This is a genomic window from Actinomadura sp. NPDC048955 (genome assembly GCF_040649435.1).
GTDB lineage: Bacteria > Actinomycetota > Actinomycetes > Streptosporangiales > Streptosporangiaceae > Spirillospora > Spirillospora luteofluorescens.
Window position 1 is genome coordinate 1 of the sequence record NZ_JBEZJI010000049.1, and the last position, 55625, is coordinate 55625.

Consider the following 55625-nt stretch of genomic DNA (forward strand, 5'->3'; position numbering starts at 1 on the left):
AGGTGATGGGCGCCGGCGGCGCACCGTGAGGCACCCCCGGGGGCGGCGTCGCGACGCCGCCCGCGGGACCCCCTGAGGAGTGCGCATGGAACTCGTGCGGATCGGCTGCGCCTGCCTGGTCGGGCTCGTCTTCGCCGTGTCGGCCGTTTCCAAGCTCCGCGACTTCGACGGCTTCGCCGGGTCCGTCCCCGCGCTGGTGCCCGTCCGTCCCGGCCGCGCCCGGCTCCTGGCGATCGCCACGACCGCGCTTGAGGCGCTGGTGCCGCCGCTGCTGGTCGCACCGGTCACCGCCCCCTTCGGCTTCGGTCTCGCCGCCGTGCTGCTGGCCGCCTTCACCGCGGCCGTCGCGGCCTCGGTCCGGCGCGGGCGCCGCACCGCCTGCCGCTGCTTCGGCCCGTCCAGCGTTCCGCTCGGTCCGCGCCACCTCGTCCGCAACGGAGTGCTGCTCGCCTGCGCAGTGCTCGGCGCCCTGGCCCCCGGCGGCCTGCCCCCCGCGGGCGGCGTCGCGGTGGCCGCCGCGGCCGGGCTGGCCGGGGCGGTGCTGATCGTCTCCCTCGACGACATCGTCGAGCTGTTCGCGAGGAACCCCTGATGCCCTATCTCATCGCCGCCGTCGTCCTCATCGGGCTGCTGTCCGCGCTGAACCTCGTCCTCACGCTCGCCCTCGTCCGCAGGCTGCGGGAGCAGGGCGCCGCGCACCCGGGGCACGCGGGCCCGCCGATGGCGCTCGGACCCGGCTCGCAGATCGGCGACTTCACCGCGACGACCACCGAGGGCGAGCCGGTCTCCCCGGCGGACCTCCCCGCTCTCGTCGCCTTCTTCTCCGCGAACTGCGCGCCCTGCCACGAGCTGGCCCCGCGCTTCGCGGAGCTCACGACCGGGCTGCCCCGGCTCGCGGTCGTGACCGGCGACGACCCCGAACTGGTCGCGGTCCTGTCCCCGGCGGTCCGCGTCGTCGTCGAGGACCATGACGGCGCCGTGAGCAGCGCCTTCCAGAACACGTGGACGCCGGCGCTCTACATCGTCGACGGCGGGCACCGGGTCGTGGCCGCGGGCGGCCGCCTGGAGGACCTGCCCATCGAATCCCCGGCGTGAGGACGCCCGAGGCGGGACGGGGCCCGGCCGCATGAGAGGGCGCGCCCACGTCCGCGGGCTCGCCGCCGCGGGTGCGGAGGCGAGCGCGCTCATCTGGCGGTCGGCGCCCGGCGGCGTGTCCGGCTACCTGCTGATCACCCTGGCCGAGGCCGCCGCGCCGATCGCGACCGCCTGGCTGATGAAGACGGTGGTCGACCGGCTGACGACGTCGCACGCCCCGGTCGCGGGCCCGGCCGCCGCACTGGTCGCGGCCGGGCTGGCCGCCGCCGCCCTGCCCGGGATCGGCACCTACCTGCGCGACCAGGCCGGGCGGGCCGCCGGAGTCCGGGCGACCGACCGGCTGTTCGCCGCGACCGAACGCCAGGTCGGGCTGCGGCGCTTCGAGGACCCGGTCTTCCTGGACCGGCTGCGCCTGGCGCAGGAGGCTACCGCCAGCACCGGGTTCCTGGTCGACGCCGTCTGCGGCACCGCGCGCGGCTCGCTGTCCCTCCTCGGCTTCCTCGTCTCGCTGCTGGTGATCAGCCCGGCGATGACGGGGCTGGTGCTCCTGGCGGCCGTGCCGGCGCTGATCGCCGAGCTGCTGCTGTCGCGGAGCCGGGCGGCCATGCAGTGGGCGACCGAGCGGACCCACCGCCGCGAGTACTTCTACAGCGGCCTGCTGACGGACGTGGAGGCGGCCACCGAGATCCGCCTGTTCGGCATCGGCGCCTTCCTGCGCGCCCGGATGATGGCCGAACGCGAACGCGGCAACCGGGCCGAACAGCGGATGAGCCGGCGCGAACTGGCCGTCCAGGGCGGCCTCACCGCGCTGAGCGCCGCGGTGGCGGGCGGCGGCCTGTGGTGGGCGATCACGGCGGCGCGGCACGGCGCGCTCGGCGTCGGGGACGTCACCATGTTCGTCGCCGCGGTCGCCGGAGTGCAGACCGCCCTGAACCTGCTGACGTCCTCCATCGCCACCGGCCACGGCCGCCTGCTCGTGTTCACGCACTACGTCGCGGTGACCCGCGCGGAACCGGACCTGCCGAGCGCCGCCACCGGCGGCGCCCCGGAGCTGCGGCGGGGCATCGAGTTCCAGGACGTGTGGTTCCGCTACAGCGACGACCATCCCTGGGTGCTGCGCGGCGTCGACCTGACGATCCCGCACGGCTGGGCCGTCGCGCTGGTCGGCCTGAACGGCGCGGGCAAGAGCACGCTGGTCAAACTGCTCTGCCGCATGTACGACCCGACCCGCGGACGGATCCTGTGGGACGGCGTCGACCTGCGGGACATTCCGCCGCACGCGCTGCGCGAGCGCATCAGCGCGGTGTTCCAGGACCACATGAACTACGACATGACCGCGAGGGAGAACATCGCGGTCGGCGACCTCCGGACGCTCGACCGTCCGGAGGCGGTCCAAGGGGCGGCCGCCCGCGCTGGCGTCCACGACAAGCTCGCCGCGCTCCCCCACGGCTACGACACCCTGCTGACCCGGATGTTCTTCTCCGAGGCCGACAAGGAGGACGCCGACACCGGGGTGGTGCTGTCCGGCGGCCAGTGGCAGCGCCTCGCGCTGGCCCGCGCCTTCGTCCGCGACGGCCGGGACCTGATGATCCTGGACGAGCCCAGCTCCGGCCTCGACCCCGAGGCCGAGCACGAGGTCCACGCCCAGATGAGGCTCCACCGGTCCGGCCGGACCAGCCTGCTGATCTCGCACCGGCTCAGCGCCGTCCGGGACGCCGGCCTCATCGCGATCCTCGACGAGGGCCGCGTGGCCGAACTCGGCACCCACGAGACGCTGCTGGCGGCGGACGGCCACTACGCCCGCCTGTTCCGCCTCCAGGCGGCCGGATACCAGGAGGCCCCGCAACCCTCCGAGGGCATCGGATGACGTGGCTCGCCGCCGCGGCGGGCGTGCTCCTGGCGGTCGGCGCCCTCACCGTGTGGGTGCGCCTGCGGTACCTGGTCACCACGGTCGACGGGCCCAGCATGGAGCCGGCGCTCCACTCCGGCGACCGGCTCCTCGTCCGGCGGACCCGGCGGGTGCGCGCGGGTCAGATCGTCGTGGTGCGGATCCAGCCGCCGACGCTGGACGCGCCGCCCCCGGACGCGGGGCCCGCCCCGGGCGAGGAGATTCCGTTCTCGCGGGTCCACCCGGACGGGGAGCTGCTCGTCAAGCGGGCGATCGCCGTGGCCGGTGACCCCGTCCCGGTGGACCGGGTGCCGTGCCTCCGGGAGACGCGGGAGACGACCGTGCCGCCGGGCGCCCTCGTCGTGCTGGGCGACAACGCCGCCACCAGCTGGGACTCCCGCGACTACGGGTTCGTCCGCGCCGACCAGTTCATCGGCGTGGCCGTCCGCAGGCTCTCGACCCCCTGACCACGCGGCCCTTCGGCCTTTCGCAGGCCTCTCTCCTGCCGACACCAGGTGGCCTGCCGGGAGAGGGCGAGCGTTCGACACGCCGCCCCGCAGGTCCGGCAGGCCACTGGTGGGTCCTGCTGGCTCATCCGGGACGCCGTGATCCCGGTCCTGGGTTCAGAAGGTGCGGTCGGTGAACCAGGTCGCCTGGCTGGAGGGATGGGTGAGGTCGAAGGTGATGCCCGTGAGCCGCCTGTCGGAGCCCAGCGAGCCGACGTAGCGTCCCCGGGACCCGTCGGACCACCCGATGGTGAAGGAGATGGAGGCGCCCTCCACCGCTCCTTGCTCGATGGTCCCGACCGCGCCGCCGACCGATGCGGTGCCGAAGAGCCTGCCGCCGCCGTCCTGGGTCACGTTGACCTGCGGGTCGGCCCCGTTGCTCTGGAAGAGCCGGTAGGTGCCGCCGGCGTTGAAGGCGGGCGCGCCGAGCACCCTGCCCGGCGCCGAGGGCGGTGCCGCGGGCGCGGCGAGGGCGGCGCTGGGAAGCAGGGCCAGACCGCCTGCCCCCGCGGCGAGGGTGAGGGCGGTGGCGGCGAGTTTGAAGATCATGATTCCTCCTGTTCGGTGAGGGCTCCTTGCACCAGCCACGCTCGTCCATCGGCAGGCGACGCAGTACCCCCCTGATCCAGGGGGTTGCCGTCGGCCGCTTCGCACCGGTGACGCTGCTGCCACCTGCGGGAGAGCCCGGCCTTTGGGCGGGAACACGGATCGGTCCGCCGGGCGATACTGGCCGGGTGAGCGGGTCAGCGAGCGGGCCCCGCGCCGCGTTGATCGGGGCTGCGGCGGAGGCCGCCACCAACACGGAGCTGGGTGCGGCGATCTCCCAATGGGTCGGGCGGGTGGTGCCCCACGACGGCTACATGCTCGCGGCCGTGGACCCGGTCACTTGCGCCGGGTCCTTCCTTGCCAGAGAGCACGGCTACAGTCCGGCGGCCGCCCGCCTGCTGACTCTGGGCGAGCGCTCCGAAGGCGGCCATCCCATCGGCTTCGAACGGCTGGCCGGCGGCCCGCACCGTGCGGTGGTGCTCGATTCCGACAGCCCCGGCCCCTGCCGCAGTCCCTCGATGCGCGCGGTGATGGCCGGTGAGGGCGTCGGCAGTGAGCTGCGTGTCGTGCTGGTCGGTGCGGGGATCACTTGGGGCGGGCTGGTCCTGGTGCGGGCACGGGGGAGCCGGCCGTTCTCGGCGCTGGACGCGGCACGCGTCCAGCGGCTCGGCCGGGACGTCGTCGCCGCGATGAAGCGCTACGTTTCCGGAGGCCCGCTGAAGCCCAGCACTCTGGACCTGCCAGCGGGCGTGCTCGTCGTCGGAGCCGACGAGACGGTCATCGCCGCCACCCCGTCCGTGCGCGGCTGGATCGGCGAGTTGGGGACCGCGCCCGCCCCGGTGTCCACCGCCGCGCTCGTCCAGCCGCAGGCGCCGCTGGAGAGCACCATCTGGAATCTCACCCAGGCGACGCGCGGGACAGGTGCGCCCCGCCTGACCCGCGTCCCCACTCGGCGCGGATGGATCGTCCTGCACGCCCAGCCCATGACCGGCGCGGGACCGGGCGCGGTGGCAGTGACGATCCAACCGGCCATCGGCAACGAACTGCTGCCGGCGATGGCGCTGTGGCATGGCCTGTCCCCCAGGGAAAGCGCGATCGTCGGTCACGTCCTCCAGGGCATGGCCACCAAACAGATCGCACGGCGCCTGGAGGTGTCGCCCCACACCGTGAACGACTACTTCAAATCGATCTACCGCAAGACCCGCGTCCGCGCACGCGAGGAACTTCTCGCCAGACTTCTCGGCTGAGAGGGCCGCAGGAGGTCGCGCCAGTCGGCGGGCCAGTTGGCCAGGGTGAGGACGCCCATGATGACGAGGTGGCCCGGCGCGGCCCAGCTCTGCACGACCGGGTCGTGGTCGACGGTGTGGGTGGTGACCGCGCCGGTGAGTGGGCCCGGGTCAGCCGCGCCGACACCGGTCAGGTGGAGAACCCCGGTGGGTGGCTGACGCCCGCCGAGCGGCTCGCGTTCGTCCTGCACGACGGTTCGCCGAGGATCGTCTCGTTTGCATATGCCGGCGATATGCCGTCCCGCCTAGCCTTCGGGTATGCGCGTGCTGATCGTGGAGGACGAGCCCTACCTGGCCGAAGCCGTCCGTGACGGCCTGCGGCTGGAGGCGATCGCCGCCGACATCGCCGGCGACGGCGACTCCGCCCTGGAGCTGCTCAGCGTCAACTCCTACGACATGGCGGTCCTGGACCGCGACATCCCCGGGCCCTCCGGCGACGAGGTCGCCCGGCGGATCGTCGCCTCCGGCAGCGGCATCCCGATCCTCATGCTCACCGCCGCCGACCGCATCGACGACAAGGCCTCGGGGTTCGAGCTCGGCGCCGACGACTACCTCACCAAACCGTTCGAGCTCCGGGAGCTCGTCATGCGGCTGCGGGCGCTGGACCGCCGGCGCGCGCACGCCCGGCCCCCGGTCCGCGAGATCGCGGGCCTGCGGCTGGATCCCTTCCGCCGGGAGGTCTTCCGCGACGGGCGCTACGTCGCGCTCACCCGCAAGCAGTTCGCCGTGCTCGAAGTCCTCGCCGCCGCCGAGGGCGGTGTCGTCAGCGCCGAGGAACTCCTGGAGCGGGCCTGGGACGCCAACGCCGACCCGTTCACCAACGCCGTCCGCATCACCGTCTCCGCCCTGCGCAAACGACTCGGCGAACCATGGCTCATCGCCACGGTCCCCGGCGTCGGCTACCGGATCGACACCGCCCCCGGCGGCACGCACGAATAGGCGCTCGGCCCCGGGCGAACCGCGGCCCGGGTGCGCTCACCGGGCGGAACGCCACCACGGCGTGGTACCGCTCAGGTTGCGCTGCACGTTCGTGACGCAATGGATGTCGCCGCCGGCCGTGCCGACGTAGTGGGAGTAGTCCCAATCCTCGATCCAGTGGACGCGCACGCCCGCTCCGCGCAGGGCCTGCTCGGTGGCCTGCTGGAACACGTCGTGCCCGTCCTGCCGCGGCCCGTGCTGGGCCGGGGCCAGGTAACCGCCGGTGCCCGTGCTCACGCCGTTCGCGGCGTCCGGCAGGTACGTGACTGTCAGGTCCTTTCGCGGGTAGCCGTCGGGCAGGTCGAGCTTGGTGAAAAGCGCCGGCACGCGAATGACGTCCCGTTCTGTGATCCCGGCCTTTTCGCGGAACTGCCGCAGCGCGCGGTCGACGCCCGCCGCCGCGATGCGGGTGCCGTCCACCAGTTCGGGCTTGGCGAGAGCCTGGGCGACCGTGAGGCCGGGAAACTGCGTGTTGGACGGGGCGACGCCCTCGACCAGCCGCTGCCCGCCGCCACCGCTGCGGGCGACCTTCGCCAGGAGGTTCATGCCCATCCGCGGGTCCGCGACGACCATGGCCCAGTCCTTGCCGCCGCGCCTGGGCACGAAGTGGAAGAACTCGTCGATGTGGCCCACGCCGAGCCAGCTCGTGTCGATGGCGATCGGGTCCTGGTAGCCCTGGGCCTCCAGCATCCGGGTGAACCCCGCGTCGGGCGCGAACTTCCCCTCGCCTCCGTAGACGATCCGCCCGGTGCGGTACTTGCCGTACGGCGGGATGGTCCCGAAGTTGCCGCTCGAACTGGCCGATCCGTAGTACAGGTTGTCGTCGGGGCGGTCGACCGCCGTCGGGTCGAACTGCTGGAGGCCCGCGACGCCCGGACCGCGCATCATGGTGAAGACCGGCCGGGACGCGTCCCTCAGCGGGCGGTCGCGGGCCGGGAAGTCAGGGGTCACCGCCGGCGACCTGAGGTTGACCACGATGCGGTGCTCCCTGCCACCCGGCCCCGGCATCGACGCGTAACCGGCCTTGAACATGTCGCCCATCCACTGGTCGCCCCCGGCCGGGGACTCGACGAACGGTGCGCGCAGCCCCTCGGCGTCCAGGCCGCGCCGCAGGTCGCGCCGGTACGCCTCCTGCCCCTTGACGGGCTTGTCGGGCGCGGTTCCCTTCTCGAGCGTCACGGGAGCCTTGGGGTTCGCCACGACCGCGCGCTCCAGGGGCAGGAGGTCGTGCTGGAAGAGAACCGGCGCCACCCGCAGCCGGACCGTGTCGGCCCGGGTCCGGCCGCGGTCGGTGACCGTCAGCGTGAGGTCGCTGAACCCGGACCAGGCGGCCGGGTCGCGGACGACGTCGCGCGCCTCGACGGCGAGCCGCACCCCGCGGCGCAGCTCGCCGGGGCGGATCGCGCCGTCCGTGCCGAGTGCCGTGAGCCGCCCGCCGCGCCGGACGAAGATCCGCACCTTGTCCGCCGACCGGGCGTCGGCGCGCAACGTCGCCCGCGCGGAACCGGACGCGCCCGCCACCGCCGGGATCTCCAGCGGCGCCAGATCGGCGGCGTCGGCCGCGCCGTTCACCACCGCGTCCGCCGCGTCGCCGCACGCCGCCAGCGCCGCGTCGGTGAGCCGCTTCCCGCCGGCGCCGGCCGTGGGGCAGCGGGAGGCGTCGTCGTCCAGGTTCGGAAGCATGATCGCCCCACGGGCGGCGGTCCACGCGCCGCGCCGGGCGTCGTCGGCGGGCGACAGCCGCCCGTCGCGATCGGCGTCGGCGCGCAGCAGCGCCCTCGCGGACGCCGCCGACGACGCGCCCGCCTGCGCGGCCTCGGCCGTGAGACCGCATCCCGCGAGGCAGGCCACCGCGGCCGCGGCCAGCCCGGTTCGTACGATTCGCTTGTGATCGTTCATGGTGACGAGCCTGGCGATGGGGCCCCCGCCCGGGCATCGGCCGTACGGCAGATCTTCCGGGCGGGCGCCTCGGCCGTTCGGCAGAGCCGCCCGCGGGCCCGCGCGGCCGGGGCGATGATCGTCGTGCTCGCGGCGGCCGCCGCCGCGGGCACGCCGGGCACGGGTCCGCTGATCACGGTCCCGGCCTGGCTGACCGGTACCGCCCTGGTCCTGATGCTGGCCTTCCCGGCCGCCCGTCCCGGCGCGGTCGCCGGCACGGCCGCGGCCGGCTCGCTGGCCGCGACCCTGCTCTACCGCGGCCCGGCCGACAACCGGACGGCCGGCTGGTGGCTGGCCGAGACCGCCGCCGCGGCGGTCCTCCTCCACCTGGTGGTACGGCGCGCGGAGGCCCGTCCCGCCGCGATCGCGGGCGCGGCGGCCGCCGCCGCGGTGACCGCGCTTCCGCTGCGGCTGACGCTGCACGTCGTCCCGCCCGCCAGCGCGCGCGGCGCGCTGCTCGGCTGCCTGTTCTGCGGGCTCGGCGCGGCGGTCGCCGCCGGCACCGGGGCCTACCTGCGGTTCCTGGACGCGCGGCGGTCCCGGTCGGTGGCCGAGGCGCGCCGCGCGCAGCGCCTCGCCCTGGCACGCGACCTGCACGACTTCGTCGCCCACGAGGTCGGCGGAATGATCGTCCAGGCGCAGGCCGCCCAGATCGGCGGCGACTCCGGGGAGGCCCTCAGGCGGATCGAGGCGGCCGGGGCGCGCGCCATGGCCTCGCTGGACCGCACCGTCCACATGCTCCACGACGAAGGCCCCCGGGAAGGGCCGCACGGCCTGGACGAACTGCCCGCGCTCGTGGACCGCTTCAACGAGTCGAGCGCGGCCCGGGTCCGGCTGGCGATGGACGCCGGGACCCCGCCCCCCGAGGTCTCGGCGACGGCGTACCGGCTGGTCGTCGAGGCCCTGACGAACGTCCGCCGGCACGCCTCGGGCGCCACGGCGGTCGAGGTCACCGTCACCGCGACCGGTCCCGCCCTGCGCGTCACCGTCACCGACGACGGCCGCGGGGGGCGCGCGGGCCCGCTGCGCGAGCGGCGCCGCGGCGGCCTCGGGCTGCCCGGGATCGCCCTGAGCGTCGAGGCGCTGGGCGGCGACTTCGACGCCGGCCCCGCGGAGGGGCGAGGCTGGCGGGTCAGCGCCCTGATCCCGGTACGATCACCGCGATGACCACTCGGATCCTCATCGCCGACGACCAGGACGACGTCCGAGGGGGCTACCGCATCATCCTGGACGCCCAGCCCGACATGCGGGTGGTCGCGGAGGCGGCCGACGGCGCGACGGCCGTCGAACTGGCCCGGCGGTCGCGTCCCGACGTCGTCCTCGCCGACATCCGGATGCCCCGCATGGACGGCCTGGAGGTCACCCGGCAGCTGGCCGGCCCCGGCGTCCCCGACCCCCTCCGGGTGGTCGTCGTCACCACCTTCGACCTCGACGAGTACGTGCACACCGCGCTGCGCGACGGCGCCTGCGGGTTCCTGCTGAAGCGCTCGGGCCCCGCGCTGCTCGTGGAGGCCGTCCGCGCGGCCGCGGCGGGGGACGCGCTCATCGGCCCCTCGATCACCACCCGGCTGCTGCGCCGGTTCGCCCCGCCCGTCCCGCGCGCCGACGACGAGCGCCTCACCGGCCGCGAGGCCGAGGTCGCGACCCTCGTCGCGCGGGGCCGCACCAACGCGGAGATCGCCGCCGAGCTGTCCATCACGCCCGGCACCGCCAAGACGCACGTCGCGAACGTCCAGCACAAGCTCGGCGTCCGCAACCGGGTCGAGATCGCCGCCTGGGCCTGGCAGACCGGCCGGCTCCGCCCCTGACCGCGCGGGCGCCGCCCGTCACCGGTGCTCCACGACCGGAGAGTCGCGGGGCGGGGCGGGGAGTGCGGAGCCGAAGACCCAGGGAGAGGTCTCGGCGATGAAGTCGCTCGGGAAGCCGGGCGTGAACTCGGCGGCCCGGGTCAGCCGATCGACGATCTCGGGCGGGAGGGTGAGATCGACGGCGGCGAGATCGTCGCGCAACTGATCACTGGTGCGTGCCCCGATGATGGGATGGACGAGGGGCGAACGGCTCATCGTCCAGGCGATCGCCACCCGCGCCGGAGTGGACCCGAGCTCGTCGGCGACCTCCCCGACGACGCGGGCGACGGCGTGGTCGCCGTCCGAGAGCGAGGCGCCGGCGAGCCGGCCGCCGGCGTTCCCCGGGCGGGTGTACTTCCCCGACAGCACCCCGCCGGCCAGCGGGCTCCAGGCGGTGACGCCGAGTCCGAGCGTCTCGGCCATCGGCAGCAGGTCCCGTTCGATGTCGCGCTTCAGCAGGCTGTAGGGGACCTGCAGGGCGATGAACCGGCTCCAGCCGCGCCACTGGGCCAGGGTGTTGGCGTGCGCGACGACCCAGGCGGGGGCGTCGGAGATCCCCACGTACAGCACCTTGCCGGCCTGGACCGCGTCGTCGAGCGCGCGCATGGTCTCCTCGACCGGCGTGTGCCGGTCCCACATGTGCACCCAGTACACGTCGAGGTAGTCGGTGCGCAGCCGGCGCAGGCTGGTCTCCAGCGACGCGCGCAGGTTCTTGCGGTGGTTGCCGGCGGCGTTCGGGTCGTCGCGGTCGCGGGAGACGGTGTACTTGGTGCCGAGCACGAACGAGTCCCGCCGGCCTTCCAGCAGCTCGCCGAGGAACTCCTCGCTGGCCCCGTCGCGGTAGTTCACCGCGGTGTCGATCATGTTCCCGCCGGCGGCGGCGTACTGGTCGAGCATCCGGCGGCACTCGGGCAGGGGCGCGCCCACGCCGCCCTGCTCGCCGAAGGTCATCGCACCCAGGATCACCTCGGAGACCCGCAGGCCGCTGGCGCCCAGTGTGCGGTACCTCATGCCTTCTCCGACCCGGAGAACAGCTGCGCGGCCTGCGCGACGACCTCTTCGTGCGGCACGTCGCGCACATGCTGGTCCAGCGCCCACCGGTGCCCGAACGGATCAAGGAACTGACCGGTGCGATCACCCCAGAACGCGTCGTGCACCGGCTCGAAGACCGTGGCCCCTGCCGCCGTCGCCCGCGCCCAGGCCGCGTCGGCGTCGGAGACGTCGACGTGCAGCGCGGCGGGGGTGCCGCCGAGGCTCGCCGGCGCTCGCATTCCGCGTTCGGGCATCTCTCCCGCCACGGCCAGGACGGTGTCACCGAGCCGTAGTTCGACGGTCAGCGTCTGCCCGCCGGGAAGCGCTATGCGGCTCGTCTCGCGCGCGCCCAACGCCTCGGTGTACCAGGCGGCGGCCTGGTCGGGATCGGTGACGACCAGATGGATCGCGATATTCGTCATGAGGCGGGACCATACACGTTGTACGGACACCATGTACAGACATCGCGTATGATGGGGGCCATGCCCGCCAAGCGCTCCTCCCGGCCCGCTCGCCGATCAGACACCCCGCCCGCCTCCGGCCAGCCCGGGGAGCAGATCCTGTCCGCGACGCGCGAGCTGCTGCGGGAGCGCCGGTTCGACGGCCTCAGCGTGGCCGACATCCTGACGACCGCCGGGGTGTCCCGCGCCAGCTTCTACTTCTACTTCCCCAACAAGCAGGCCGTTCTGGCCGAGCTGGTGCGCAGGTCCGTGACACAGGGCCGGCAGGCGGCCCAGCCCTGGACGGACGGACGACAGGACCCGATCACCGCACTGCGAGCGGGGACCCGGGAGGGCGCCCGGCTGTGGCGCGAGAACGCAGGCGTCCTGATGGCGATCGTGGAGAACTGGGCCTCCGACGCGGACCTGCGAGCTCTCTGGCTTGAGCAGATGGACCTGTTCACCGATGCCGCCGTGGCGCGCATCCAGTCCGACCCGCAGGCCCTGCGGCGACTCGCAGGCAAGGACGTACGCGCCGTCGCCGCGTCACTGACCTGGCACGGCGAGCGGCTCTACTACCTGGCCGCAGCCGGGATCCCGCCCTTCGACGACGAGGAGACCCTCGTCGACGTCCTCACCGACACCTGGACCGCCACCCTCTACGGGCGACCGACCGAGGAAACGACAGGTTGACCTGGGAGGGCCCCGCCAGCGACGTGGTTGCCAGGAGACCGAGGCTCGGCGCCGTCGGCACCGGCCTCATGCGCGGTGCCGCGCCTCTCCGTACGTGCACACCGCGCTGCGCGACGGCGCCTGCGGGTTCCTGCTGAAGCGCTCGGGCCCCGCGCTGCTCGTGGAGGCCGTCCGCGCGGCCGCGGCGGGGGACGCGCTCATCAGCCCCTCGATCACCACCCGGCTTCGCGAACGTCCAGCACAAGCTCGGCGTCCGCAACCGGGTCGAGATCGCCGCCTGGGCCTGGCAGGCCGGCCGGCTCCGCCCCTGACCGCCCGAGCACATTGTGGCCCGTTCAGTCCAGAACCAGTACGGTGAAGCCATGCCCCGGCCCCGCGAGTTCGACGAAGATCTTGTGCTTCTCGCCATCCGCGACGAGTTCTGGGACAAGGGTTACGCGGCGACGTCGATGGACGACCTGCTACGCGTGAGCAAGCTGGGCAAGGGCAGCCTCTACGGGGCGTTCGGAGACAAGCGAAGCCTGTTCCTACGGGTGCTGCGCAACTACGACGACGCGAACCTGCTGATGCTGCGCGAGCGCCTGGCGTCCGCGGCGCGAGGCATCGACCTGGTGCGAGAGTTCCTGCTCGGCCCCACCGGCGACCCGACCGGAGCCGCTGCGCGCCGAGGTTGCCTGCTGGCCAACAGCAACGCCGAGCTGGCCACCTGCAATCCGGACGTGGCCGCTGAGGCTCGCCGCAGCTACGACGCGATCGCCACCATCCTCACCACGGCGCTGGAGCGCGCCCAGCGCGAAGGCGACCTCGCCCCCGATGCCGACCCCGTCGAGACCGCGCGCGCGATCCTCGTCGCCCAACTCGGCCTCATCGCGCTCGGGCGCACCGGCATGGACATCGACACGCTCACCGCGGTGGCCCACTCCACCCTGGCGCGGCTACTTCCCACCGCAGCGCACTAGCAGCAGATCACCGCCCGACCTGTACCGTCGCGGCCCGCAACCGGCCCGGAGCCCTGAAAGGTCGCGGCAGGCGCCTGACGGCTCTGGGCCACGCGTGCGCGGGCTCCGCACCGCGGCGTGCTCGGCCCGGCCATGGGATCACCCCGAGGAGCTGACCCTCGTCGCCGTCCACTTGATATTGACTATGCAGTCCATAACTGGATAGTTTGCGGACTGAGCAGTCCACAACTTGGAGGGAGGGCGGCATGGCCGTCCTGGCAGACAAGGTCGCCGTGGTCACCGGTGGCAGCACGGGCATCGGATTCGCGACCGCACGCGCATTCCGCGAGGAGGGCGCCAGGGTCTTCATCACCGGTCGCCGCAAGGACGCGCTCGACGCCGCGGTCGCCGAGCTCGGACCCGCGGTAACGGGCGTGGTCTGTGATGTCTCGGTGCAATCGGAGCTCGACGCGTTCTACGCGACCGTGCGCGACCAGGCCGGTCGTATCGACGTACTGGTCGCCAATGCCGGCATCGGCATCGCGGCTCCGCTCGGCGAGGTGACGGAAGATCTGATCGACTCGGTGTTCGCCACCAACGTCAAGGGAACGATCTTCACCCTGCAGCAGGCGCTGCCGCTGCTCAGCGCGAACGCGTCGGTGATCCTCACGGGCTCGACCGCCTCGACACGGCCCGACCGGGGACTCGAGGTCTACGCGGCGTCGAAGGCCGCGATCCGCAACCTCGCTCGCGGTTGGGCCCTCAGCTCGCGCACACGTGGCTTCCGGGTCAACGTCGTGTCCCCGGGCGGCACCCGTACCCCCGGTCTCTTCGACCTGGTCCCGCCCGAGGTGCTCAAGCAGGCCGAAGGCGCCGTCCCCCTCGGCCGGCTCGCCGAACCCGAGGAGATCGCCGCCGTGACGACGTTCCTTGCCTCGGACGCGTCGAGTTACGTCAACGGTGCCGAGTTCTTCGCCGACGGTGGCTACGCGCAGGTGTGAGTGCTCTGCCCGGTCCTCGGCGAGGTCGGGCGTGCTGGACGGGACCGGACGGCGGCGCGAAACGGCCGTGGCCCCAGGCCGCCTCGGACGGGGTGGGTCCGGGTTCGGGCGGTCAGGCCGCGGTCGACGCGGCGGTGATCTTGGCGGGGTTCATCATCCACAGCACCTGGCCGATGCCCTGCTCGGTGCCGTCGACGGTGAGGACGGTGAACGTCTGGCCGTCGCGCTGGAGAAGGGCGGCGTACTGGCCGTTCACGGTGGCCCACTCAACGTCGACCCCGTCCCAGAAGTGGTTCGCGAACGCCCGGACGTACTTGGCGACACGGACCGCGCCCACCACCGGGAAACGGGACGCGCGGACGGCGCCGCCGCCGTCGGAGTAGCTGACCGCGTCCGCGGCGAGGATCTCCTCCAGGGCGGCCAGGTCGCCGGCGCGGGCGGCGGCGACGAAGGCGGTCAGCAGCCTGCGCTGCTCGGCACCGGTCACCGGTGCCCGCCGCTCGGACCGCAGGTGCTTGCGGGCCCTGCTGACCAGCTGCCGGACCGCCGGCTCCCCCGCCTGGAGGATCTCGGCGATCTGCGGATAGGGGTAGTCGAACGCCTCGCGCAGGACATAGGCGGCGCGTTCGGTGGGCGACAGCCGTTCCAGGAGCATCAGGACCGCGAGGTTGAGCGCCTCGCCGCGTTCGGCGCCCAGGTACGGATCGGCGCCGGTGTCGACGGGTTCGGGCAGCCAGGGACCGACGTAGCTCTCCCGGCGGACCCGGGCGGACTGCAGGACGTTGATCGCCAGCCGCGTGATGGTCGTCGCCAGGAAGGCGGCGGGATCGGCCACGGCGGCGCGGTCGTAGGTCTGCCAGCGCAGCCAGACGTCCTGCACCAGGTCCTCGGCCTCGGTGGCGCTGCCCAGCATCCGGTAGGCGATCCCGAACAGCCGCGGCCGCACCTCGGCGAAGACCGCGGTGGCGTGGTCGAGTTCACCCGCCGCCGGGTCGCCGCCCGGTCCGCCGTCCGCCGCCATGATCGCCCCCGTTCGGATCGCGGGCCGGTCCTGTCTCACCTGCCCTCGGACAGCTCAGACAAGACGGGCCGCTCTCCCGCGAGAGTAACCGCTACCGGTTCACCGTTCGATCAGGTGGCCTCACCCTGCGCCGCCGCGGTCCCGCCGGCCGGGCCGGGCGCCTCCTCACGGAAGTCGATCTTCCGGTGGGTGCCGTCGCACAGCGGCTTGCCGGCCGACTGCCCGCACCGGCACAGCGTCACCCTGTTGCGGGTCTCCAGCGGCCGCCCGTCCGCGCGGTGCACGGGCACGCCACCGGTCACCCACAGCGCGCTGGCGAGTCCGTCTTCCTCTTCGAGCACGGCGATGGCGGGCGGAAGGTCGGGCTCGATGGTCTCCCCGCCGCGCCGCAGTGCGTAGCTGTAGGAGCCGGAGGGGCAGTGCTCGATCCGTCCCATGATGTTGGAGCGCACGTCGCTGTCGCCGGTCTCCGCGAGCATCTCCGCGATCGGCCGGGTCCGTCCGATGCAGAACGCCGCGTGGATGCACAGCTCGCCGACCCGCTGAGCGGAGATGCCCACCCCGTCGTGCACGTGCTGCAGTTCCTCGTAGGGCCGGACGTCGGCGTTCTCGGTGCCGTCGAACCCGATCAGTGCGTGCGTCCCGTCGCAGAACGGCTTGGACCGGGAATGGCCGCAGCGGCACAGCGCGTAGACGGGCTCGGTCGGCAGGGCGTCGCCGGTCTGCCAGGTGAGCGCGTTGTTCTCCGCGGAGACGATCTTCCGTTTGCGCCGGAGCGGGATCCCGCCGCGCACGAGGTACGGGCCGTGGGGGAGGACGTCGACGCGCTGCGGCTCGTCGCCGGCGCCCCAGCCGCGCTCCTCCGGCGGGACGTACTCGAACGTGGGTCCGGCCGTCGCGCCGTCGCCGTCGGGCGTCCGCATCAGCGCCTGGGCCTGCGCCTTGAGCTGGTACATGGAGGCGACGGCGACCGCGATCAGCCGCGGGCTGCCGTTGAACGCCTGCTCCAGCAGGTGGAGGAGAGTGCAGTACGTGCGATTGAACTCCTCCTGGGCCGCGCGGATCGCGCTGCCGGGGGCGTGGTCGGCGACCTTGGGGTTGGGCCGCATCGGCAGGACGCCGGCGAAGTCCACGCCGAGCGGCTCGCCGGTGGGGCCGGACGCCGGCGTGTCGCCGCGGCGGTAGCGGCGGCCGGCCCTGAGCTCCTGGAAGCGGTAGTAGTGGGCGACCTCGTCGCGGTCGGGATGGTGCACGTCGGGGTCGCCGTCCCAGACGGCGCCGCGGGACGTGCCCTCGCCCTCCTCGACGATCTCCTCCAGCGCCGCCAGCGCCGAGGCGAGACCGGTGACCTCGATCATCCGCCCGGCGGTGTGCGCGAAGTGCCCGGCGTGGAGCTGGCGTGCCGGGTCGCCGGAGAAGACCTCCGCCTCGCCGAGCCGGTCGCACAGGTCGCGCAGCCCGGCCTCGATCGCGTCGTAGAACTGCCCGATCGTCTCGTAGCGGTCGCCTTCGGCGGGGGCGCCGGGCGGTGCCGGCTGCTCCAGGCGCAGGAACATGTCGAGCGCCGCGTCGCCGAACGGGAGCAGCGACAGCTCCAGCGAGGCGTCGCCGTGCGGCAGCCGGCGGGGGTGCGGCGGCAGCAGCTCCGGCGCGTCCAGCCGCGGGCTCCCGCCCACGGCGTTGAGCAGGTTCGCCGCCAGCACCAGGTGCAGCATCTCCTCGATGAAGACACCCGCCACCGCCTCGACGGCCTCGGGGTTGCGCTCCGGGTCGAGCGAGTAGAGCGCGCACAGGTACGGCGGCAGGGTCGCGTGCTCCAGTTCGACCGCCCACTGCAGGTGCTCGCGGAGATCGTCGAGCGTGGCGATTCCGGTCGACGGGACAGGTTCGGGGGCATGCTGCCGCCCAGCTGGGTGGTTCATGGGTGTCTCGCTTCGGATGTCGTGGGGTGGGCGGAGGTCAGGCGCCTTCGCCGGGGCGGTGCCCGCGGGACCGGGGAGCGGCCTTCAGTTCCTCGGCCGCGCCGAGGAGGTTGCGCAGCTCGATCTCCTCGGCCTCGGCTTCGGCCGGGTCGAACAGCCACTCGGAGGCCGGCCGCGCCGCGGCCCGCGCCGGGTCGCTCGCCTCGGCCAGCTCCAGTTCGGCCTCGATCTCCGCCTCGAACTCGTCGCCGATGGGGGTGTTCATCAGTCCTCCACACGGTTCGTTCGGCCGGCCGCCCGGACGCCTGGTCGCGTGGACCAGCCGCGCCGGGCGGCAGCACCCGGTGGATCTCGCGGAGCATCGCGTCTCGCCGGGGTCAGGAATCCCCGGGGACCCGCAGGTGCGCGCGCTCGGCGAGCTCGGCGTCGTTCACGAGGGTCAGCATCGGCTTGCTCCCAGAACGCCTCGCCCGCCGGGACGGGCCGGGGCGGCCGCCGGTCACTTGACGGGGTTCGCGGCCAGCCAGTCGGCGTAGGTGATCTCGCCGAGCGTCGCGGCGCCCTCGTCCGGGACGAGGTCGCGCTCGTGCATCTCGGCGCCGAAGTAGTGCGCGTGCGGGTCGGTGACCACCTCGCGCGGGTCGCCCCACGCGGCCAGCGCCTTGCGGAAGAACTCGTCCATCCGGGACGCCTCGGGGCCGGCGATCTGGATCCGTCCGTTCAGCGGCGTTCCCGCCGCGGTCCGCGCGACCGTCCGCGACACCTCCTCGCCCGCGATGGGCTGGAACAGCACCGGCGGCATCGGGACCGCGTCGCCGGCGGCGGCGGCCTCGTCGGCGATCCTGCGGCCGAACTCGAAGAACTGCGTCGCGTGGATCAGCGAGAACGGGATCGGCGACTCCTCGATCAGCCTCTCCTGCGCGAGCTTCGCCCGGAAGTAGCCGATGTCGGGCCGCCGGTCGGTGTTCACGATGGTCAGCGCGACGTGGTGGCCCACACCGGCCTTCTTCTCCGCCTCCAGCAGGTTGCCGGTCGAGGTCGTGAAGAAGTTCAGCACCGCCTCGTCCTCGAAGGACGGCGAGTTGGACACGTCGACCACCGCGGACGCGCCCTCCAGCACCTCGGCCAGCCCCTCGCCCGTGAGCGCGTTCACGCCCGTGTTCGGCGCGGCAGGCACCGCCTCGTGCCCGTGCTGCCGGAGCATCTCCACGGCCTTCGAACCGATCAGCCCGGTGCCGCCGATGACCACGATCTTCATGAGGAACCCTCCCGTCCGCCGGGCGGTCGGTCACCGCCCGGTCGCCAGCTAGGACAGGGCACCCGTCCGGGCTGTGACGGCTCCGGCGAAGATTTCCGGGACGCCGGTCGAATAGGACCGCGGCCGTCACAAACCCGGGCCCTCGCCTGTCCTTGCAGTCGGACGAGTTCATGCGACGACGGGAGCGAGACCGTGCCACCAGCAGGTGCCGCATGCCGTATCCGGATCCGGATGACCGCGCGTTCGGTCGACGAGCCGCACCGCGCCTCGAGTCAGCTCGAACTCCTGTTCGATCTCACCTTCGTGGTCGCGGTCGCGGCCGTCACCGCCCGGTTCGCGGACCACATCGCCGGCGGGCACGCCCTGTCCGGGCTCGTCCCGTTCCTGCAGGTCTTCTTCGCCGTGTGGTGGGCGTGGATGAACTTCACCTGGTTCGCGTCCTCGTACGACACCGACGACATCCCCTACCGGCTGCTGACCATGGTGCAGATGGCGGGCGTCCTGGTCCTCGCCGCGGGCGTGCCGGCCGCGGCCGACCACTCCGACTACCGCGCCGTCGCGATCGGCTACCTCGTCATGCGGGCCGCCCTCGTCGCGCAGTGGCTGCGGGCCGCGGCCGAAGACCCGGCGGGCCGCGGCACCGCGCTGCGCTACGCCCTCGGCATCACCGTCGCTCAGGCGGGCTGGATCCTCTGGCTCGTCGCGGCGCAGGCGAACCTTCTGCCGTCGTCCGCCCAGCTTCCCTGCTTCGCCGCCCTGGCCGTCCTGGAGCTGGCCGTGCCGCGGTGGGCGGAACGGACGAGCCCCACCAGCTGGCACCCCCACCACATCGCCGAACGCTACGGCCTGTTCATGATCATCCTGTTCGGGGAGAGCGTCCTCGCCGCGTCCAACGCGGTCGCCGAAGCGCTCGAAGGGGCCGAGGTCGGCCGGCGGCTCCTCATCATCGCCGGCTCCGGTCTCGTCCTGCTGTTCGCCCTCTGGTGGCTCTACTTCCTCGTCCCCGCGGGCGAGGGGCTCAACGACCGCCGCCACCGCTCCTACCGGTGGGGCTACGGCCACTACGGCATCTTCGCGAGCCTCGCGGCGCTCGGCGCGGGGCTGGAGGTGGCGGTCGCGCAGACCGGACACGACCTCGAAGCGTCACCCCTCGTGGTCTGCTACGCCGTGGCGGTCCCGGCCGCTCTGTTCGTCATGCTGCTCTGGACGGTCCACACGCCCATCCTGGCCGCGCCCGTCCTTTGCCCCGCAGTGGTGGTGCCCGGGGTCGCCGCCGTCCTGCTCCTGCCGTCGGCGGCCGCGCACGTCGGAGTGGCCACGGTCATCGCAGCGATCGCCGCCGTCGCCGTCGTGATGACCGTCCTCACGCTCGTGCCCGGCGACAACAGGTCTCCACGACAGGAGACGCTCAGGACGCTGGGTTCAGGCCGGTCGCGACGGTGAGATCTTCTGTCAGTGCGCAGCCTCGACGCGCTTCTTGAGCGCGGCGTTCATGGCGGCGAACTCGTCCTGGACGTCGATCGCACTCTCGACGAAGGGCACCAGGAAGCCGGTGAAGTTCTCCCCCTGGGTCAGCTTGACGCGCCCAGGGCCCGTCTCCTGGATGAGGAAGTAGTGCTCGCCGTCGACCACGCCGGGGACACCGAACCGGCCGATCCAGCGCAGTTCGTGCCCGGGGTCGGCGACCAGGACGGTCGGCTTGAAGGTCATCCCCTTCCCTCCGTCGTCGCCGGCCAGCTTGTTGACCAGCTTCGCGCCCTTCTTCGGCTCGCCGACGGCGCTGAGGATGAACGGGTTCCACTCGGGATACGCCTGGAAGTCGGTGAGCACCTGCCAGACCTGGGCGGCGGAGGCGTTGACCTCGATCTCGGCGCGGAGCTTGTGCGGGTGGATCCGGGTCCAGCCGTACAGGCTCCCGATGACGACGACGAGTGCGACGACCACGATCCCCGCGACGCGGACGATGCGGACGGCCATAACAACCCCTCCCTCTCAGCTAACTTCATTAGCCATAACCATAAGGCTAATGTAGTTAGCCGCACAAGGTCACTCGCCACCCTCCACTCCGAAGGCTCGTCGCCCGCTCTCCGCACATCCGCCCACTAGTGGAATGAAGCATTCCGTTCTGCTAGAGTAGGAGCAGAACGTTCCGTTCCACAAAGTTAGGGGTTCGATCATGACCTTCCTCGTCACAGGTGCCACCGGGACCGTCGGCCGTCTCGTCGTCGAGGAACTCCGCGCGGCAGGGCAGCCGGTTCGCGCGCTGACCAGGAACCCCGCCAGGGCCGCCTTTCCCGAGGGTGTCGAGGTCGTCGCCGGTGACCTCGCCGACCTCGACTCACTGACCGGTGTCTTCGACGGCGTCGTGGCCGCCCACCTGATCAACTTCGCGGGTGACGACTACACGCCGCTGCCCGACGGTGCCGGTCTGGTGGGGCTGGCCGCCGAGGCGGGCGTACGGCGGGTCACGGTGCTCGGCGGGCGCGCGGACGGTGGGCTGGAGCAGGCCCTGGCCACCACCGGCATCGAGTGGACGCTGCTCGAGCCGGTCGAGTTCATGTCCAACACGCTGCGCTGGTGGGCACAGACGATCAAGGCCGAGGGCATCATCAAGGAGCCGTTCGGGGACCGGCTCAGCGCGCTGGTGCACGAGCGCGACATCGCCGCCGTGGCCGCCACGGTGCTGGTCGAGGGCGGGCAGGGCGGCGAGACGCTCACCATCACCGGCCCCGAGGCGATCACGCTCAGGGACAAGGTCGCGATCCTGAGCGCGGCCATCGGCACGAACGTGGGGTTCGTTGAGCTGACCGTGGACGAGGCGCGCGCCAAGTGGCGCGGCGACGGCATGGGCGAGGGGACCATCGAGTTCCTCGTCAACGCGCTGGGGAACACGCCAGAGGCCGGCTTCACCGTGGTCCCGACCGTCAAGGAGATCACCGGCCGCGACGCGCGCGGCTTCGCCCAGTGGTCCGCCGAGAACGCCGCCGCCTTCCGCTCCTGATCGGCGCCCCGGGCAAAGGCGACGGGACGGGCGCGCGGCGTACGCCGCAGTGCGCCGTCCCCCCTTCCGGGCTCAGAAACCCCGCCTCGCCGGCTGCGATTAAGAACTGTGGACTGCCTCGACACGTCACGAGAAGCAGAAAAGCCCCCACGCTGTCGCGTGGGTGCTCTCTCCGTCACTATGGGGCGAGGGGCTTGCGTCACTACCCCTGAGCGGGGTGCTGACGAAACTCTTCGATCAGCGACAACGCGCACTCGATAGCCCGGAGCCGTCTCCGACTGTCTCTCGGACTTGTGACTGTCGCTGCTCAGCGACTTCCCCAGTGCGGCCAGCTCCGGCGCAGACCATCGCGCACCGTTGTGCAGGCCGCGCGGCGGCGCCGGCGAGAAGCCCGAGGTCCGCGTCACCCTCGCCGAGAACCGCGCCGCCGCCTGGGACCGGGGGCGCGGCGGATACCGACCGCGATGCGAAGGTCGCGGCCGTCGTCGAGGGTCTGTCCGGGCGCGCCCTGCGGGTCAGCCTCGCCACCCTCTCCCGGCAGGCCGGCAGGCGGACCGAGGTCATCGCCGACCAAGGTGACGTTGGTCTGCCGCCTTACATCCGGCTGCACGCACTCCTGGCACCCGAGCCGGGCGACCACGAACTGTTGGAGGTGCTGCCCGGCACCGTCGGGCCCGGGCGGTCACCCAGCGCCTTGAGCCCGGTGACAAAGCCGCCCGGGTTCGGACGGTCCATGAGTGCGACGGCGGCCCGGAAGGGTGGCCGGAGCCTAGGAAAGCAAACGAAAGGAACTAGAACAATGGATATCAGGATTGCGGATTCTCGCGATCTGGAGGGCATCCGCCGGATCGTGAGCGACGTGGTGGCGGACCGCAACCAGTACTGGATTCGGCGGGCCCTCCCACTGGAGCCCTCCTTCCAGGATGTTCGGACCGTCTACCTGGTCGCGGCCGAGGGCGAGGAGGTTCTCGCCTTCATGCGCGGGCGGTGGATCAGTCGGTCGTGGTCGGAGCTGCACGTGGGCCCCGACGAGGACTTCCACGTGGACATGTTCGCCGTGGTCTCCGGCCACAGCGGGAAGGACCTCGTGCGGCTCTTCGTGGAGTCGGCGGGCGAGTTCTTCACGGGGCCGGTCACGATCGGCTTCAACGTTCCCGAGGGCAGTCCGCTGCTCGACGTGCTGGTGACGCTGGGGTGTGAGATCACCCCCACCGACACGTTCTACGAGACCGGTGCACGACGCCTTCAGGGCCGGTGGCACTGCGGTAGCTAGTTCGTGAGGGGGTGGTGGGGCCACGCTGGCCCCACCACCCCCTCATCGTTCGCGTGGGCGGCGCGTGTCCGGGGGCCGGTCCGGCGGGCCCCCCACCGCCGCGCTCGGCACAAGACACGCAAGCCACGCGGCACCTGGACACCCACCGGGCACATCACCCCGCCCGCAGCCTGAACCCCCGGCGCTCACGACGCCGGCACACCACCACAAACCGGACCCCAGGGCCGAAGCATCCTCCTGCGCGCCTGCCGCTTCGGTCGCTGCGGTCACAGAAGACTGGCCCCGTAACGACGAAGACCCCGGAGCTTGCCGCTCCAGGGTCTGTTCCGTCACTGTGGGGCTAGGACTTTCGTCTGTACCCCTGAGTGGGCGAGGAGGGATTTGAACCCTCACATCCTTTCGGACACACGGACCTGAACCGTGCGCGTCTGCCGTTCCGCCACCCGCCCGTGGGTGCCGTCCCGTTTCCGGGTGCCTGAAAAGGCTAGCACGGGGCCGGGGGTGGTTAGGTATCCAGATACGCCGAGCGAACCTTCGCACCGATACGATCGTCTACCAGTGGGGAAGGGAGGTGCCCGTGGGCGTCATTCAGCGCTTCGAGCGACGGCTCGAGGGCATGGTCGAAGGGGCCTTCGCCCGTGCCTTCAAGTCCGAGCTGCAGCCGGTCGAGGTGGCCAGTGCTGTGCAGCGCGAGATGGACGATCGGGCGGCGATCGTGGCACAGGGCCGCACGCTCGTGCCGAACGACTTCGTCGTGGAGATCTCTCAGCAGGACGGGCAGCGGCTGCAGGTGTACGCCGACAGCCTGAGCCAGGAGCTGGCGAATCTCGCGCGCGAGTACGCGAAGGAGCAGGGGTACTCCTTCGTGGGTCCGGTGCGGGTGAGGTTCGAGAACGCGGGGGACCTCGCCACGGGCATGTTCCGCATCAGGTCGGGCGTGATCCGGGGCTCGACGGTCGAGGGCGGGGAGATCCGCCGGCCGGTGAGCGACGTGCCGCAGGGCGGCCGGGGCGGGGTGTTCGGGGGGCATCCGCGGCTTCTGGTGACCACGGCGGTGGAGGGATCGGACACGACTCAGCGCACCTATGAGATCAACACTCCCGTGACCCTGCTGGGTCGCGGCACCGACTGCGACCTGCGCCTCGTCGACCCCGGCGTGTCACGGCACCATGCCGAGATCCGCGTAGAAGGTCCCGAAATCGCTCTCGTGGATCTAGGGTCGACCAACGGCTCGTTCGTGAACGGGCAGCCGATCCGGCGGGTGACGCTGGTCGACGGCTCCCGGGTCACGATGGGCCGCACCACTCTTGTGTTCCGCCGCGATAGGGAGTAACCCCGACTCCGATGTCCCCATTCACCCTCACGCTGATCAAGCTGGCGTTCCTCGCGGTGCTGTGGCTGTTCGTCATCGCGGCCGTCGGCGTGATCAGGGCCGACCTGTTCGGCTCGAAAGCCGCCTCGAAGGCGGCCAATCGCGCGTCCCAGCCCCGTCCCCCCCGGGCGGCGAGACAGCCGAAGCCGCCGCGGCCGCAGCGCAGCGCCCAGAACAGCGCCCCGACAAAGCTGGTCGTCGTCCAGGGCGAGCGGGCCGGCACCGTCATCGACCTCACGGGGGTGCCCATCACCATCGGCCGCGCCAATGACGCCACGCTCGTCGTGACCGACGACTACGCTTCGAGCCGGCATGCCCGACTTTTCGCGCAGGACGGTCAGTGGATCGTGGAAGATCTCGGCTCGACCAATGGGACGTATCTCGGACGCACGAAGGTGAGCCGGCCGATGCCGATTCCACCCGGCGTTCCGGTCCGTATCGGCAAGACCGTGATCGAGCTGCGCAAATGACACTGGGAATCCGCTACGCCGCGCGCTCCGACGTGGGCATGCTGCGCGAGGGCAACGAGGACTCGGCGTACGCGGGCGCGCACCTGCTCGCGGTGGCCGACGGGATGGGCGGGCACGTCGGCGGCGAGATCGCGAGCGCCGCGGCGATCGAGGCGCTGCGGGGGCTCGACAAGGACCTTCCCGCGACCGAGCTGCTGGCCGCGCTGGAGCACACGGTCAAGACGGCGAACGACAACCTGCACCGCATCGTGGAGTCCGACCCCGCCCTGCAGGGCATGGGGACGACGCTGACCGCGATGCTCTGGGCGGGCAACCAGGTCGCGCTGGTGCACATCGGCGACTCGCGCGCCTACCTGCTCCGCGACGGCAGCCTGTTCCAGATCACGCACGACCACACGCTGGTGCAGTCCCTGGTCGACGAGGGCAGGATCAGCCCGGACGAGGCGGCCTCGCACCCGCAGCGGTCGCTGCTGCTGCGGGCGCTGGACGGCCGCGGCGAGGTCGACCCCGACCTGTCGCTGCGCGAGGCGAAGGTCGGCGACCGGTACCTGCTGTGCTCGGACGGCCTGTCCGGCGTCGTCACGGCGGAGACGATCTTCCAGGTGCTCACGGACGTCGACGACCCCGAGCAGGCCGTCCGGCAGCTGATAGACCTGGCGAACCGCGGCGGCGGCCCCGACAACATCACCTGCGTCGTCGCCGACGTGGTGGACCTGGAGCGCCAGCCCCCGACGGGCGGCCCCGGCCACGCGGTGGGGGCGGCGGCCAACGCGGCGCCCCCGGAGCCGCCGGGCGGGGGGACGGGGTCGAACACGACCGTCGCCGACACCCCGGCGGGGCGGGCCGCGCAGCTGCGCGAGACCAGGCCGCAGCCGCCCGTGGCGGTGGACGAGATGCCGCCGCCGCAGGCCCCGATGCCGATGAGCGACGCGATGGGTCCCCCGCCGGCGCCGGGCGCGATGCCGCAGGCCCAGCAGATGCGGGGGCGGCGGGGCGGCACGCGGCGCTGGACGTGGCTGGTCGTCGTGGCGGGCGTGGTCGTCGTGGGCGTCGTGGCGGGCGGGTTCGTGCTGCTGCAGAACGTCCGGAACGCCTACTACATCGGCGCGAACAAGGACGGCGAGGTCGTCCTCTACCGCGGGACGACGCAGAAGGTGCCGGGCCTCAGCCTGTCGCGCGAGGCCGCCAAGAAGGAGCAGCCGAAGCAGGCGATCCTGGTGGCCGACCTCCCCCAGGACCTCCAGCAGCAGGTCAAGGACACCTACACCGTGGACGGCCCGAAGGCGCTGAAGCAGCTGGAGAGCGCCGTCTGCAAGTACTCCCTCATCGGGGAGGGCGGCAAGGTCGTCATGGTGAAGGGCCGTGAGCAGCAGAACTGCCGGCAGTCCTCCGTGAAGAGCAGCGACATCCGGATCGACGAGCTGCCCGCATCGGACGTGACCGCGGTCGAGAAGGGCACCCTCGTGTTCATCGGGCAGAAGGCGGCGCAGGCCAAGCTCGACCAGCTCGGCGCGCACCGGGAAGAGTGCAAGCAGCGCACCCCGTCCATCAAGGACTGCCCCTCCAGCGGGGGGAGCTCGTAGATGCAATCCATCGGGGACCAGATCAGGGCCCACCTCCCGTACCAGCGGCGCAACGCCGCCTCGCTGGCGCTTCTGGCGTTCGCGATGGTCCTGACGCTGTCGGCGTTCGCGGAGGTCGGCCTCGCCCGTGACGGGAACATCCCCGGCGGCCTGTTCGTGTACGGCGGCGGCCTGGCCGTCCTGGCGTTCATCGCCTACCTGATCCAGGCGAAGTTCACCCCGTACGCCGACCCGCTGCTGCTGCCGCTCGCCGTGGCGCTGAACGGCATCGGGCTGGCGATGATCTACCGCCTGGACCTCGACACCAGCCACGACCGCAAGGTCGCGGCGGCCGCGGGCAAGAAGCTGCTCCCCGACGCCGCCGACGCGCCCGGCCAGCTGATGTGGACGTTCATCGGGATCGCCCTGTTCGTCGGCGCCGTGATGATCATGCGCGACACCGACAAGCCCGACGCGCCGCTGTCGTTCACGCCGAAGACCGCGCAGCGCTACACGTACCTGATCGGGCTCACCGCGGTCGTCCTGCTGCTGCTGCCGATCGTCCCCGGCATCGGAGCGGAGATCAACGGCGCCCGGGTGTGGATCCATCTGGGTCCGTTCTCGGTGCAGCCGGGCGAGTTCGCCAAGCTCCTGCTGGTGGTCTTCTTCGCCGGGTATCTGGTGAACAAGCGCCAGGCGATGTCGCTGATCGGGAAGAAGGTCGGCCCGATCAGCCTGCCCCGGGCCCGCGACCTCGGCCCGATCATGGTGATCTGGTTCTTCTGCCTCGGCGTCCTGTTCATGCAGAAGGACCTCGGCACCGCGCTGCTGTTCTTCGGCCTGTTCGTGTCGATGCTGTACATCGCGACCCAGCGGGTGTCGTGGGTGGTGATCGGTGTCGGGCTGCTGTCGGTCGGCATCTTCATCGCCACGCTGCTGCCGTTCATGGGCCACGTGAACCAGCGCATCGACATCTGGCAGAACCCCAAGCCCTACTTCGACGGCGGCTGCCTGCTGGAGAGCGGCAAGGTCGTCCCGGTCAACCCCGACACCACCATCTACAAGAAGTACAAGGCGCAGGGCACCATCTCGCCGGGCTTCTCGGCCTGCGCGGAGCTGGGCGGGGAGTACTCCGACAGCGCGCAGCTGATGAAGGGCCTGTTCGCGCTCGGCCAGGGCGGCGTGCTCGGCACCGGGCTAGGCCAGGGCGAGCCGTGGCGGACGCCATTGTCGTTCAGCGACTTCATCTTCGACTCGCTCGGCGAGGAACTCGGGCTGACCGGGTTGATGGTGCTGCTGCTGATATACGCGTTGATCGTGCAACGCGGGATGAAGACGGCCGTGGCGGCGCGGGACCCGTTCCTGAAGCTGTTCGCGGGCGGCGTGTCGTTCGTGCTGGCCCTCCAGGTCTTCGTGATCGTCGGGGGCGTCACGCGGCTCATCCCGCTCACCGGCCTGACGACGCCCTTCCTGTCCCAGGGCGGTTCGTCGCTGATGGCCAACTGGATCCTGATCGCGATCCTGGTGCGGATGAGCCACGACGCGCGCAAGCCGGCCCCGCAGGCGATCCAGGACGAGGGCATGACCCAGATCGTGAGCACGAGGTGACTTCCCCCCTATGAACATGGACAAGCCGGTTCGGCGGGTGGCGATCTTCGCGCTGCTGCTGTTCTTCGGCCTGATGGCGCAGGTCAACTACGTCCAGGGCAGCCAGGCGGAGGATCTGCGGACCGACGCGCGCAACAGCCGCCAGTACGCGGACGTGTTCAACTCGCCGCGCGGCCAGATCTCGGCGGGCGGCGAGGTGCTGGTGACCTCGAAGGAGACCGGCAAGGACAACCCGAAGTACGGCCGGACCTACAAGGACGGGGCGATCTTCGCCCCGATCACCGGGTACTTCAACGGCAACGCCACCCAGGTCGAGCGGGCCTACAACTCGCTGCTCGGCGGCAAGGACACGCGGATCACGCAGCAGCGCTGGTTCGACACGTTCATCGGCAAGAAGGCCGAGGGCGCGAACGTCGAGCTGACGATCGACCCGCAGGCTCAGCGCACCGCCTACGAGCAGCTGAAGGCGGGGACGGCGCAGGGCCGCCGCGGCGGCGCGGTGGTGATCGACGTGAAGACGGGCGCGGTGAAGGTGGCGGCGTCGTGGCCGTCGTTCGACCCGAACGAGGTCGCGCCGCAGACCGGCGAGAAGGGCGGCAAGCGCCTGGAGCAGCTCGACAAGGGCGACGGCGTCGTCAAGCCGCTGGTCGACAACGCGCTCAGCCAGACGTTCCCGCCCGGGTCCTCGTTCAAGGCGGTCGTGTCGGCGATCGGGATGCAGAAGCTCGGCCTGAACAGCTCCTCGACGGTGGACACGGGCCAGCTGATCCTGCCGGAGTCGGGGCGTCCGCTGCCGAACTCGCACGACACCGGCAACTGCGGCGGTGCGGCCCCGCTGCGCGGCGCCTTCGCCGAGTCCTGCAACACCTCGTTCGCGAAGATGGCGCTGAGCATGGGCATCCAGGAGCTGCACGACGGCGCCACGCGGTTCGGGTTCGGCAAGCACGTCCAGCTGGAGCCCGACATGTACGCCGCGGAGAGCGACGTCCCGGTGTCGATCAAGGACGCCAAGGGCAACACGATCGAGACCGGCAAGGACGGCACGGCCCGGTCCGGTATCGGCCAGGAGAACGTGCGGGCGACGCCGCTGCAGATGGCGCTGGTCGCCTGCTCGATCGCCAACAGCGGCAAGATCATGAACCCGTACGTGGTGCAGAAGGTCCGCGCGAAGGACCAGAGCGAGCTCTACAACGCCTCGCCGAAGGAGTTCGGCGAGGCCATGAGCGGCGACCAGGCCGGTCAGCTGGAGGACATGATGCGCGCGGTGGTCACCGAGGGCACCGCGAAGAACCTGGCGGGCAGGCGGATCGCCGGCAAGACCGGTACCGCCGAGCAGGGTCCGGGCAACCCGAACGCGAACTGGTTCGTCGGGTTCAGCCCGGTCGAGAACCCGCGTTACGCGTTCGCCGTGATGGTCGAGGCCCCGGGCTCCGGCGCGGCCAACGCCGGCCCCGTCGCCGGGGCGATCATGGCTAAGGTCCTGCAGAAGTGAGTGCGGGCCTCGTCCTGAACGACCGGTACCGGCTGCTGGAGCGGCTGGCGATCGGCGGGATGGGCGAGGTCTGGCGCGCGTCCGACGCACTGTCGGGGCGGCTGGTGGCGGTGAAGCTGCTGCGCCTGGAGCTGGGCTCGGACATGCGGGCGCGCGGCCGGTTCGAGTCGGAGGCGCGGTTCGCGGCGGAGCTGCGGCACCCGGGGATCGCGCGGGCGTTCGACTACGGCGAGCAGGCCGGGCGGACGTTCCTGGTGATGGAGCTGGTGCCGGGCGAGCCGCTCGACGAGATCCTGGCGCGCGACGGCGGGCTGCCGCTGGAGGCGGTGCTCGACCTGGTCGTGCAGGCGGCGCGGGCGCTGGTGGTCGCGCACGCCGCCGGGATCGTGCACCGCGACGTCAAGCCCGCGAACCTGATGGTCGCCCCGGACGGCACCCTGAAGATCACCGACTTCGGGATCGCCCGCCGGCTGGCGGCTGCGTCGCAGACCCAGACCGGGATGGTCATGGGGACGGCGCACTACATCTCGCCGGAGCAGGCGCAGGGCCTGGAGCTGTCCCCGGCGGCGGACCTGTACTCGCTGGGCGCGGTGGCCTACGAGTGCCTGACGGGCGCGCCGCCGTTCGACGGGCCGACTCCGGTGGAGGTGGCGCTCAAGCACGTCCGGGACGCCCCCGCGGAGCTGCCGCGGCGGGTGCCCGAGTCGGCCCGCGAGCTGGTCATGGAGATGCTCGCGAAGGAGCCTCGGGACCGTCCCGCGAACGCGGACACGGTCGCCGCCCGGGCCCTCGGGATCCGCGCGGCGCTCAGCACGGGCCGGGCCGGGGCGACCGGCGAGGCCGCGCGCCTGGACGCCGCCCGGAGGGGCGCACGCCGGCCCTCCGCGGCCGGCCCCGCTCCCCGTCCTGTAAGATCGTCTACTTTGTCGGGATTTGACGCTGGCGACGGGGCGGATAACCTCACCAGCGGACCGGTGACCGGGCAACGGCGCTCGGCACTGGCGTACGCGTCGGTCGCGGCCGTGGTCCTGGTCTGCGTGATCGTCGTCGGCTCCCTGTGGAAGGGGCTGGCCTTCGCCGGTCCGGGCGGGGACCCGCCCGCGGCTCCGGCCACCCGGCCGGTCGGGGACGACGGCAGCGTCGGCGATCCGGCGTCCACGCCGGCCGCCTCCGCGACCCCGCCGCGGCGCAGGGCCCGGAGCACTCCCGGGCCGGCTGTCCCGCCGCGGCACCGGACGCATAGGATCCGTCCGTCAACGCAGGCGTCGCCCCAGGCGTCCCTCTCACACAAGCCATCCACGAAACCGCCCCGGGCGACTCCCACCGCCCCTGAGCCCACACCCGCCCCGACGGGGAGCACCACGACTCCGTCAACTCCGAGCCCGGATCCCCCGCCGACCCAGACGGGGAAGCTAGGTTCTGGAGACAAGGTGTAGACGTACGAGGGAAAGTGCACATATGAGTCAACCTCGGCTGCTCGGCGGCCGCTACGAGCTCGAAACGGTGATCGGGCGCGGCGGCATGGCCGAGGTCTACCGTGCCCGGGACCGCCGCCTCGATCGCATCGTCGCGGTCAAGACGCTGCGATCCGACCTGGCCCGTGACCCCACGTTCCAGGCACGGTTCCGGCGCGAGGCCCAGTCGGCCGCGTCGCTGAACCACCCCTCGGTCATCGCCGTGTACGACACCGGCGAGGACATGATCGGTGACACCCCGATCCCGTACATCGTCATGGAGCACGTGGACGGGAGCACGCTGCGCGACCTGCTGAGGGAGAACCGCGCGCTGCTGCCGGACAAGGCCCTGGAGATCACCGACGGGATCCTGCGGGCGCTGGACTACAGCCACCGCGGCGGCATCGTGCACCGCGACATCAAGCCGGCCAACGTGATGCTGACCCGGCAGCACGAGGTCAAGGTCATGGACTTCGGCATCGCCCGGGCCATGGCCGACACGGCGTCCACGATGACGCAGACCGCCCAGGTGATCGGCACCGCGCAGTACCTGTCGCCCGAGCAGGCGCGCGGCGAGCGGGTGGACGCCCGCAGCGACATCTACTCGACCGGTTGCGTGCTGTACGAGCTGCTCACCGGCAAGCCGCCGTTCACCGGCGACTCCCCGGTCGCGATCGCCTACCAGCACGTGCGGGAGGAGCCGGTGCCGCCGTCGCAGGTGGACCCGCAGATCCCGCAGTGGGCTGACGCGATCGTCCTGAAGGCGATGGCGAAGGAAGCCGACCACCGCTACCAGAACGCGACGGAGTTCCGGCAGGAGATCCAGCGCGTCCTGCAGGGCCAGCCGGTGTCGTCGACGGCGGCGTCCACGATGCTGATGGGCGGCCACCAGCCCCAGGGCACGCAGGTGATGGGCGCGTACGGCGGCGGCCCGGCGCGCACGCAGGTGCGGCGGCCGCAGGATGACGGCTACGGCCTGCCTCCCGCCCACTACGACGACGACGGGCGCGGCGGCGGCGGCAAGAAGGCCGCGCTGTGGGTGGGTCTCGCGGTGCTGTTCATCGGCGGCGCCGCGCTCATCGGCCTGCTGATGAGCAACGGGAACGACGGGGCCGACCAGGTCGCGATCCCCAAGAGCATCGTCAACGTCTCGCAGAACGACGCGACGGCCCAGCTCACCAAGCTCGGCTTCAAGCTCGGCGAGCCGAGGACCGACTTCAACGACGACGTCCGGAAGGGCTTTGTGATCAGTTCTGATCCCCAGCCCGGCACGGACGCCGCCAAGGGCGCCACGGTGACGCTGCTGGTCTCCAAGGGCAAGAAGCCGCCCACGGAGATCGAGATCCCGGACGTGACCGGCAAGCCGTACGCCACGGCCAAGAAGATGCTGGAGGACAGCGGATTCGAGGTCGACAAGAGGGTCGATTCGAGCGACACGGTGCCGCGGGGCAACGTGATCTCGACCGACCCCAACGGCGGTTCGAAGGCGGCGAAGGGCTCGAACGTCACCGTGACGGTGTCGACCGGCCCGTCGAGCCTGAAGGTGCCGAGCCTGTTCAACAACAGCCAGCGGGCCGCGTGCGGCAAGCTGGAGAGCCTCGGCCTGAGGTGCAACGTGCAGAAGGGCGCGCCGCCGCCCGACAAGCAGGTCGCGCCCGGCTTCGTCTACGACCAGCAGCCGGGTGAGGGCGCGACGGTCGCGCCGGGCGACACGGTGACGATCATGGTGGCGCAGAAGCCGCAGTCGCCGCCGCCCAGCACGCCGGGCACACCCACGCCGGGCTTCCCGGGTTTCCCGGGCAACGGCCAGGGCTGACCGGATAACGCCCGAGGGCCCCGTCTCCATCAGGAGGCGGGGCCCTCGGGCGTTTCGCGAGCCTCGTCACGGGGCCGGCCGGGCCCGGACATGAGAGAAGGGCCTCCGCCACTCGGGGGCAATGGCGGAAGCCCTTCGCTATGGTCTTCGTCACGACGTCGGGAGACGTTACCGATTTCAACCGAAATTTTCTAAGTTCGGGTGAGATAGGGCCGCCTAGCCCCCGCCCACCCGGTGAAGGCGCAGGTCATCGCAGGTGACCAGCCAGTTCCGAAGCAGTCGATGGCCGGCGGTCGACAGGATCGACTCGGGATGGAACTGGACGCCCTCGACGGGCCGGCCGCGGTGGCGCAGCCCCATGACGACGCCGTCGCGGGTGCGCGCGGTCACCTCCAGGACGTCCGGCGGGACGGTGGCGGGCACGACGGCGAGCGAGTGGTAGCGGGTCGCGGTGAACGGGTCCGGCAGGCCGCGCAGGACGCCGGCGCCGTCGTGGTGGATCTCGCTCGTGTAGCCGTGGACGATCTCGGGGGCGCGGTCGACCGTCGCGCCGTGCACGTGGGCGATCACCTGGTGGCCGAGGCAGACGCCGAGGAGCGGGGCGCCGCGGCGCTCGGCGTCCCGCACGAGGTCGAGGCAGACGCCTGCGTCGGCGGGATGGCCCGGTCCGGGGCTGAGCAGCACGCCGTCGACCGCGGCGGCGTCCCGGACGGAGACGTCCGAACGGTCCTTGACGACGCAGTCGGCGCCGAGTTCCAGCAGGTACTGGACGATGTTGTAGACGAAGCTGTCGTGGTTGTCGACGACGAGGACGCGCATCGCAGGTCAGCCCGGGGTGGCGGAGCCGGACGGCGCGGGGTCCTGCACGACGCCGTGGTCGAACTGGACCTTGGGCTCGATCCACGGGAACACCACGTACCAGAGGAGGACGGCGACCGCGACGAGCAGGCCGAGCGCGGTCGCGGTCTTGGTCTGCCAGGCGCCGGGCAGCCGGCGCCAGATCCAGGCGTACACGGAGCCTCCTACGTCCCGGCGGCCCGGGCCGACGCCGCGCGCGGCAGCGCCTCGGCCAGCTCGCCGAAGATGATCATTCGCTGGGCGGCGGAGTACTTGGGGTGGCAGGTGGTGAGCGTGAGGAGCCGCTCGGTCGGCCGCCGCTTCGGGTGGAACGGGACGGGCGCGGTCACCTCCACCGCCGACGGCTTCACGATCCGCCGGTCGGTGACCGTGTAGACGTACTGCTCGTCCCGGGTGTCGATGAGGATCTTGTCGCCGCGGTCGAGCTCGCCGAGCCGGTTGAACGGCGCCGAGTAGGTCGTGCGGTGCCCGGAGACGACGAAGTTCCCGATCTGGCCCGGCAGCGCGCTGCCCGGGTAGTGGCCGGGCCCCTTGCGCAGGTCGGCCCGGTCGACGCCCTCGATCACGACGAAGCGGTAGTGCTCGCCGAACCGGGGGATGCGGATCACGGCGAGTCCCTTGCCGAGCCTGACCCTCTCGGTGGTGACCTTGGTGGCCCGCCAGTTCTTCAGCATCTCGTCGCCGAGCCTGTCCTGGGCGCCCTTGGTGTACTGGCCGGTGCCCCACAGCTCGTACGTGACGAACAGCATGACGATCAGCCCGGCGGTGATGCACAGCTCGCCCATGCCACGGATCACCGTCCGCACCGCGTCCTCCTCTACCGGGGGGTTCAGCCGCCTTTGGGCGGTTCCGCCGGAACCGTAGCGTGCTTCATGGTCACGTTGCCGGTGTAGGGCGGCAACGTGGCGCGCTCCACCGTCCGCACCGCGTAGCCGAGCCCGTAGGCGCGGACGTACCTGCGGTAGATCGCGATCTCGCGGGACGCGCCGAGCGCCGCGCGCAGCCGGACCGGATCGCCGACGGCGGTGATCCGGAACGGCGGGGAGTAGACGACGCCCTGGAGGATCAGCGTATTGCCGACGCACCGCACCGCGCTGGTCGAGATCACCCGCTGGTCCATGATCTGCATGGCGCGGGCGCCGCCCGCCCACAGCGCGTTGACGACGGACTGGACGTCGCTCTGGTGCACCACCAGGTCGTCCGGCCGGACGCCGCGGGGCAGCTCGCCCGGCTTCGGCAGCGGCGCGTCGTCAAGCGAGACCCGGACGGCGCGGCCCGCGGCGGGGGTGAACCCGGCCTCGGCGGCCAGCCGGTCGGCCTCCGCCTGAGCGTTTTTCACCCGGGCGTCGTGACGTCCGGCCTCCCGGGAGATACCGTCGACCTGGCGGCGCAGCCGCCGGTACTCGGCGCGATCCTGCCGGCCCCGGCGCTGCTCCGCGGTGATGAGCTCGGTGATCCTGGTCCGGCCCTGCTCGCGCAGGCTCGTGCCGCGGGCCGTGCTCGCGCTCGCCGCGAACAAGGTTCCCGCAAGGAGCGTGAGAACTGGGATGATGCTTCCCCACGCTGGACGCCGTACGCTGCTCACCAGCGACTACGCTAACCGACAAAACACCCATGCGCGGTCCGACGCTCCGGCCGCCGGACGCCCGAGGAGATCGATCCCACCGTGGCCAAGTCCAAAGTGCGCAAGAAGGCCGTCTACACGCCCCCGCAGAAGTCCAAGGCTCCCGAGGTCAGCCCCCGCTGGCTCGTGCCGACGATGGTCGCTCTGTGGCTCGTCGGCCTGATCTGGATCGCTGTCTTCTACGTGACGGCCAGCACGGGTACGGACGTGCCGTACATGACCGACCTGCACAACTGGAACCTGGGGATCGGCTTCACCGCGATCATCCTGGGTGTGATCCTCTCGACCCGCTGGCGCTGACCGCACGTTATCCACAGGTTGAGGATCTCTCACCGCGCCTTTCCCCAGGTTTTCCACAGCGGGTGTCCACAGGCGCCGGAGCGCGGACGCCGCCGCGCGCGGGCCGCGCGGCCCGGCGCCCGCGCGGCGTCCGCGCGCACGGCTACACCGACGGGCTCAGCTCGGCCGTCCTGAGCATCACGAGCACCGCGAGCAGCACCAGCACGGCCAGCGGCGCGCCGATGTGGAACAGCCGCCGCCGCGCGTCCGGCGCGTAGGCGTAGGCCGCGGCCAGCGCCGCCCCCACCGCCAGCCCGCCGACGTGGCCCTGCCAGGAGATCCCCGGCACCGAGAACGTGATCACCAGGTTGATCACCAGCAGGACCACGATGGGGCCGACCGGTCCGCCGAGCCTGCGGCCGATCACGAAGTACGCCCCGAACAGCCCGAAGATGGCCCCGGACGCGCCGACCGCGGAGTCCGCCGGCGAGCCGACCATGTACAGCAGCACCGAGCCGCCGAGCCCCGACAGCACGTAGAGGGCGAGGAAGCGCCACCGTCCGAGGACCTGCTCCAGCGCGGGACCGACGGCCCACAGCGCCCACATGTTGAACAGGATGTGGGTGATGCCGAACGATCCGCCGCGCTGGTGCAGGAACATCGTGGTGAACAGCCGGTACCACTCGCCCTCGGCGACCCCGCCGACCTCCCCGCCGGGCAGCACCCCCTGGCCGAGCATCATGAAGTCCCAGACCACGCGCCAGGACGCCAGCTCGGCGAGGTACGCGGCGACGCACGCGCCGATGAGCGTGTAGGTGACGACCGGCACGGCGGTCGCCGAGCCCCGCGCGCCGAGGATCGTCCGGGGAACCGCCTTGCGGGCCCCCCGGTTGCCCTCGGCGACGCACTCCACGCACTGGTGCCCCACCGCCGCGTCCCGCATGCACTCGGGGCAGATGAAGCGGTCGCAGCGTGTGCAGCGCACATACGTCTCGCGGCTCGGATGCCGGTAGCAGGTCGGCACCGAGGTCTCGGGGACGGGACTCTGGTCTGTGCTCATCAGTGGCTCCGTGGGCCGTACGTACGGTGGGTGCTCGGCTCACCCGTAGCGGGGTCTCACCGTGTGGAACGTCTAACGGCGCTCGATCGTCACCGACTCGATGACGACGTCCTCCTTGGGACGGTCCATCCGGCCCGTCGGGACCTTGCCGATGCGGTCGACGACGTCGGTGCCCTCGATGACCTTGCCGAAGATGGTGTGCGCGCCGGTCAGGTGCTGGGTGTGCGCGACGCTCAGCGTGATGAAGAACTGGGAGCCGTTGGTGCCGGGCCCGGCGTTCGCCATCGCCAGCAGGTACGGGCGGTTGAACTTCAGGTCCGGGTGGAACTCGTCCTTGAACTGGTAGCCCGGGCCGCCGGTGCCGGTGCCGAGCGGGTCGCCGCCCTGCAGCATGAACTGGTCGATGACCCGGTGGAAGATCGTCCCGTTGTAGAGCGGCGCGTCCGACTTCTGGCCGGTGCGCGGGTCGGTCCAGGTGCGGGTGCCCTCCGCCAGCTCGACGAAGTTCGCCACGGTCTCGGGCGCCTGCTCCGGGTACAGCTGGATCACGATCTTGCCGAGCGACGTGTTGAGCGTCGCGAAGATCTCGTTGGCCACGCTGGCCGCCTCCTCCTGAGATGGGTTCTGTGCCGTCCGGTGCGCGGTCCCGGCCAGGCCGTCCACGTCACTCTGAGTGAAAGCCTCGTCACGATCGCGGTGTTTACCTTCCGTTCGCTGGGAAGGCTGCCTGACAGGACCTCGCAAACAGGGAGGTTAGCGTGTCCCTAATGATCAATATCCGCCGGAAGCCGCAGGACGAGGTCGTCAATCGGCTCGGCCGCGTCCAGCAGGCGGCCCGTCAGGGCGCCGACGCGTGCCGGCAGGGCGCCTCCAGCGCGGCCGAGCGGATCGGGCCCATCGCGAACGAACGCGTGATGATCGCCCGTGGATGGAGCGCACCGAGGCTGCGGCAGGCGGCCCGGTACGTGGAGACCGGCCTCGCCCCGCGGGTGAGCACGTTCCTGAGCGATGTCGCCGGACGGGTGGAACCGCCCAGATCGGCGGCCAAGCCCGGACGTGGCGCCCTCATGGCGATGATGGGGGTGGTCGCCGCCGTCGGGGTCGCCGGCGCGGTGGCCACGCGGCGCGGCGCCGTCCGTGACATGGCCAAGGGGTCGAGCGAGCATGCGGGCAACGCGACCTCGGCCGACTCCATGACGGTCAGCGGCGCCGACGTCGACGGTCAGGTGCGTTCATCGCACTGAGCCCCGCGATCGCGCTGAGCGCACAGGTGAAGGGTCCGGCCGCGCGGCGGCCGGGCCCTTCGCCGTCCCCGTCGGTCAAGGGGTTACTACCACCCGGTACGGTGAACGCCATGTCGCCGAAACGCCCCTTGCGGCAGATGCTGGCGGCCCGCGCGAAGCAGCGGGCGCGCCAGGGCGTGCACACGGCCGTGCACCACGCCTGGGAATGGATCCAGCGGCACGGGGAGATCACCCCGCACACTCCGGGCCGCCGCAGGTTCGCCTACCTGGGCGAGGGCGCCTGCATCGGCTTCCCGACCGGCGCGATCTACGGCGAGCCCTGGATCTCGATCGGCGACCATACGCTGGTCGGCACGCACGTCACCATCTCCGCGGGGTTCGTGCCCGGCCTCGACCTCGGCCCGGACGTCATCGTCCGGATCGGCGGGAGCTGCTCGCTCGGCCGCGGCACCCACATCGTCGGCCACCAGTCGATCGACATCGGCGACGACGTCTTCACCGGCCCGAACGTCTACATCACCGACCAGAACCACACCTACGGCGACCTGCACACCCCGATCGGGCGGCAGTGGCCGGAGAACAACCCGGTCGTGATCGGCGACGGCTGCTGGATCGGCACCGGGGCGATCATCCTTCCCGGCACCCGCCTCGGCCGCAACGTCGCGGTGGCGGGCGGCGCCGTCGTCCGCGGCGAGTTCCCCGACCACTCGGTCATCGGCGGTGTCCCGGCCAAGGTCCTGCGCAGCCACGACAAGGAGAACGGCTGGCAGCCGCCCCTGCGCACCGACCCCCTCATGTCCCTGGACGAGCTCGCCGCCCTCTCGGTGGACGGCCTGGAGGGCCTGCAGATCCTCCAGGACAGGCTGCGCGCCGAGTCCGCCGCCCGCGAGTCCGCCGCCCGCGAGGGCGACGTCCTCAGCGAGGAGGCCGGCTGACCGCCGCGGCCGGCCCGGAACGCGAAGAGCCCCGCCGTCACCGGCGGGGCTCTTCTGTCGTCCATCAGCTGGTGCGGGCCGTCCGGCGGTCGCCCCCGTAGGAGGAGGCGCCCCGGCGGTTGCCGTGGGAGCCGCCGCCGGTCCGGGGGGCGCCGCGGCGCTCGCCGGACGAGTAGGAGCGGTGCTCGCCGCCGCGCCCGCCCTCGCCGCCCTGCCGGCGGTTGCCGCCCTCGCGGTCGAAGGTGCGCGGGCCGCGGCCCCGGCCGCGCCCGCCCGGCCGGCCCCGGCCGCCCTCGCGGCGCGCCGGCCGCTCGGGGATGATCGGCTCCTCGATCGGGATGCCGGACGGCTGCCGGGCGCCGGTCAGCTTGACCAGCTCGGAGTCGCCGGTGGACACCCGCGTCCGGGGCGCGTTGATGCCGGCGCGGCGCGTCATCGCGGACGTGGAGCGCACCTGGTGCGGCAGGACGAGCGTGACGACGGTGCCGCGCTCGCCCGCGCGGGCGGTGCGCCCGGCGCGGTGCATGTAGTCCTTGTGGTCGGCGGGCGGGTCGACGTGCATCACCAGGGACACGTCGTCGACGTGGATGCCGCGGGCGGCGACGTCGGTGGCGACGAGCACGCTGATGGTGCCCTCGCGGAACTCGGCGAGGGTGCGGGTGCGCAGCCCCTGGCTCTTGCCGCCGTGCAGGCCCGCCGCGCGGACCCCGGCCTGGGTGAGCTGCTTGGCGAGCCGGTCGACGCCGTGCTTGGTGCGGGCGAACAGGATCGTCCGGCCCTCGCGGTTGGCGATCTCGGCGGTGACGGCGCTCTTCTCCTTGGGCGCCACGAGCAGCAGGTGGTGGTCCATGGTGTCCACGGACTCGTCCACCGGGCCGATCGCGTGCGTGACCGGCTGGTTCAGGTACCGCCGGACCAGGACGTCGACGTCCTTGTCGAGGGTGGCGGAGAACAGCAGCCGCTGCCCGCCGGGCTTGGCGGCGTCCAGGATGTCGGTGACGTCGGGCAGGAAGCCCATGTCGGCCATGTGGTCGGCCTCGTCGAGCACGGCGATCTCGACGTCGGACAGGTCGCAGGCGCCCTGCCGCATCAGGTCCTTGAGCCGGCCCGGGGTGGCCACGAGCACCTCGACGCCGCGGCGCAGCGCGTCGATCTGCTTGAACATCGAGGTCTGGCCGATGACGGTCTTGAAGCGCAGGCCGAGCCCGCGGCCGAGCGGCTCCAGGTTCGTCTGGACCTGCTGGGCCAGCTCGCGGGTCGGGACGAGGATCAGCGCCAGGGGGCGCTTGGGGGCGGCCTTGCGGCCGGAGAGGCGGGCCAGCAGCGGCAGCCCGAACGCCAGGGTCTTGCCGGAGCCGGTCTTGCCGCGCCCGAGGACGTCGTGTCCGCCCATGACGTCGGGGATCGCGGCGGCCTGGATCGGGAACGGCGCCTCGATGCCCTGGCGGACCAGGGCGCTCACCAGCACCGGCGGGAGGCCGAGCTCGGCGAAGGTGGGAACCCGCTCCTCGTCCGCGATGGCGGGCATGGTCGGGTTCTGTTCAGCAGCAGCTGTGGTCACGCACTACCTTCCGAGAGGGGGGCACGTCTCGGGAGGCACCGCGTGGGTGTGGCCTGCAAGGACGAGCCTGGCGCCGTCGTCGGCGCCGAAGAGTGATTCCTAGAGTCTAACGTCGTCGGGGTACGAGCTTATGCCCCGTCCCCGAAGGAACATGCGTCACCACGAGCTCAACAAGCACAGGAAACACCCCTGACGGGGGCGGTGAGCGGGTCCGGTGAACGCCGCGTGACGGTGCCGCCACCGGTCTCCACGGGGTGGCCCTCCCGCGCCCAGTACTCGAATCCGCCGAGCATCTCCTTGACGGGACGGCCGAGCTTCGCGAACTCCAGCGCCGCCTTCTGGGCGCCGTTGCAGCCCGGCCCCCAGCAGTAGACGACCACGGACGCGCCCTCGGGGACGAGCGCGGCGGCGCGTCCGGCGATCTCGGCGGTGGGGAGGTGGACGGCGCCCTGGACGTGGCCCTGCGCCCAGCTCTCGGCGCTCCGGGTGTCGACGACCACGATTCCGGGCGTCCCCTCGGCGAGCCGGGCGGCCACGTCGGACACGTCCGTCTCGAAGGCCAGCCTGGCGGCGAAGTGCCGCAGCGCCTCGTCGGCGGTGGCGGGCACCGGGGTGGCTTCGTTCATCTGCGGCTCCTCGAATCGTGACGATCGTCTCGTGACCACCTCGATCCTCGGCCGCCGGCCGCTCGCCCGGAAGTGGCGTGAATGCCGTGTATCGCTAATATCGCGCCATGCACGTCGCCGCCCCGTCCCGCCGGCACACGGTGTCGGTGCTGGTGTTCGACGGCATGGCGCCGTTCGAGCTCGGCACGGTCGTCGAGGTGTTCGGGCTGCCCCGGCCCGAACTGGACGTCTCCTGGTACGACCTGCGTGTCTGCTCGCTGGAACGCGGCCCGATGCGGGCGGTGGGCGGTTTCACGATGACCGCCGACCACGGGCTGGACGCGTTCGCCTCGGCGGACACCGTGCTGGTCGTCGCCGTCCCCGACGTCCGCGGGGACCCGCCGCCCGAGGTCGTCGCGGCGCTCCGGGAGGCGCACGCGCGGGGCGCCCGCGTGGCGTCCATCTGCTCGGGCGCGTTCGCCCTCGCCGCCGCCGGGCTCCTGGACGGACGGGCGGCCACCACTCACTGGCGGTACGCCGACCTGCTCCGCCGCCGTTACCCGGACGTCCGCGTGACGCCCGACGTCCTCTATGTGGACGGCGACGACGTGCTGACCGGGGCGGGCAGCGCGGCGGGGCTCGACATGTGCCTGCACCTCGTCCGCAAGGACCACGGCGCCCGGGTCGCCAACGCGGTGGCGCGGCGGCTGGTCGTCCCGCCGCACCGGGACGGCGGGCAGGCGCAGTTCGTGGAGGCGGCGGTGGTCCCGCCGGGGGAGGACGACCCGGTCGCGCGGGCCATGGCGTGGGCGCTCGACCACCTCGCCGAGCCCATCACGGTGGCCCGCATGGCACGGGAGGCGTGCCTCGCGCCCCGCACGTTCCTGCGCCGCTTCCAGCGTCGGACAGGGACGAGCCCGCTGCGCTGGGTGGTCGGCCAGCGCGTCCTGGCCGCGCTGCCGCTGCTGGAGGAGGGCGGTGCGCCGATCGAGGAGGTCGGCGCGGCGGTCGGCTTCGAGAGCCCGGCGACGTTCCGGCACCACTTCGCCCGGACGATGCGGACCTCCCCGTCCGCCTACCGCCGCACCTTCCGCACCGCCGCCGGAACCTGACCCGCCGCCCTCACGCCCGGCGCGGGGAGCGCGCGCCGGGCATGAGAGTCCGGTAACGGTCACGAATCGGGGAGTGTCCCCGCGGTTTCCTGACCAGCAGAAGTCACCGATGTCAGGGGAGAGTTGCGCCGTCGCGGCGGCCGGGGCGCGGCCGCGGTGACCGCGAGGGGCGGCAAGGTCAGCACGGCAGTCAGGCGGCGCGGGACGGGCGCGGGCGCGATCGGTCCGGACGCCCGCAAGATCATTACGGACGAGACCGAAACGCGCGGCCGCCCCGCCGGGAAACCGGGCACCGGCACAAAGTTCCAGCTCAATCGTTGATCATCGCCCGGGGCCTTTGTTAATCTGCCCGGCAGCCGAGAGGAAGCGGTCCCTTACCGCACGTAATAGATCACTTCCACTCCGCGACATTTGTTCATCCCACCAACAAATGGAAGCCGTTCTCAGTGATCACGGCCGACACAATCGGCCGCGCACGCCTTCAGCTACACCCGACCCTTGAGTAGTCAGGTGAACGGTACAAGTCAATGACAGTTCAACCGCAGGCAGCCCCTGCCGCCCCACGCGCCGGCGGCACCCTCGGAAAGCGGATCCTGGCGTTCGCCGGCCACCCGCTGTTCCGCGGTGATCCCCAGGTCGTCCACGGCCGCAACCCCTACCGCCGCATGCTCGCGCCCGGCTCGCTGGCCGAAACCGACTTCGACCGCCCGCCGGGACCCGGCGAGTGGGCGGCCCATCGCTCCCTCGCCGCGCACCGGCTGCTCGGCACCTTCTACGAGGCCGAGACGGTGCTGCTCCCCGAGCAGGGACTCGACGGCCTGTACGAGGATTTCGACCTCTTCTACGGCCCTGACCTCAAAGAACTCCGGGAAGGCTCCGTCTCGGATCTGGAACGTTTCGCGTTCGGCTGCCTGGACGAGGCCGTGGACGTCAGCGGCGCCGCCACGCCCGAGGTGCTGGAGGCCTACTTCCAGCACGTCGTCGAGGAGGCCGCCGCCGGGCCCTCGCCCGCGCTGACCGCCATCGCCGGCGCCCGCGACCGCAAGAGCGCCGCCGACCTGTACCTGGTGCAGCTCGCACTGGACGGGCTCACCGAGGCCTCCGCGATGTCGCGCAACCTCGCCGGGGCCTACGGTCCCGAGCAGTCCGCCCTGTTCAAGATATTCATCGACGAGTTCGGCTACGGGGTCTACGACGCCAAGCACACCACGATCTTCGCCAAAATGCTGCGCAGCCGCGCGATGGCGACCCATGTGCACGCGTACTGGAACTTCTACCTGACCGGCCCCCTGGCAACGAACAACTACTATTACTACCTGTCCCGTGACCATGCGAAGTTCTTCCGCTACGCGGGCGCGGTCACCTACGCCGAAGCCGTCTTCGCGCCCGCATTCGTGGAAATGATAAAAGTGTTCCGCGACATATTCGGCAACGCGGTCGATCTGCATTACTGCGACGAGCACGCGCACATCGACGAGCACCACGGGCGCATCACCCGGGACCAGGTCCTGCTGGCCCTGGCCGGGCGGCACGGCCCGCGGGTCGTCCCCGAGCTGCTGCGCGGCATCGCGGAGGCGCGGCTGGTCGGCGGCTGGTTCGAGGACGACACCGCGGCGCAGATCCGCTGGTCCGACGACCTCCCCCGGCACCGCGAGCTCGCCGGTTCGGCCCGGACCGGGTCCGAGCCTCCGCGGCGCGTCGTGCTGACCGCCGAAAGCCCGTTCGGGACGCGCTGCCATGACGGCGACGTCGTCCTGGAGGTGGAGCGCGGCGAGGCCGACCTCGTCACGACCCCCACCGGGCCGCCCGAGCGGCTGGCGCGCGGCGAGGCCGTGCTGATCCCCGGCGGGCGCCTCTACGGGATCCGGCCCGTGACGCCGGAGACCGCCTGCGCGCTCCACGCCGTGCCTCCCGCCTGAGACTCCCCGCTCCCCGACGCTCCCACCGAGACTCCCGTCTCTCCCGCCCCGCCTGACCGCGCCATGCCCAGTGCCGCCCCCGCCCGTCACCGGCCGCGCCCGAAAGACAAGAGGAGCCGATGGCCCGCGTCATCGTGATGGATCTGAGCCGGCACAACACCGTGATGGTCGGCCACGACCGCTACTTCGTCCTGCACGAGGGCGAGCGGTCGCTGCTCGTCCGCGACCACTGCCCGCACCGCGGCGGCCCGCTCAGCCTGGCCCGCCGCACCCCGGACGGGCGGCGGCTCAGCTGCCCGTGGCACGGCACGAAGGTCGGTGTCTCCGCCGTGAAGCGCTCCTGCCTGCCGATGGTGCGCAGCGGCGACGAGGCCGTCGTCGTCCTTCCCGACACCGGCGACCCCGTCTCGGTCATCCACAAGGAGATCCTCGCCAACCTGCCGCCCGACCCGACCCACGACGAAGGGGCCGAGAGCCGATGAACAGCGCACAGCCGCGGACGCAGGGCGCGATCGCCGGGATCCACGACGGAATGGAGCTCGGCGAGTTCCTCAGGTGGGGGCGCGACCTGCACCACCAGGGCCGCTACGAGGACGCCGCCAGGGCCTTCGAACTGATCCTCGGCGTGGACGCCGACAACCAGGAGGCCCTGATCGGCCGGAACCGGGCCGTCCGGCGCTCGGTCCCCCGCTGGCACTGGGAGATGCTGCACGACGAGGAGCGCGCCGAGCTGTACGACCGGGCGATCCGGCAGGCGGTGGCGGCGGCCCCGGACGCCCTGGTCCTCGACATCGGCGCCGGGTCGGGCCTGCTGGCGATGATGGCGGCGCGGGCCGGGGCGCGGGAGGTCGTGGCCTGCGAGGGCCAGCCGTCCGTCGCCGAGACGGCCGCGCGGGTGGTCCGGGTGGCCGGGTACGACGACGCGGTCGGCGTCGTGTCGAAGATGTCCACCCGCATGACGGTGCCCGGGGACCTGCCGAGGCGCGCCGGCCTGCTGGTCACCGAGATCGTCGACTGCGGCCTGCTCGGCGAGGGCATCCTCGGGACGATCGCGCACGCCCGCGAGCACCTCCTCACCCCGGACGCGACGATCATGCCGTCGCGGGGGCGGATCCTCGCGCAGCTCATCGAGAGCGAGCCGCTGCACCGCAAGAACCACGTCGGCAAGCTGTACGGGTTCGACCTCGCGCCCTTCAACCGCCTGTCCACGCTGGAGTACTTCGACTCCCGGCTGCACCGGCACGAGCACCGGGCGCTGTCGGAGCCGACGACGGTGTTCGAGTTCGACTTCTACACCGCGGACGCGCGGCCGCAGCGCACCGAGCTGACGGTCCGGCCGACGGCCGCGGGCAAGATGCACGCGATCGCGTTCTGGTTCGAGATGGAGCTGCTGCCGGGGATCGTGGTCGACAACGCGCCCGGCCACGACTCGCACTGGAAGCAGGCGATCCAGTGCCTGCCCGTCCCGCTGCACGTCCAGCCGGACCTGCCGGTGTCCCTGGTCGCCGCCCACGACGGCGAGTGCGTCCGCTTCGAGGTGGAGTCCGAGGAGGTGGTCGCGTGACGGCGGTCACGGAGGCGCTCGGCGCACCGGCGCCGGGCATGGTGACCACGGGCACGGCGCCCACGGCTGCATCGGCGAGCGCCCTCGCCGCCTACTGTTCGCAGCGGATCTTCCAGCCGGGGCCCGAGGTCCTCATCGAGGGCAACCCGTTCCGGCGGCCGATCGGCCCGCCCGGCGCCGGCGCCCGGGACTTCTCCGTCCCGGCGACCGAGGCGGAGTTCCTCGGCAGCGGCCAGCTCATCGCCGGCCGCGTGCTCTGCAACGCCTACGAGAGCGACATGATCCTGCTGCCCGCCGCGGGGCTGGCCTCCGCGAAGGACGACTTCGACCTGTTCTACGGCGACGAGGTGCGGGCGCTGCGCGACGCCGTCCGGCCGGGACTGGAGCGGTACGCGTTCTCCTTCCTGGACGACGCCGTCGCCGTCCCGCCGGTCCGGACGCTGGAGGAGCTCCAGGCGTACTTCCTCGCCGAGGTCGGCGGGGCGGGGGCGCCCGCCGACGCGTCCGGGAGCAACCCGGCGGTGGACCCGGCGGCCGAGGTGACCGGCACCATGCGGCTGATCACCGAGTGCCGGCGGCCGGAGGAGGCCGCGGCGCTGCACCTGATCCAGCTCGCCCTGGACGCGCTGACCGAGGCGTCGGCCATGGCGCGCAACCTCGGCGGCTCCTACGGCGTCGAGCAGTCCGAGCTCTTCAAGATCTTCAACGACGAGTTCGGGTACGGGGTCTACGGCGCCAAGCACAGCACGATCTTCAAGGAGATGCTGGCCAGCGTCGGGCTGCGCACCGACCTGCACGCCTACTGGAACTTCTACCTGACCGGCTCCCTGGTCGGGGTGAACTACTTCAACTGGCTCACCGAGGACCACCGCGGCATGTTCCGCTACATGGCGGCGGTGACGTACCTGGAGTGGCTGTTCGCCCAGGGGTTCGCCGACACCGGCGCCATGCTCCGCGCCGTCTACGGCGACCGCGTGGACGCCAAGTACTGCGACGAGCACGCGCACATCGACGTCCACCACGGGCGGATGACCTACGAGAACCTGCTGCTCGGCCTGGCGCGCACGCACGGCGAGCTGGTCATTCCCGAGCTGGTGCGGGGCATCGAGGACACCAAGCTCCTGCTGCGCCTCGGCGACGCCGACTTCCGCGCGCAGATCGCCTGGGCCGACGGCCTCGACCGGTACACCGAGGAGGGCGCCGCGCTGGCGTCCTCCGCGCTGGACGACGCCGAGACGAGCACGCTCCACCCGGACAGCCCGTTCTGTACCGGCGTGTACGACTCCGACCGGCTCGTGGAGATCACGAGCGGCGAGGCGGACGTGTACGCGTGGGCGACGGGCCGCCCGCACCGGCTCGGCACGGGCGACGTGCTGCTGGTGCCGCGCGGCCGCCTGCACGGCCTGAAGGCCGCCTCGCCCGAGGCCCGGGTGACCGTTCGAACCGTCGAGAGGACGTCGCGATGACCGAGAACTCACCTTCGGCCGAGCGGCCCGCCCCGGTCGGCTCGTACAACGAGTGGGACCCGCTGGAAGAGGTGATCGTCGGCGTCGTCGACGGCGCCGCCGTCCCGCCGTGGCATCCGGCGATCGAGGCGACCGTCCCGCCCGAGGCGTGGGACTTCTACCGCCGCAATGGCGGCGGGGGGTTCCCGCAGGAGCAGGTCGAGGCGGCCCGCGAGGAGCTCGACGGGTTCGCGTCGATCCTGGAGGGCGAGGGCGTGACCGTCCGGCGGCCCGACCCGGTCGACCAGTCCCGCCCGTTCGGGACCGCCGACTGGACGTCCACCGGCGGCTCGTCGCACACCTTCCCCCGCGACATCGCGCTGGTCGCCGGCGACCAGATCGTCGAGGCGACGATGGGCTGGCGGTCGTACTACTTCGCCACCCACCCGTTCCGGACGATCTTCAAGGACTACTTCCGGCGCGGCGCCCGCTGGGTCGCGGCACCGAAGCCGCAGCTCACCGACGCGTCCTTCAACCCGGGCTACGCCGCCGCCAAGCCGGCGACCATGTCCCCGGACGACCCCGCCTCTGTGGGGGGACGACCCCCCACACCCCCCGGCACCGACTGGTTCCCGGACGCGACCTCCGTCATCACCGAGTTCGAGCCGATCGTGGACGCGGGCGACTTCATGCGGTTCGGCCGCGACATCCTCGTCCAGCGCAGCCACGTCACCAACCGGTTCGGTATCGAGTGGGTGCGGCGGCTGCTCGGCGGCGAGTTCCGGGTGCACGAGGTCGCCTTCGCCGACGACCACCCGATGCACATGAACGCCACGTTCGTCCCGCTGCGTCCCGGCCGCGTGCTGATCAACCCCGAGCGGGTGCCGGAACTGCCGGAGATGTTCGCCGGCTGGGACGTGCTGGTCTGCCCCGAGCCCGCCATCCCCGCCGACCAGACCATGTACTTCTGCAGCCGGTGGATCGCGATGAACACCCTGATGCTCGACCAGGAGCGGATCTTCGTCGAGGCGCAGGAGACCGAACTGCTGCGGCTGCTGGAGAAGGAGGGGTTCACCCCCATCCCCGTCCCGTTCCGCACGGTCAACACCTTCGGCGGCGGCTTCCACTGCGCCACCCTCGACGTCCGCCGCCGCGGCGGGCCCGAGGACTACTTCTCCTGACAACCTGCGATCGAGGTCCGCATGTCCTATGACCCGCCCGCGGGCGGCGAGCGTCCGCTCCTTCTCCTGGTCGCGAGCAGCTACTGGGTCTACCGCAAGTACATCCTGGAGTCGGTGTCGCAGCGGTACCGTCTCTGGCTGCTCAACCCGTCACCGGCGAGCTGGGAGGAGCCCTACATCGCCGGGCACACCGTCGTCGACTGCCTCGACCTGGAGAAGCTGACGGCCGCGGCGCGCGACGTCGCCCGCGACCACGAGGTCGCCGGGGTGTTCTGCTACGACGAGGTCTACATCGAGACGTCCGCGCACCTCAGCGCGGCGCTCGGGTTCCCCGTCCTCGACCCGGGCGCGGTGGCGCGGTGCCGGGACAAGTCCGCGACGCGGGAGGCGCTGCGGGACGCCGGGTTCCCGCAGCCCGCGTCCCGCGCCGTGGCGTCGCTGGAGGAGGCGCGCGCGTTCGCCGCCGGGATCGGTTACCCGATCATCGTCAAGCCGCGCAACCTCGGCGGCAGCCTCGGCCTCAGCAAGGTCGAGAGGCCCGAGGACCTGGACGCCGCGTTCGCGCTCACCGACGGGACGCGGATGGGCGGCATCCGCCAGTTCGAGGACTACGTGGTCGTGGAGGAGTTCCTCGAAGGTCCGGAGATCTCCGTCGAGTGCGTCCTGTTCGAGGGGGAGTGCACGCCGCTGATCGTGGCGCGCAAGGTGCTCGGGGGCAGCGGCGACCTGGCGTTCGAGGAGATCGGCCACGACGTCGACGCGGGCGACCCGCTGCTGTTCGACACCGGGTTCCACGACATGCTCACCCGGGTCCACGCGGCGGTCGGGTTCACCGACGGGGTCACGCACATCGAGTTCAAGCTCACCCCGGACGGCGCGAAGCACGTCATCGAGATCAACGTCCGGCTGGGCGGGGGAATGATCCCCTACCTCGGGCTGCTGACCTCCGGCGTCGACGGGCCGCTCGCGGCGGCGGACGTCGCGGTGGGGCGCCGCCCCGCCCCGCGGTTCCCGAAGCCGCGCAGGGCCGCGTCCATCCGGTTCGCCTATCCCCCGTTCGACATGGAGGTCACCGCGGCGACCGCGCACCGGGAGCTGATACGACCCCCCGTCGCGGAGGTCGAGGTCGGGACGCAGCCCGGCGCACGGGTGCGGCTGCCACCGCACGGCCTGGCCCGCACCGGCTACGTCATCGCGATCGGGGAGACCCTGGAGGAGACCCGCGCCGCGATCCCGGACGCCGGACGGTACTTCACCTTCGAGGGCGTCCCGCTGGAGCCGGCGCCATGAGCTCCGCCGACTCCCCCGAGCCCCCGGCTCCTCCAGAACATCCGGCTCCTCCAGAACACCCGACGATCATCGCCACGCTGCGGGAGATGAGCGGGACCGTCCGGATCCTCGTCCTCGGCAACCTGATCATCAATCTGGCGGCGTTCCTCAACGCGTTCCTGGTGCTGTTCCTCACCGACAAGGGCTTCACCGCGTGGGAGAGCGGCGTGGTGCTGACCGCGCTGATGATCGGGCGGATCTCCGGGTCGGCGGCGGGCGGCGCCGCCGCCGACCGGTTCGGCTACCGGCGCGCCATCATCGGCTCGATGGCCGGCACGGCGGTGCTGACCGCGGCGCTCGTGCACGTCCCGAACGTGTGGACCGGTGCGCTGGTCGCCGGGGGAGCGGGCCTGACCGCGCAGGCGTACCGGCCCGCCGCGCTCGCCTGGGTCGTGGAGCTGACGCCGAAGGACCGCCAGGTCATCGTGTTCTCGGTGCTGCGGCTGACCTTCAACGTCGGAACGACGGTCGGCCCGGTCGGCGCCGCGCTGCTGCTGGCCTACTCCTCCTACGACGCGCTGTTCTACGTGGACGCGGCGACGTCGCTGGCGTTCGGGGTCCTCGCCTACGTGGCGCTGCGCTCCAACCCCGAGCCGTCCGGCAGGGAGGCGGCGTCGAGCGACGGCAAGCGCGCCGGATACGGGCAGGTGTTCGCCGACCGGCGGTTCATGCTCGTCGTCCTCGGCCTCTTCGTCACCGCCATCGCCTACATCCAGAGCTCGGCCGCGCTGCCGCTGTTCGTCACCGGCTCCGGGCACACGGAGAAGGTGTACGCGGCGCTCCTCTCCGTGAACGGGTTCATGGTGATCGCGTTCGAGGTGCTGCTGTCGAAGTGGACGCAGCGGCTGCCGATCGGGGTGCCGATGGCGCTCGGCATGGCGATGCTCGGCGTCGGCCACCTCGTCTACACCGGGCCGTCCCCCGTCACGATGCTGATCCTCGCGACCGTGGTGTGGACCGCCGGCGAGATCATCGCGGCGCCGTCGATGATGGCCTACCCCGGCCTGGTCGCGCCGTCCGCGCTGCGCGCCCGCTACATCGCCGCGGCGACCGTCCCGCAGCACGTGGGCTACGCCGTCGGCCCCATGATCGGGATCGCCGCGTGGCACGCGTGGGGCTCGGGCGTGTGGGTGCTCACCGGGGCGTGCGGGCTGCTCGCCGGCCTCCTCGTGCTCGCCGGGGCCGGGGTGTCGCGGCGGCGGCCCGGCGAGGACGAGCCGGCGAAGGAGCCCGGGGAGCCGCCCGCCATGGCCGCGAGCCGGCCGGGCGCGCCGGATGAGGCGGGCGCGCCGGACTCCCCGGGGCCGCAGGGCCAACCGACGGATCAACCGACATGAAGGTGAAGAGCATGAGCAAACCCGTCGTCGCCGTCGTCCGGCCGTTCAGCTCGTCGGCGCTGCTCGCGCCCGCGCTGCGCGAGGCCGGCTTCAGCCCCGTCGCCGTCATGGACTACGACGGGCCGGCGCTGGCCCCCATGCAGGGGGCCTACGACCCCGCCGCCTACGACGCGGTGATCAACCACCACGGCGACGTCGAGGAGACCGTCGCGCGGCTGGGCGCGCTCGAACCGGTCGCGATCTTCCACGGCGCGGAGGCCGCGCTGGAGCTGGCGCAGCGCTGCACCGACGCCCTCGCGCCCGAGCTGTCCAACGACCCCGCGCTGATGGACGCCCGGCGCCACAAGTACGCGATGCACCAGGCCGTCGCCGCCGCGGGGCTGCCCGTCCCCCGGCAGATCTGCGCCTCCGACCCCGCCGAGGTCGCCGCCTGGATCGAGCGCGAGAAGCTCGCCGGGGTGGACCTGGTCATCAAGCCCCCGGCCAGCGCGGGCACGGTGGGGGTCAGCCGCGCGCCCGGCGGGCGGGGCTGGCGGGAGCTGTTCGACCGCATGATCGGCACGCGCGACAAGCTGGGCGTGCTCGCCGACGAGGTGCTCGTCCAGGAGCAGCTGACCGGCACCGAGTACGCGATCGACACGATCAGCCACCGGGGCCGCCACTCGATCACCGACATGATCAAGTACCGGCGGGTCCCGTTCGGCGAGGGCATCGCGGTGTACGACAGCGTCGAGTGGCTGCCCTACGACCGGGACGCCTACGGCGAGCTCATCGACTACGGCCTCGCGTCCCTGGACGCGGTCGGGCTGCGCAACTGGGCCGCGCACACCGAGATCATGATGACCCCGGACGGGCCCCGGCTGCTGGAGGTCAACGCGCGGCTCTCCGGCGCGGGCAACCCCGCTGTCACCTACATCGCGTCGGGGGAGACCCAGGTCACCCGGACGATCGACCTGGTGCGCGGGCGCGGGCCGGAGCTGCCGCCCGGCTACACGCTGCGCCGCAACGTCATGGCCGTGTTCCTGATGTCGCACTCGACCGGGATCGTGCGCAACGCCGAGATCTACGACCTGGCCCGCGAGCTGCCGAGCTACCACTCGCCCGTCGCGGTCGTGCGCACCGGCGACCACGTGGACGCCAGCACCGACATCTTCGCCAGCATGACGATGGGCTACATCATCCTCGCCCACGAGGACCCGGAGCAGATCCACGCCGACCGCGAGGCCATCCGCAAGATCGAGAAGGACCTGGTCGTCGACGTGGAGGGGACCGGCTGATGGTCACCGCGAAGTACATGGAGGCGGCCGGCGAGGGGCCCCTGCGCGACGTCATGACCGAGGCCGAGTACCCGCCCGTCTTCGCCGAGGCCTGGGGCAGGTACCTGGCGACGCGGCCGCTGCTGTCGTCCGAGGCGCGGACGCGCCAGGCGGCGGACGACCTCGCCGGACTGTTCCGGCTGATGGCGTCCCTGCCGGACCGGCTGTTCGACGGCGACCGCCGCAGGTTCTGCGCCGCGGTCGGCGCGGACGCCCGCCGGACCGACCTCATGACGCGATTCGACGCGGAGCCGATCCTGTACGGGCGGGCCGACCTCTACGACGACGGATCCCGGTTCCGGCTGCTGGAGTTCAACATCGGCAGCGAGCTGGGCGGCGTCGACATGAGCGAGGCCAACCGCTGCCTGCTGGCCCAGAAGGAGTTCGCCGCGTTCGCCGACGAGCACGGGCTGTCCACCGTCGACACTCCCGCGGCCATCGCGCGGCAGTTCGTCCAGGCCACGCAGAAGGAGGCGCCCGTCGTCGCCACGCTTGAGGCCATCGACGGGATGGCGGCGTACGAGTCGCTGCACCGTTCCTTCCAGGAGTCGATGAAGCGATACGGCATCGAGCTGCTCATCGGTGAAGTAGACCAGGTGCAGGAGAAGGACGGAAGGTTGTACCTGCACGACCGTCCGCTCGACCTCGTCCTGCGGTACTTCTCCGCCCACCAGGTGGCGCGGGACCCGCGCAACGACAAGCCCGTCGAGGCCGTCATGCGCGCCTACGAGGAGGGCAAGGTCGTCCTGTGGACTCCCCTGACGGCGTCCATGTTCTCCTACAAGAGCTGCCTGCCGCTCGTCTCCGATCCCGACATGCGCGCGGAGCTGTCGCCGGACGAGAACGCCCTGATCGACCGCATCCTCCCGTGGACGCGGACCCTCACCCCCGACCTGGCCGACCAGGTCCGGGCCGAGCGGGACGAGCTGATCCTCAAGCCGGTCGCGGGCCTGTCGGGGAGGGGCATCCGCGTGGGCTGGGAGCAGACCGACCGCGAGTGGGCCGAGACGGTCGCCGGGTGCCTGAAGGAGGACTACATCGTCCAGCGCCGCGTCGTCCCCGCCGCCGAGCCGATGCTCAACGACGAGACCGGCGCGGTCGAGGACTGGCTTGGCGTGTGGGGTCTCTTCGTCTTCCCGGACGGCTACGGCGGCGCGTTCTGCCGGGCCGTCCCGTCCGGCGGGGCGTCGGTCGTCAACCTCGGCACGAAGGGCGCGCGGGTGACCTCCGCGTTCCATTACTGATCGCCGGAGGGCGCCGCGGGCCGGGCTTGGCAATGCCTGCCAGATTCGAGGCGCCCTCCGTTTTCGTCCACTTTTGACCTTTCTGGACGGCGGTGCCGTGGTTAGCATCACGCTGCCACCCCTCACTGGAGAGGACCCCCCGCCATGCACAGACGCCTTCTCGGCGTGCTCGCCGCCGCGGCCGTCGGCGCCGCCGCGCTGACCGCCGGAGCCGCCCCCGCCTCCGCCGCCCCCGCGCCAGCCGCCCAGGTCAAGGCCGTCGACTTCACCGGGATCGTCGCCCTGAGCAACTGCTCCGGCTCGCTCGTCCGCACCCCGACCGCCGCCGACAGCGACCCGGCGCTCGTGCTCACCAACGGGCACTGCTACGAGGGCGGCATGCCCAGCGCCGGACAGGTCATCACGAACCGGGCGTCCAGCCGCACGTTCAGCCTGCTCAACTCCAGCGGCTCGGGAACGCTCGGCACGCTGCGCGCCAACAGGGTGCTGTACTCCACCATGACCGACACCGACGTGACCCTGTACCGGCTCAGCCAGAGCTACGCGGCCATCCAGCAGTCCTACCGGACGCCGGCGCTCCAGCTCTCACTCACCCGCCCCACGGCGGGCGCCGACGTGCGCGTGGTCTCCGGCTACTGGCGCAGGATCTACTCCTGCAACATCGACGGCTTCGCCTACCGTCTCAAGGAAGGGGAGTGGACGTTCAAGGACTCGATCCGCTACACCGCCACCTGCGACGTCATCGGCGGCACGTCGGGCTCCCCGCTCGTCGACGCCTCGACCGGCAAGGTCGTCGGGGCGAACAACACCATCAACGAGGACGGCGGCCGCTGCACGCTGAACAACCCGTGCGAGGTCGACCAGTCCGGCACCGTCACGGTGCACCCGAACATCGGATACGCCCAGCAGACCTACCCCCTGGCCGCCTGCATCGCCCCCGGCAGCGTCATCGACTTCAACCGCCCGGGCTGCACCGTCCCCCGGTGATCCGCCTCCGCGGCCACGCGGGCCGCTGACCCGAGCCCCACCTGCCCTGGACGGGGCGGCGCACCCCTCGCGCCGCCCCGTCCAGCCGTGTCCGGGCCGAGTGACACAACTAACCACCGGCTGTAGTACTACAGCCCGTAGTATTTCTGACAGGATGAAGTACTACAGCTTGTAGTAGATGAGCCGGAGAGGCCTGCGCCCATGGACACCGTCGACATCGCCCGGTGGCAGTTCGGGATCACCACCGTCTACCACTTCCTCTTCGTCCCGCTGACGATCGGGCTCTCCGCGCTGGTCGCGGTGCTCCAGACGGCCTGGCTGCGGACGGGGAAGACGGCCTACCTGCGCGCCACCAAGTTCTGGGGCAAGCTCTTCCTGATCAACTTCGCGATGGGGATCGTCACCGGCATCGTGCAGGAGTTCCAGTTCGGCATGAACTGGAGTGACTACTCCCGGTTCGTCGGCGACGTCTTCGGGGCGCCGCTCGCCATCGAGGGCCTGCTCGCCTTCTTCGTCGAGTCGACCTTCCTCGGCCTGTGGATCTTCGGCTGGGACCGGCTGCCCAGGCGCCTGCACCTCGGCTGCATCTGGCTCGTCCACATCGGGACGCTGCTGTCGGCGTACTTCATCCTCGCCGCCAACTCCTGGATGCAGCACCCCGTCGGCTACCGGATCGACCACGAGTCCGGGCGCGCCGTCCTCACCGACTTCTGGGCCGTCCTGACCAACTCCACCCAGCTCGTCGCGTTCCCCCACACCATGACGGCGGCGTTCGCCACCGGCGGCATGTTCATGGCCGGCGTCAGCGCCTGGCACCTCGCCCGCCGCAAGAACGTCGAGGTGTTCCGGCCGTCGCTGAAGCTCGCGCTGGCCGTCACCGCGATCGCCTCCATCGGCGTCGCGATCACCGGCGACCTCCAGGGCAAGGTCATGACCGAGCAGCAGCCGATGAAGATGGCCGCCGCGGAGGCGCTCTACGAGACCGAGCGGCCCGCCTCCTTCTCGATCTTCACCGTCGGGACGCTGGACGGCGGGAAGGAGGTCTACGGGATCAAGGTGCCGCGCGTGCTGTCGTTCCTCGCCACCGGCACCCTCGACGGCGAGGTCAAGGGGATCAACGACGTCCAGGCCGCCGAGGAGGCGCGCTACGGCGCCGGCGACTACCGGCCGGCGATCCCCGTCATCTACTGGAACTTCCGCGTCATGGTCGGCGCCGGGATGGCCATGGCGCTGGTCTCGCTGGCCGGGCTGTGGCTGCTGCGCCGCGGCAGGCTCCCCTCCAGCCCCTGGGTGTACCGGATCGGCGTCCTGTCGCTGACCCTGCCCTTCATCGGCAACTCCGCCGGATGGATCTTCACCGAGATGGGGCGGCAGCCCTGGTCGGTGTTCGGCGTGCTCAAGACCTCGGCCAGCGTCTCGCCCGGGGTGTCGGCGTCGTCGATGCTCATCTCGGTCGCGTCGCTGACCGCGCTCTACGGCGTCCTGCTGGTCATCGAGACGGGGCTGATGCTCAAGTACGCCAAGGCCGGGCCGCCGTCGGAGGACGAGGTGCTGCCGCCGCCGTCCGACGGCCCCGGGTCCGACTCCG

At 72.0% G+C, this 55625-nt stretch carries 53 protein-coding genes, 1 tRNA gene and 1 pseudogene (1 of these 55 running past the window's edge); 37 read left to right on the forward strand and 18 right to left on the reverse strand.

Going from position 1 to position 55625, the window contains the following annotated elements:
* Positions 1 to 85: 85 nt before the first annotated feature.
* The 4 genes from AB0C84_RS33690 to AB0C84_RS33705 are packed head-to-tail and all read left to right on the forward strand — an operon-like array spanning position 86 to position 3450.
* Complete coding sequence (locus AB0C84_RS33690; RefSeq protein WP_361074311.1) at positions 86 to 592, forward strand: MauE/DoxX family redox-associated membrane protein; 507 nt, start codon at positions 86 to 88, stop codon at positions 590 to 592.
* Positions 592 to 1095, forward strand: a complete 504-nt coding sequence (locus AB0C84_RS33695; protein ID WP_179845145.1) for a TlpA disulfide reductase family protein — start codon at positions 592 to 594, stop codon at positions 1093 to 1095. The genes AB0C84_RS33690 and AB0C84_RS33695 overlap by 1 nt, the downstream gene beginning before the upstream one ends.
* Before the next feature lie 31 nt (positions 1096 to 1126).
* On the forward strand, positions 1127 to 2962 hold the full coding sequence (locus AB0C84_RS33700; RefSeq protein ID WP_361074313.1) for an ABC transporter ATP-binding protein: 1836 nt from the start codon (positions 1127 to 1129) through the stop codon (positions 2960 to 2962).
* The gene (locus AB0C84_RS33705; RefSeq protein WP_361074315.1) at positions 2959 to 3450 is read left to right on the forward strand and encodes a S26 family signal peptidase; all 492 of its coding nucleotides are present in this window, start codon (positions 2959 to 2961) and stop codon (positions 3448 to 3450) included. The genes AB0C84_RS33700 and AB0C84_RS33705 overlap by 4 nt, the downstream gene beginning before the upstream one ends.
* 156 nt (positions 3451 to 3606) lie before the next feature.
* Here AB0C84_RS33705 and AB0C84_RS33710 read toward each other — a convergent pair whose 3' ends face one another.
* Positions 3607 to 4038, reverse strand: coding sequence for a hypothetical protein (locus AB0C84_RS33710; RefSeq protein WP_361074317.1), 432 nt, complete (start codon positions 4036 to 4038; stop codon positions 3607 to 3609).
* Between the two features lie 185 nt (positions 4039 to 4223).
* On the opposite strand from AB0C84_RS33710, the gene AB0C84_RS33715 reads away from it, so the two are divergent.
* Together AB0C84_RS33715 and AB0C84_RS33720 are read left to right on the forward strand one after the other, a co-directional pair.
* Positions 4224 to 5282 carry a helix-turn-helix transcriptional regulator gene (locus tag AB0C84_RS33715; RefSeq protein WP_361074319.1) on the forward strand — a complete coding sequence of 353 codons (1059 nt, stop codon included), beginning with the start codon at positions 4224 to 4226 and terminating at the stop codon, positions 5280 to 5282.
* A gap of 297 nt (positions 5283 to 5579) precedes the next feature.
* Positions 5580 to 6260, forward strand: a complete 681-nt coding sequence (locus AB0C84_RS33720) for a response regulator transcription factor (protein WP_258940244.1) — start codon at positions 5580 to 5582, stop codon at positions 6258 to 6260.
* A 36-nt stretch (positions 6261 to 6296) separates the two neighbouring features.
* Here AB0C84_RS33720 and AB0C84_RS33725 read toward each other — a convergent pair whose 3' ends face one another.
* Positions 6297 to 8198, reverse strand: a complete 1902-nt coding sequence (locus AB0C84_RS33725; RefSeq protein WP_361074322.1) for a protein-arginine deiminase family protein — start codon at positions 8196 to 8198, stop codon at positions 6297 to 6299.
* Here AB0C84_RS33725 and AB0C84_RS33730 point away from each other — a divergent pair.
* Positions 8187 to 9404, forward strand: coding sequence for an ATP-binding protein (locus AB0C84_RS33730; protein ID WP_361074324.1), 1218 nt, complete (start codon positions 8187 to 8189; stop codon positions 9402 to 9404). The genes AB0C84_RS33725 and AB0C84_RS33730 overlap by 12 nt on opposite strands.
* Positions 9401 to 10045 carry a response regulator transcription factor gene (locus tag AB0C84_RS33735; protein ID WP_361074326.1) on the forward strand — a complete coding sequence of 215 codons (645 nt, stop codon included), beginning with the start codon at positions 9401 to 9403 and terminating at the stop codon, positions 10043 to 10045. Before AB0C84_RS33730 ends, AB0C84_RS33735 begins: the two co-directional genes overlap by 4 nt.
* A gap of 18 nt (positions 10046 to 10063) precedes the next feature.
* Here AB0C84_RS33735 and AB0C84_RS33740 read toward each other — a convergent pair whose 3' ends face one another.
* Together AB0C84_RS33740 and AB0C84_RS33745 are read right to left on the reverse strand one after the other, a co-directional pair.
* Positions 10064 to 11095 carry an aldo/keto reductase gene (locus AB0C84_RS33740; RefSeq protein WP_361074328.1) on the reverse strand — a complete coding sequence of 344 codons (1032 nt, stop codon included), beginning with the start codon at positions 11093 to 11095 and terminating at the stop codon, positions 10064 to 10066.
* On the reverse strand, positions 11092 to 11538 hold the full coding sequence (locus tag AB0C84_RS33745; RefSeq protein ID WP_258940249.1) for a VOC family protein: 447 nt from the start codon (positions 11536 to 11538) through the stop codon (positions 11092 to 11094). The genes AB0C84_RS33740 and AB0C84_RS33745 overlap by 4 nt, the downstream gene beginning before the upstream one ends.
* Before the next feature lie 60 nt (positions 11539 to 11598).
* Here AB0C84_RS33745 and AB0C84_RS33750 point away from each other — a divergent pair, with 60 nt between their 5' ends.
* From AB0C84_RS33750 to AB0C84_RS33765, 4 genes and pseudogenes are all read left to right on the forward strand, one after another.
* A complete protein-coding gene (locus tag AB0C84_RS33750) occupies positions 11599 to 12249 on the forward strand; it encodes a helix-turn-helix domain-containing protein (protein WP_361074330.1) in 651 nt (216 codons plus the stop codon).
* A 91-nt stretch (positions 12250 to 12340) separates the two neighbouring features.
* Positions 12341 to 12560: pseudogene (locus tag AB0C84_RS33755) on the forward strand (DNA-binding response regulator); the annotation flags it as partial.
* 51 nt (positions 12561 to 12611) lie between these two features.
* Complete coding sequence (locus AB0C84_RS33760; RefSeq protein ID WP_361074332.1) at positions 12612 to 13208, forward strand: TetR/AcrR family transcriptional regulator; 597 nt, start codon at positions 12612 to 12614, stop codon at positions 13206 to 13208.
* Positions 13209 to 13453: 245 nt separating this feature from the next.
* Positions 13454 to 14188, forward strand: a complete 735-nt coding sequence (locus tag AB0C84_RS33765) for an SDR family oxidoreductase (protein ID WP_361074334.1) — start codon at positions 13454 to 13456, stop codon at positions 14186 to 14188.
* 112 nt (positions 14189 to 14300) lie between these two features.
* Here the strand turns inward: AB0C84_RS33765 and AB0C84_RS33770 are convergent, their stop codons facing one another.
* From AB0C84_RS33770 to AB0C84_RS33785, 4 genes are all read right to left on the reverse strand, one after another.
* On the reverse strand, positions 14301 to 15209 hold the full coding sequence (locus tag AB0C84_RS33770; RefSeq protein WP_361074336.1) for an RNA polymerase sigma-70 factor: 909 nt from the start codon (positions 15207 to 15209) through the stop codon (positions 14301 to 14303).
* Between the two features lie 110 nt (positions 15210 to 15319).
* The gene (locus AB0C84_RS33775; RefSeq protein WP_361074338.1) at positions 15320 to 17131 is read right to left on the reverse strand and encodes a ferritin-like domain-containing protein; all 1812 of its coding nucleotides are present in this window, start codon (positions 17129 to 17131) and stop codon (positions 15320 to 15322) included.
* A gap of 37 nt (positions 17132 to 17168) precedes the next feature.
* The gene (locus AB0C84_RS33780) at positions 17169 to 17396 is read right to left on the reverse strand and encodes a hypothetical protein (protein WP_361074340.1); all 228 of its coding nucleotides are present in this window, start codon (positions 17394 to 17396) and stop codon (positions 17169 to 17171) included.
* A 234-nt stretch (positions 17397 to 17630) separates the two neighbouring features.
* Positions 17631 to 18389, reverse strand: a complete 759-nt coding sequence (locus tag AB0C84_RS33785; protein WP_361074341.1) for an SDR family oxidoreductase — start codon at positions 18387 to 18389, stop codon at positions 17631 to 17633.
* Between the two features lie 231 nt (positions 18390 to 18620).
* On the opposite strand from AB0C84_RS33785, the gene AB0C84_RS33790 reads away from it, so the two are divergent.
* Positions 18621 to 19832 (forward strand): low temperature requirement protein A, encoded by a 1212-nt coding sequence (locus tag AB0C84_RS33790; RefSeq protein WP_361074343.1) that lies wholly within the window; start codon positions 18621 to 18623, stop codon positions 19830 to 19832.
* Positions 19833 to 19841: 9 nt separating this feature from the next.
* Here AB0C84_RS33790 and AB0C84_RS33795 read toward each other — a convergent pair whose 3' ends face one another.
* Complete coding sequence (locus tag AB0C84_RS33795) at positions 19842 to 20366, reverse strand: SRPBCC domain-containing protein (RefSeq protein ID WP_361074344.1); 525 nt, start codon at positions 20364 to 20366, stop codon at positions 19842 to 19844.
* Between the two features lie 199 nt (positions 20367 to 20565).
* Between AB0C84_RS33795 and AB0C84_RS33800 the strand changes: the two genes are divergently transcribed.
* Complete coding sequence (locus AB0C84_RS33800) at positions 20566 to 21390, forward strand: NmrA family NAD(P)-binding protein (protein ID WP_361074346.1); 825 nt, start codon at positions 20566 to 20568, stop codon at positions 21388 to 21390.
* Positions 21391 to 22189: 799 nt separating this feature from the next.
* Positions 22190 to 22663, forward strand: coding sequence for a hypothetical protein (locus AB0C84_RS33805; protein ID WP_361074348.1), 474 nt, complete (start codon positions 22190 to 22192; stop codon positions 22661 to 22663).
* A 366-nt stretch (positions 22664 to 23029) separates the two neighbouring features.
* On the opposite strand, the gene AB0C84_RS33810 is transcribed toward AB0C84_RS33805, so the two are convergent.
* Positions 23030 to 23112, reverse strand: a tRNA-Leu gene (locus AB0C84_RS33810).
* 128 nt (positions 23113 to 23240) lie between these two features.
* Here AB0C84_RS33810 and AB0C84_RS33815 point away from each other — a divergent pair.
* Genes AB0C84_RS33815 through pknB form a run of 7 tightly spaced genes read left to right on the forward strand, consistent with a single transcriptional unit; the run spans position 23241 to position 32437 of the window.
* Positions 23241 to 23996: a DUF3662 and FHA domain-containing protein gene (locus AB0C84_RS33815; protein WP_067627928.1), complete on the forward strand. Its 756-nt coding sequence runs from the start codon at positions 23241 to 23243 to the stop codon at positions 23994 to 23996.
* Between the two features lie 11 nt (positions 23997 to 24007).
* Positions 24008 to 24505 (forward strand): FHA domain-containing protein, encoded by a 498-nt coding sequence (locus tag AB0C84_RS33820; protein ID WP_179845166.1) that lies wholly within the window; start codon positions 24008 to 24010, stop codon positions 24503 to 24505.
* Complete coding sequence (locus AB0C84_RS33825) at positions 24502 to 26088, forward strand: Stp1/IreP family PP2C-type Ser/Thr phosphatase (RefSeq protein WP_361074351.1); 1587 nt, start codon at positions 24502 to 24504, stop codon at positions 26086 to 26088. The genes AB0C84_RS33820 and AB0C84_RS33825 overlap by 4 nt, the downstream gene beginning before the upstream one ends.
* On the forward strand, positions 26089 to 27675 hold the full coding sequence (locus AB0C84_RS33830) for an FtsW/RodA/SpoVE family cell cycle protein (RefSeq protein ID WP_179845168.1): 1587 nt from the start codon (positions 26089 to 26091) through the stop codon (positions 27673 to 27675).
* Between the two features lie 16 nt (positions 27676 to 27691).
* Positions 27692 to 29167 carry a penicillin-binding transpeptidase domain-containing protein gene (locus tag AB0C84_RS33835; protein ID WP_361074353.1) on the forward strand — a complete coding sequence of 492 codons (1476 nt, stop codon included), beginning with the start codon at positions 27692 to 27694 and terminating at the stop codon, positions 29165 to 29167.
* A complete protein-coding gene (locus AB0C84_RS33840; protein ID WP_361074355.1) occupies positions 29164 to 30603 on the forward strand; it encodes a protein kinase in 1440 nt (479 codons plus the stop codon). The genes AB0C84_RS33835 and AB0C84_RS33840 overlap by 4 nt, the downstream gene beginning before the upstream one ends.
* 22 nt (positions 30604 to 30625) lie before the next feature.
* Complete coding sequence (gene pknB, locus AB0C84_RS33845; RefSeq protein ID WP_361074357.1) at positions 30626 to 32437, forward strand: Stk1 family PASTA domain-containing Ser/Thr kinase; 1812 nt, start codon at positions 30626 to 30628, stop codon at positions 32435 to 32437.
* A 216-nt stretch (positions 32438 to 32653) separates the two neighbouring features.
* Here pknB and AB0C84_RS33850 read toward each other — a convergent pair whose 3' ends face one another.
* The 4 genes from AB0C84_RS33850 to AB0C84_RS33865 are packed head-to-tail and all read right to left on the reverse strand — an operon-like array spanning position 32654 to position 34814.
* Positions 32654 to 33256, reverse strand: a complete 603-nt coding sequence (locus AB0C84_RS33850; protein ID WP_258940264.1) for a gamma-glutamyl-gamma-aminobutyrate hydrolase family protein — start codon at positions 33254 to 33256, stop codon at positions 32654 to 32656.
* Between the two features lie 6 nt (positions 33257 to 33262).
* A complete protein-coding gene (locus tag AB0C84_RS33855) occupies positions 33263 to 33451 on the reverse strand; it encodes a hypothetical protein (RefSeq protein ID WP_179845173.1) in 189 nt (62 codons plus the stop codon).
* An 8-nt stretch (positions 33452 to 33459) separates the two neighbouring features.
* Complete coding sequence (locus AB0C84_RS33860) at positions 33460 to 34101, reverse strand: class E sortase (RefSeq protein WP_361074360.1); 642 nt, start codon at positions 34099 to 34101, stop codon at positions 33460 to 33462.
* 23 nt (positions 34102 to 34124) lie between these two features.
* Complete coding sequence (locus tag AB0C84_RS33865) at positions 34125 to 34814, reverse strand: DUF881 domain-containing protein (RefSeq protein WP_258940266.1); 690 nt, start codon at positions 34812 to 34814, stop codon at positions 34125 to 34127.
* A gap of 147 nt (positions 34815 to 34961) precedes the next feature.
* On the opposite strand from AB0C84_RS33865, the gene AB0C84_RS33870 reads away from it, so the two are divergent.
* The gene (locus tag AB0C84_RS33870) at positions 34962 to 35219 is read left to right on the forward strand and encodes a cell division protein CrgA (RefSeq protein WP_121432795.1); all 258 of its coding nucleotides are present in this window, start codon (positions 34962 to 34964) and stop codon (positions 35217 to 35219) included.
* A gap of 142 nt (positions 35220 to 35361) precedes the next feature.
* On the opposite strand, the gene AB0C84_RS33875 is transcribed toward AB0C84_RS33870, so the two are convergent.
* Positions 35362 to 36258 (reverse strand): rhomboid family intramembrane serine protease, encoded by an 897-nt coding sequence (locus AB0C84_RS33875; RefSeq protein WP_361074362.1) that lies wholly within the window; start codon positions 36256 to 36258, stop codon positions 35362 to 35364.
* A 72-nt stretch (positions 36259 to 36330) separates the two neighbouring features.
* Positions 36331 to 36855: a peptidylprolyl isomerase gene (locus AB0C84_RS33880; RefSeq protein WP_361074364.1), complete on the reverse strand. Its 525-nt coding sequence runs from the start codon at positions 36853 to 36855 to the stop codon at positions 36331 to 36333.
* 170 nt (positions 36856 to 37025) lie between these two features.
* Here AB0C84_RS33880 and AB0C84_RS33885 point away from each other — a divergent pair, with 170 nt between their 5' ends.
* Together AB0C84_RS33885 and AB0C84_RS33890 are read left to right on the forward strand one after the other, a co-directional pair.
* Positions 37026 to 37502: a hypothetical protein gene (locus tag AB0C84_RS33885; RefSeq protein WP_258940268.1), complete on the forward strand. Its 477-nt coding sequence runs from the start codon at positions 37026 to 37028 to the stop codon at positions 37500 to 37502.
* A 110-nt stretch (positions 37503 to 37612) separates the two neighbouring features.
* Positions 37613 to 38437, forward strand: coding sequence for an acyltransferase (locus tag AB0C84_RS33890; protein WP_361074367.1), 825 nt, complete (start codon positions 37613 to 37615; stop codon positions 38435 to 38437).
* A gap of 64 nt (positions 38438 to 38501) precedes the next feature.
* Here AB0C84_RS33890 and AB0C84_RS33895 read toward each other — a convergent pair whose 3' ends face one another.
* Together AB0C84_RS33895 and AB0C84_RS33900 are read right to left on the reverse strand one after the other, a co-directional pair.
* Positions 38502 to 39965, reverse strand: a complete 1464-nt coding sequence (locus AB0C84_RS33895) for a DEAD/DEAH box helicase (RefSeq protein WP_361074369.1) — start codon at positions 39963 to 39965, stop codon at positions 38502 to 38504.
* Between the two features lie 200 nt (positions 39966 to 40165).
* Positions 40166 to 40624, reverse strand: coding sequence for a rhodanese-like domain-containing protein (locus AB0C84_RS33900; RefSeq protein ID WP_361074371.1), 459 nt, complete (start codon positions 40622 to 40624; stop codon positions 40166 to 40168).
* A 107-nt stretch (positions 40625 to 40731) separates the two neighbouring features.
* Between AB0C84_RS33900 and AB0C84_RS33905 the strand changes: the two genes are divergently transcribed.
* The 12 genes from AB0C84_RS33905 to AB0C84_RS33960 all read left to right on the forward strand — a co-directional run.
* The gene (locus AB0C84_RS33905) at positions 40732 to 41715 is read left to right on the forward strand and encodes a helix-turn-helix domain-containing protein (protein ID WP_361074373.1); all 984 of its coding nucleotides are present in this window, start codon (positions 40732 to 40734) and stop codon (positions 41713 to 41715) included.
* A gap of 527 nt (positions 41716 to 42242) precedes the next feature.
* The gene (locus AB0C84_RS33910; RefSeq protein WP_361074375.1) at positions 42243 to 43634 is read left to right on the forward strand and encodes an iron-containing redox enzyme family protein; all 1392 of its coding nucleotides are present in this window, start codon (positions 42243 to 42245) and stop codon (positions 43632 to 43634) included.
* Positions 43635 to 43753: 119 nt separating this feature from the next.
* Positions 43754 to 44116 (forward strand): Rieske 2Fe-2S domain-containing protein, encoded by a 363-nt coding sequence (locus AB0C84_RS33915; RefSeq protein ID WP_179845183.1) that lies wholly within the window; start codon positions 43754 to 43756, stop codon positions 44114 to 44116.
* Positions 44113 to 45198, forward strand: coding sequence for a 50S ribosomal protein L11 methyltransferase (locus AB0C84_RS33920; RefSeq protein ID WP_258940275.1), 1086 nt, complete (start codon positions 44113 to 44115; stop codon positions 45196 to 45198). The genes AB0C84_RS33915 and AB0C84_RS33920 overlap by 4 nt, the downstream gene beginning before the upstream one ends.
* Positions 45195 to 46664 (forward strand): iron-containing redox enzyme family protein, encoded by a 1470-nt coding sequence (locus tag AB0C84_RS33925; protein ID WP_361074378.1) that lies wholly within the window; start codon positions 45195 to 45197, stop codon positions 46662 to 46664. Before AB0C84_RS33920 ends, AB0C84_RS33925 begins: the two co-directional genes overlap by 4 nt.
* Positions 46661 to 47824: a hypothetical protein gene (locus tag AB0C84_RS33930; RefSeq protein ID WP_361074380.1), complete on the forward strand. Its 1164-nt coding sequence runs from the start codon at positions 46661 to 46663 to the stop codon at positions 47822 to 47824. Before AB0C84_RS33925 ends, AB0C84_RS33930 begins: the two co-directional genes overlap by 4 nt.
* A gap of 21 nt (positions 47825 to 47845) precedes the next feature.
* On the forward strand, positions 47846 to 49114 hold the full coding sequence (locus tag AB0C84_RS33935; RefSeq protein WP_361074381.1) for an ATP-grasp domain-containing protein: 1269 nt from the start codon (positions 47846 to 47848) through the stop codon (positions 49112 to 49114).
* Positions 49111 to 50490, forward strand: a complete 1380-nt coding sequence (locus AB0C84_RS33940) for an MFS transporter (RefSeq protein WP_361074383.1) — start codon at positions 49111 to 49113, stop codon at positions 50488 to 50490. Before AB0C84_RS33935 ends, AB0C84_RS33940 begins: the two co-directional genes overlap by 4 nt.
* A gap of 11 nt (positions 50491 to 50501) precedes the next feature.
* Positions 50502 to 51767 (forward strand): ATP-grasp domain-containing protein, encoded by a 1266-nt coding sequence (locus AB0C84_RS33945; RefSeq protein WP_361074385.1) that lies wholly within the window; start codon positions 50502 to 50504, stop codon positions 51765 to 51767.
* Positions 51767 to 53050, forward strand: coding sequence for a hypothetical protein (locus AB0C84_RS33950; RefSeq protein ID WP_361074387.1), 1284 nt, complete (start codon positions 51767 to 51769; stop codon positions 53048 to 53050). Before AB0C84_RS33945 ends, AB0C84_RS33950 begins: the two co-directional genes overlap by 1 nt.
* Positions 53051 to 53194: 144 nt before the next feature.
* The gene (locus tag AB0C84_RS33955; protein WP_361074389.1) at positions 53195 to 54037 is read left to right on the forward strand and encodes a serine protease; all 843 of its coding nucleotides are present in this window, start codon (positions 53195 to 53197) and stop codon (positions 54035 to 54037) included.
* A gap of 201 nt (positions 54038 to 54238) precedes the next feature.
* A protein-coding gene (locus AB0C84_RS33960; protein WP_361074391.1) for a cytochrome ubiquinol oxidase subunit I crosses the window boundary here: on the forward strand, positions 54239 to 55625 show its 5' portion. It continues 32 nt past the right edge of the window; the window shows 1387 of its 1419 coding nt (coding positions 1–1387); its start codon is at positions 54239 to 54241; the stop codon falls past the right edge of the window.

Coding starts and splice junctions, on each gene's coding strand:
- AB0C84_RS33800 (WP_361074346.1), top strand. CDS start 20,566: ATGACCTTCCTCGTCACAGGTGCCACCGGGACCGTCGGCCGTCTCGTC.
- AB0C84_RS33945 (WP_361074385.1), top strand. CDS start 50,502: ATGAGCAAACCCGTCGTCGCCGTCGTCCGGCCGTTCAGCTCGTCGGCG.
- AB0C84_RS33915 (WP_179845183.1), top strand. CDS start 43,754: ATGGCCCGCGTCATCGTGATGGATCTGAGCCGGCACAACACCGTGATG.
- AB0C84_RS33770 (WP_361074336.1), bottom strand. CDS start 15,209: ATGGCGGCGGACGGCGGACCGGGCGGCGACCCGGCGGCGGGTGAACTC.
- AB0C84_RS33695 (WP_179845145.1), top strand. CDS start 592: ATGCCCTATCTCATCGCCGCCGTCGTCCTCATCGGGCTGCTGTCCGCG.
- AB0C84_RS33835 (WP_361074353.1), top strand. CDS start 27,692: ATGGACAAGCCGGTTCGGCGGGTGGCGATCTTCGCGCTGCTGCTGTTC.
- AB0C84_RS33775 (WP_361074338.1), bottom strand. CDS start 17,131: ATGAACCACCCAGCTGGGCGGCAGCATGCCCCCGAACCTGTCCCGTCG.
- AB0C84_RS33850 (WP_258940264.1), bottom strand. CDS start 33,256: ATGCGCGTCCTCGTCGTCGACAACCACGACAGCTTCGTCTACAACATC.
- AB0C84_RS33910 (WP_361074375.1), top strand. CDS start 42,243: ATGACAGTTCAACCGCAGGCAGCCCCTGCCGCCCCACGCGCCGGCGGC.
- AB0C84_RS33705 (WP_361074315.1), top strand. CDS start 2,959: ATGACGTGGCTCGCCGCCGCGGCGGGCGTGCTCCTGGCGGTCGGCGCC.
- AB0C84_RS33950 (WP_361074387.1), top strand. CDS start 51,767: ATGGTCACCGCGAAGTACATGGAGGCGGCCGGCGAGGGGCCCCTGCGC.
- AB0C84_RS33935 (WP_361074381.1), top strand. CDS start 47,846: ATGTCCTATGACCCGCCCGCGGGCGGCGAGCGTCCGCTCCTTCTCCTG.
- AB0C84_RS33760 (WP_361074332.1), top strand. CDS start 12,612: ATGCCCCGGCCCCGCGAGTTCGACGAAGATCTTGTGCTTCTCGCCATC.
- AB0C84_RS33735 (WP_361074326.1), top strand. CDS start 9,401: ATGACCACTCGGATCCTCATCGCCGACGACCAGGACGACGTCCGAGGG.
- AB0C84_RS33920 (WP_258940275.1), top strand. CDS start 44,113: ATGAACAGCGCACAGCCGCGGACGCAGGGCGCGATCGCCGGGATCCAC.
- AB0C84_RS33875 (WP_361074362.1), bottom strand. CDS start 36,258: ATGAGCACAGACCAGAGTCCCGTCCCCGAGACCTCGGTGCCGACCTGC.
- AB0C84_RS33820 (WP_179845166.1), top strand. CDS start 24,008: ATGTCCCCATTCACCCTCACGCTGATCAAGCTGGCGTTCCTCGCGGTG.
- AB0C84_RS33700 (WP_361074313.1), top strand. CDS start 1,127: ATGAGAGGGCGCGCCCACGTCCGCGGGCTCGCCGCCGCGGGTGCGGAG.
- AB0C84_RS33940 (WP_361074383.1), top strand. CDS start 49,111: ATGAGCTCCGCCGACTCCCCCGAGCCCCCGGCTCCTCCAGAACATCCG.
- AB0C84_RS33825 (WP_361074351.1), top strand. CDS start 24,502: ATGACACTGGGAATCCGCTACGCCGCGCGCTCCGACGTGGGCATGCTG.
- AB0C84_RS33690 (WP_361074311.1), top strand. CDS start 86: ATGGAACTCGTGCGGATCGGCTGCGCCTGCCTGGTCGGGCTCGTCTTC.
- AB0C84_RS33900 (WP_361074371.1), bottom strand. CDS start 40,624: ATGAACGAAGCCACCCCGGTGCCCGCCACCGCCGACGAGGCGCTGCGG.
- AB0C84_RS33955 (WP_361074389.1), top strand. CDS start 53,195: ATGCACAGACGCCTTCTCGGCGTGCTCGCCGCCGCGGCCGTCGGCGCC.
- AB0C84_RS33905 (WP_361074373.1), top strand. CDS start 40,732: ATGCACGTCGCCGCCCCGTCCCGCCGGCACACGGTGTCGGTGCTGGTG.
- AB0C84_RS33720 (WP_258940244.1), top strand. CDS start 5,580: ATGCGCGTGCTGATCGTGGAGGACGAGCCCTACCTGGCCGAAGCCGTC.
- AB0C84_RS33745 (WP_258940249.1), bottom strand. CDS start 11,538: ATGACGAATATCGCGATCCATCTGGTCGTCACCGATCCCGACCAGGCC.
- AB0C84_RS33795 (WP_361074344.1), bottom strand. CDS start 20,366: ATGGCCGTCCGCATCGTCCGCGTCGCGGGGATCGTGGTCGTCGCACTC.
- AB0C84_RS33740 (WP_361074328.1), bottom strand. CDS start 11,095: ATGAGGTACCGCACACTGGGCGCCAGCGGCCTGCGGGTCTCCGAGGTG.
- AB0C84_RS33780 (WP_361074340.1), bottom strand. CDS start 17,396: ATGAACACCCCCATCGGCGACGAGTTCGAGGCGGAGATCGAGGCCGAA.
- AB0C84_RS33930 (WP_361074380.1), top strand. CDS start 46,661: ATGACCGAGAACTCACCTTCGGCCGAGCGGCCCGCCCCGGTCGGCTCG.
- AB0C84_RS33710 (WP_361074317.1), bottom strand. CDS start 4,038: ATGATCTTCAAACTCGCCGCCACCGCCCTCACCCTCGCCGCGGGGGCA.
- AB0C84_RS33725 (WP_361074322.1), bottom strand. CDS start 8,198: ATGAACGATCACAAGCGAATCGTACGAACCGGGCTGGCCGCGGCCGCG.
- pknB (WP_361074357.1), top strand. CDS start 30,626: ATGAGTCAACCTCGGCTGCTCGGCGGCCGCTACGAGCTCGAAACGGTG.
- AB0C84_RS33765 (WP_361074334.1), top strand. CDS start 13,454: ATGGCCGTCCTGGCAGACAAGGTCGCCGTGGTCACCGGTGGCAGCACG.
- AB0C84_RS33790 (WP_361074343.1), top strand. CDS start 18,621: ATGACCGCGCGTTCGGTCGACGAGCCGCACCGCGCCTCGAGTCAGCTC.
- AB0C84_RS33750 (WP_361074330.1), top strand. CDS start 11,599: ATGCCCGCCAAGCGCTCCTCCCGGCCCGCTCGCCGATCAGACACCCCG.
- AB0C84_RS33885 (WP_258940268.1), top strand. CDS start 37,026: ATGATCAATATCCGCCGGAAGCCGCAGGACGAGGTCGTCAATCGGCTC.
- AB0C84_RS33805 (WP_361074348.1), top strand. CDS start 22,190: ATGGATATCAGGATTGCGGATTCTCGCGATCTGGAGGGCATCCGCCGG.
- AB0C84_RS33830 (WP_179845168.1), top strand. CDS start 26,089: ATGCAATCCATCGGGGACCAGATCAGGGCCCACCTCCCGTACCAGCGG.
- AB0C84_RS33890 (WP_361074367.1), top strand. CDS start 37,613: ATGTCGCCGAAACGCCCCTTGCGGCAGATGCTGGCGGCCCGCGCGAAG.
- AB0C84_RS33785 (WP_361074341.1), bottom strand. CDS start 18,389: ATGAAGATCGTGGTCATCGGCGGCACCGGGCTGATCGGTTCGAAGGCC.
- AB0C84_RS33895 (WP_361074369.1), bottom strand. CDS start 39,965: ATGCCCGCCATCGCGGACGAGGAGCGGGTTCCCACCTTCGCCGAGCTC.